The organism is Caballeronia catudaia, from assembly GCF_001544755.2.
Lineage (GTDB): Bacteria > Pseudomonadota > Gammaproteobacteria > Burkholderiales > Burkholderiaceae > Caballeronia > Caballeronia catudaia.
Window position 1 is genome coordinate 56081 of sequence record NZ_FCOF02000020.1, and the last position, 56039, is coordinate 112119.

Consider the following 56039-nt stretch of genomic DNA (forward strand, 5'->3'; position numbering starts at 1 on the left):
GGCAAGCGAACATGCCCCGGCTTTGTAGAACAATTTCAAATCTAATCTCCGTGACAACAACCGCGGAGGATTATGAATCAGTTCGATCGCGCGCGGCAGATGCAATCCTGAAATTGACCGTGTCAGTCGAGGATGTGTTCGGGCGAAGACGTCGGCGGCTTTGGCGCGCGTTCGAACGCGGGATCGGCGGCCATGTCGTGCAGGGCCGTTTCGATCGAATCGCAGATCGCGTTGAGCGCGAGATCGTTCTCTTCCATGCCGAACGGATCTTCGATTTGCGCGGCGATCGCTTCGAGAGCCATGAACGCATACGCGACCAGCAACGCGAAAAGCGGCGTGAGCAGGCCCGCGCCGTCGACGAGACCGAACGGCAGCAGCGCACAGAAGAGATAGATCGTGCGATGGATCATCACCGAGTACGAGAAGGGCAGCGGCGTGCCCGCGATCCGCTCGCAGCCGCCGAGCACGGCCGACAGCGCGTTCAGATTGTGCTCGATGGCGAGCACCGCGTAGCCGTCGAGCGCGCCTTCGCGCTTTCTTTGAGCGACCCATTCGCCGAGCCAGAGCAAGAGCAGCGCGGGACGATACTGCGAGTGCGCGGCGCGCGTGTGCAGCTCCGGCGGCAGGCGCGGCGCGAGATCGGCGAGAGCATCGGTGCCGCGCAGTTGATGGCGCAGCGCATGCGCGAAGCCGCCCAGGACGGCCAGAAAGCGGCGCGTTTGAGCGGCATCGCCCGGATGCGGCAGAGTCAGCGCCTGGCGCGCGAGCGAGCGCGCGGTGATGAAGAGCGAGCCCCACAGCTTCCGGCCTTCCCACCAGCGCTCGTAGCTTGCGCTGTTGCGAAAGCCGAGGAACACCGCGAGTGCAATGCCGACGAGCGCGAAAGGCGGCGTGCCGAGACCGATCGGATAGTGGCGGACGTGGTCATGCATGAAGATCGCCGCGACTGAGAGCGCGAAAATCATCCCGAGCCTGGGCAAAAGCTGCGGCAGCACGGAGCCGCGCCAGACGAAAAGCAGCCGGAACCAGTGCAGCTTGGGGCGAATGATCATGGGCGGGCAGCGGACGAAGCCGTGAGTGTATTCGACTTCGCCGATTATCTCGAAAATCGACGCGCTGTGAGCGAGGCGGCTCACGCAGCTCAGGCATGGCGCACCTGAACCGGTCACTGCGCGGTTTCGATCCGCGCGTCCTGAGTCTTGCCGTTGATGCTCGCGCTCACGCCGCTCGGCGTGCCTTTCAGCTTCGACGCGATGTCGGCCAGAGACCACGAGCGCACGCGACCCGCGAGCACGTAGCCGAGCAGCCCGGTGGAGAGGGGCACGTCGCCGCCGCCTGTTTTGATGGTGACGACGCTCAGTTGCGCATGAAGCTTGCCGGTGTTGCTCACGCGCAGGAAGGGTTGTCCGTTCTTCGGGACGATGGACCAGTGCAGCACCGGTTCACCCTGTTCGCCGCCAGCCGAGACAAAGAGGGGTACTGAGTAACGAAAGCGAAACTGAACGGCGTTCGCGGCTTCGGCGCCCGCTGCGGGCAACTCGTCGATCAGCAGCCTATAGGTCCGTTCCGCGGGCGGCGGCGCGCGATCGGCTCGAATCACGCGCACGATCTGCTTCGCGCCGGGCGCGATCGGCGCGATCGGCGGGCTTGCGATCAGATCGCGTGTCGGAACCATCGAGTCCTTCTCGTCGGCCTGATCCCAGTTGAAAACGCGCACTTGCGCGTTGATGGGCTGATCGCCATCGTTGCGCAATTCGATTGCTTTACCGGTTTCGGTTGCGTCGAGATGAATGGAGACGGGGGAAATCTGCAGCGACGCCGCGTGCGACGAGCCGACGTGAAGCGCCAATAAAAGCGCTAGCGCACAGAGGAACACATGTCGCATCGCTGACCTCCGGGTCGTGGCCGACCGTCAGTCATTGATAGTGCGAATCGCAGGTAATGGCAAGCGCCGGGCGTTGCGCGCGGCGCTTCTTTCCTGCTTCGTGCGCGTCGCTCAGAACGCGACGGTCGCGGTGACGGTCGACGTGTAGGTATCGGCGGCAGGCATCGATTGCACCGGCACCCGGCCGTAGACGGTGATCGGCTGCGCGCTGCCATTGCCGGTGCCCGCTACGACGTCGGTGCCCGTCGTTTGACCCCAGACCTGGGTATGGCCGGCATCGCGATAGAGGTTGTATTTGACCTGCGCCGTGCCGCCCGCGTTGGCCAGTTCGCGATCGGCGATCGTCGAACCGGTGGCCGAGCCCGCGTCGAGCGCGACGGTGTACGGCGTATTTTTCGTGCAGGTGACCGAGACGCTCGTCGTCTGGTCGAGATTGCTGTCGATCACGCCGGTCGAGCCGAAGTTCAGCGGGTTCGCCGAAATGGAGCAGTCGGCCTCCACGGTAAGCGACACCTGGAAGGTGGCGGTCTTGCTGCCGGCAAACGCGCCCGGCGCGACGGACAACGCGGCTGCGCTCATGACTGCGACCAGGGTGGCTTTGGCGAACGTGCTCTTCATGCTGATTCTCTCCGTATAACTGCAGAAGGTTTGCGGTAGCGGGCTTGACTTCCGGCGCCCGTCGACATGTGAACAGATTAATGAGATGAAACTTGAGACGGAACGGGACGACTCTTAAGTCGCGTGCGTCGAACGACAATGCGTCGTTGATGGAATCGAATCAATGGCGAGTGCAATGGCGAGTGCAACGGCGACGCGCGATCAGATGCTTCGGCCTTCAGAACACGATGGTCGTCGGCACGATCTCCGAAAGCGGGTCGCCTGGCGCGTCCGCGGCGGCGCCATCGTCGTTTGCGCTTTTTCCGGCGCCCGGTTCCGCGCGCTTCGTCCTGGCTTGCGATTCGGCTCGCGTCGTGCCGTGGCGCAAGGTGTAGCGCGCCACCGGGATATCGCCTTCGCCGGCGAGGAGGCGCACGGCCTTGCCGAATTGCGGTTCGAAATCGCCGCCCTGCAACACGTACGGCGCGGTGCGGCCGCTGCAGCGCACCGTGAGATCGCTCGAGGTCGAATCCGCAACGGGCGTTGCGGCGACCATCGTGCACGTGTCCGAAACGGTCAGCGCCACTCTGAACGATGCGGCGTGTCCGGCGGCCGAGGCGCCCGACATACCGATGGTCGTCGACAAGACGAATGCAACGACGATCGACGTTACACGCAGCATGCTCTTCATGGCGGGGCCTCCAATGGAATAGTCCGATCCTGAACCCACCTTATCGCAAGTGTTTATAAGAATGAATGAGACACGTCTTATTGGAGCGGTTTTGCGAATGCGCGTATTTGAGTTTCGATCGGGTCGCGATTCGCGCGCACGATTGCGCGATTGAAACAGAGAAAATCCTGCCGGCGGCAATCCGATTTTCAAACCCGAAAAGTCGTGTGGAACTACCCTGTATGGGAATGAGCACCTAGAATGAAAGTCATTCGATTCCTATGATCCTCCATAAAATTAGGAAACCAAATCAAAATTTCATTCGCGCGATCAGTCGGTTCGATTGATCCGTCCGTGGAATCGAAAAGAAGCCGTTTCGAAAATCGAACAAAACAATGGGCGATTGCGTTTTCGCGAAGGAGGCTCGCATGTTTGCCGCAAAGAAGAAGTTAATTGCAGCGCTGGTTCCCTTGACGATGCCGCCCGCCGTATGGGCGCATGGCTCGATGGAAACACCGATCAGCCGGATCTATTCGTGTTTTCTCGAAGGAGCGGAAACGCCCAAGTCCGCTGCGTGCAAGGCCGCGGTGGACCTCACGGGGCCGCAGTTTCTTTACGACTGGTCCGGCGTGAACCAACTTCCCAACGGCGATCACAAGGCGTTCGTGCCCGATGGAACGCTCTGCGGCGGCAACAAGAGCAATTATCGCGGGCTCGATCTTCCGCGCGGCGACTGGACCGCCACGCCGATTTCTCCCGATCTCAGCGGCAACTATCAGTTTGTCTGGTATGCCACCGCGCCGCACGTGACGCGGTATTTCCAGATCTACATGACGTCGGACGGTTACGACTTCAATCAACCGTTGAAATGGTCGGATCTCGATAGCAAGCCGTTTTGCGAAGTCACGAGCGTCACGCTCGAGAACCAGCGCTACAAGATCAACTGCAAGCTGCCGGCCGGCAAGACGGGCAGGCGCGTGCTTTATGCGATCTGGCAGCGCAACGACAGCGCCGAGGCGTTCTATTCGTGCAGCGATGTGATCATCAACGCGTCGAAGACGACGTGGCGCGAGGTACGTCCGATTCCGACGACGGCGACGAATCAGCCGGCCGGCATGAAGATCACGCTGCGTGTGTTCGACAAGGACGGGCACGATGTCGAATCGATCACTTACACGGTGACGTCGCAGACGACGGAAGCAGCCGCATGGGTGTATGCACTCGCGCAGAAAATCAATACCGAAGGGAAGCACGTGCGCGTCGGGCTCATCGACAACAACTCGAACATCGTCGCGCAAAAGGATATGGCGGCGAATCGGATTTACGTCGACGGGGCGCAGGACTACAACTTCGCGATGGACTACACCGGCGCACCGACCCCCGCACCGGCCCCGACGCCTGCGCCCACGCCGACACCCGCGCCGACCCCAACGCCCACGCCCACGCCCACGCCGACACCCACGCCGACGCCAGCGCCGACACCCACGCCCACGCCCACACCCACGCCGGTGCCCACGCCAGCTCCAACACCCGCGCCGACCCCAACTCCAACGCCCACACCCGCGCCAACACCGAGCGCGGGCGGGACCTGCGCGGTCGCCTGGCAAGCGGGCACGGTCTACAAGACGAAGGAAACGGCATCGGTCAACGGCCGCAACTACAGCGCGCGTTGGGAAAACACCGATGATCCGTCGCGCAACTCGGGCAGCGGCAAATCCTGGCAGGACCTCGGCGCGTGTTCAGGCGAGACGACAATGGCGTGCGCACCGGCGTGGTCGAGCGGCAAGACCTACGCCACCGCCGGCACGAGCGTCAGCTACAGCGGCGCCAACTATCGCAACAAGTGGTGGAGCGCGGGCGTCAATCCGGCCAGCAACTCGGACGGCGCCTGGGAAAAAACAGGGCCCTGCAAATGAAAGAGCGCACGCGCTGCGCCGGCCGCGCTTCGGTGCAGCGCTTCGCCCATGAATCCGATCGCGACATGGCGCGCGGCGGACTTTCGGCAACGAAGAGCGCCGTCACGCTTGCGCCCGAAAGCGCCCGCGGCGTATCCACTTCGTCGCGATCCATTTTTCGCCGCGCTCGACGGGGGTGCCGGCATGCAAGGTCCTGGGATCGGTCTGGCCGAGTTCGTTCACGTACTCGAAGTACAACGCCGCGCCGCGCCGCGGATGGATGGTCAGGCCGATGTCCGGGAACGTCGTGTCGCCGCCTTGCTCCACTTCGTTCAGGTAAAGAATCAGCGTTGCAACGCGCTGTCCGCCACGCTGCATGTGGTGTTTGCTGCCCGCCTGCTCTTCGGGAAAGTAGTCGAAATGCGGGCGATACTCACCGCCGACGCCGTATCGCAGGATATGCAGATCCTCGCCGTTTTCGACCGGCTGCTGCACGAGCTCGGCGAGCCGGCGATCGATGGTCGCGACGAGCGCATCGGTCGATCCGTTGACGAACGCGCCTTCGCTCTTGCGCGCCTCGATCAGCACTTCGCTGCCCGAATCGGGATCGACCACGGACGAGCGCTGCACGCATTCGCGGCCGACTTCGATCAGCCTGTCGCATTCCTCGTCGCTCAACACGTCGCAGAGCAGCGCGACGACCGGCTCCTCGCAACTGAAGAGTTTCTGCGCGGCGCGGTCGCTCGCGGCGAGCACGCGGCCGGGCGGAAGCATCGGCTTGCCGTACAGATAGTCGCCCGCTGCCTCTTCGTCCTGTCCGATATCGTCGCCCGCGATATGGCGGGCAAGGATCGAGCGCGCGGTATTGGGATGGAACGCGTTGGCGATCATCGCGTCGATCAGCGATTGATGCGTGCATCCGCGGCGGATGTTGTCGTCGAGCCAGGTCTTCCATGCGGCGTCGAAGCGGGGATTCGTGCTCATGGCGGCTTCGCAAGTGGTCGGAAATCGGTTTGCCGGAATGCGTCGTCGTGGCGCTTCATATGACGGCGCGCAAAGAGTCCGCCTTCATGGAAGCACAGCGCAGCGCGAAAGACAACGGCACGGTTGAAACAAACGCGCGCACTGTTGTGCGCACCGGCGCGCATTCTTCATGGCGCCGCGCGGGAAGCGAACTATGCTTCGATGAGACGCGCGGCCTCTTCACAGAATGCTGCCGTTTCCCGAAGGTTCGAGCCATGCGAAACCAAGCGTTGATCGTTCTGCCCGCTGCGCGCCGTTGCATCGGCCTGGCGCTCGCGTGCGCATGGCTCACGCTCGCGAATCCCGCGCGCGCGGCGTCGATGCTCAGGTGCGAAGGCGACGACGACTCGGTGAGCTATGTCAGCGCGGGCAACGGCAACGCCCACTGCAGCCGCCTGAGCATGCTCTGGCAATGGAGGCCGCCCGCTTCGGCATCCGGCGCGCAAACGGGCGGGACGACGCCGGAGAGCCGCCGCGCCGTCGCGGTCCAGCCCGCCGCCATCGGACCGCTCGACGGCGCCAACACGGCGCTGCCGCTCGGCGCGCCGCGCCGCGCCGCGCCAGCCTGACGCGACGTGAAGCGGCGACGCGCATCTACAGCTACATCGAAGACGGCGTGCGGCACTACCTCACGCGAATGCCGGAGGGCGCGCCGCGCGACGTGACGGTGATCCAGTTGCAATTCATCGAGACGTGCAATCTGTGCGCGCCCGATACGCCCGTGAACGTCGCGGCGTTGCTGCTCGACAGGCGCGCGTATCGACAGGAGATCGATGCGAATGCGGCCGCGTTCGGCGTCGACAGCGCGCTCGTGCGGGCCGTGATTCACGCGGAGTCGGCGTATCGGGCGAATGCGCTCTCGCGCGCGGGCGCGCAGGGACTCATGCAACTGATGCCATCGACGGCGCTGCGCTTTGGCGTCGGCGATCCCTTCGATGCCGCGCAGAACATCCGCGGCGGGGTGCAATATCTGTCGTGGCTGCTCAGGCGCTTCGGCAACGATCTCGATCGCGCGCTCGCCGCCTACAACAGCGGCGAGGCGGCCGTCGACCGTTACGACGGCGTGCCGCCCTATGCCGAAACCAAAACCTACGTCGCGCGCGTCAAGGCGCTGACGGAACGCTATCGCGCCGACCGCTGAGCGGCCGGCGCGCGATCGTCGTCCGCGCCGCGCTCACTTCGTGTTGTCGACTTCGACCTTGCCGTTGAGTTCCACCTTGCCGCGGAAGAAGTAATCGGTGCAGGCCTTGTAATCGCCCGGCAAGAGCAGCGAGAAGGGCATCTGATAATCGACGATCTTGCAGCCGGTCGCGGGCTTGCCGTTGACCCACGAATAGTCCTTGTCGAGATACGCCTTGATCGCCGCCGCCGATCCTTCCTGGAAGCCGCGCATGTTGGCGCAGCCAAGCGGCTCGTCGCCGGGAACCGGCACGTTGAGCTCCCTCGCGAACTCCTTGTAGGCGTTGATGCGGTTCGTCACCTGCGGTTTTTCGGCGCCGCCGCCGCCGCATTCGATCCCGCCGTTGATGATGTACACCGTCGCGCCGAAGCCCGGCTTCATGTTGTTGCCGAGATCGACGCTGTTGGGCTTCCAGGTGCCGTCGATGGCCCAGGTCATCGGCGGCTTCGGCGTTTGCGGCGTCACCGCGAACCACACCGCCGACGCGAAGTTCAGCCAGGTATCCGCGACGTTGCCCGGGTTGTCGAGCAGCACGTTCACATCGCCGTAGAGCGCCTGCGAGAACGGGCCGAAGTTGTAGTTCCAGGAGAGTTGCTTGGAGCCTCGTCCGAAGTAGTCGAGATACTTGCCCTGGGCATTCTTCGCGCACGGATAGAAGATCCAGTTGGTCGCATGCGAGCCAGGCACGCACTGCTGATATGCGCCGACGGCGGAGCCTTCCTCGTAGCCCGATTCGCGCAGGAACCACAATGCCTGTTGCCAGAAGGGAACCGCGGTGTTCTGCGGCATCGTGGCGAGCACGGCGTTGTTGTGATCCGCATTGATGCGCGCCTGCGCGGGCGTCAGCGACGGCCAGTTGGCGCCCGTTTCCTGCGTGAAATGCGCGAAGGACGTGGCGAGCAGCTTGCGGCAAATCGCGACGGCGTCGCGTCCGTCGGTGTAATCGCCGCAATAGGCCGGGAACTTGGCGATGCCGCGCAGGAAGTTCACGTACGAATACTTGACGTGCCGCACGGGGAAGAACTTGTCGAACTGCGCTTCCGACACGATCGTTTCGACCCGCCTCACATTCGACGGGTTCGCCGCGCGGCCGGGCACGACCGCGTTGACGTCGGTATCGGGGAGTACGCGCTGCGCGTCACGCAGGAGCGCGATGAGCGGACCGTTCGCCTGATCGACGAGCGCCTTCTCGGATGCGGCGAACTGCGCGGCGGTGGGATAGCCCGCGGGTTCGGGGATGTACGTGATCTTCGGTTTGTAGGATGCGGGCGAGGGCGTTGGGGTTGGTGCGGGCGTTGGCGTCGGTGTTGGCGCGGGAGTTGGTGTCGGCGTCGGGGTCGGTGTTGGCGTGGGCGTCGGTGTTGGTGCCGGGGCAGGCGTCGGCACAGGCACAGGCGTAGGCGCGGGTGTAGGCGCTCCGCCCGAGCACGCCCCGAGATCCTCCCACACACCGTAAGCACCGGATTGCGCGGGGTTATCGCCTTGCGTCCACCACTTGTTTCGATAGTTGCGCCCGTTGTATGTCACGCGCGTTCCTGCGGCGGCATAGGCTTGCGTCGCTGACCATGCTGCGTAACAGCTCGATGGTGTCGGTGTGGGCGTCGGTGTTGGTGCTGGTGTTGGCGTCGGTGCTGGCGTCGGTGTTGGCGTCGGCGTCGGCGCAGGCGCAGGCGCAGGCGTTCCACCCGCCGCGCCGACATCCTTCCACAGCGTCGGCGTATTCGACGGCGTCCATCCCGCGCCCGGATACGCCGTGTGCGTCTGCAACGCCTGATAAACGCGCCCGTTGTACGTCACCTTCGCGCCGGACGAATAGGTCCTGCCTTCGCTCCACGCTTCCTGCGCGAGCGTCACGCTGGCGTGCAGCACCAGCACGGCCGGAAGCAGCGCCAGTCTTCTGCGAATCGATAACATTTCAGATCCTCCGCGCAAGATCGACTCGCGCTATCGCCGGTTCATACTTCGCTCCGGAAAGTTGGTGAACTTCCAGTCCTGATACGTCGGCTTCAACGCGAAGCTGGCGTAGTCATCGGGAAAGCCGTCCTTCTTGAGCGGCTCCTGCGTGGACGAGCTGTACACGCCGTACAGCTCGCCGCCCGGGCCGCGCTCCGTGAGCCAGTCGCCATGCGTCATCGGATCGGAATACGCTTCGCGCAAGAAGCGCCGCACGAACGACACGCGCGGATCGTGCAGCAGATCGTCGAAGCTCTTCGGATACGCGCCGCTCTGATCCGCCTGCACATACGCGACGATCGCGCGCCGAATGGCGTCGCCTCGGCGCAGCAGCTCTTCTTCCCTCGCGCGCTGCACCTGCGTCGACCACACGGTGCCGACTTCCATCAGATAGATGCCGATGAGCGCCACGCACACCAGCGCCCACAACATGCCGAAGCCGCGCTGCCTCGAAGCGCGCGCAAGTCGTCTACCAACTGCTGTAGTCCGTGCCATCTTTTCCCTTGCCTTTCGCGCCGCTGCGCACGTTGTAGACGCCGGGCGTGCCGTCGCCGGGCTGCTCGGTCGTCCATGCCGTGCGGCTTTGCGCGACGGGGTCCATCGGTATTTCGCGCAGATAGCGCTTCTGCACGAGCTCGTCGAGCGTTTGCGGATAGCGCCCCTGATCCGCCCGGAAGTGGTCGATGGAATCGCGCATCGCCGCCAGGTTCTGATGCAGCACGGTTTCCTTCGCCTTGTCCGCCTGGCCGAAATAGCGCGGCACCACGAGCGTGAGCAGCGTCGCGATGATCGCCAGCACCACCAGCAGTTCAATCAGCGTGAACGCACGCCGCGCTTTCTTCCACATCGCATTCACCATTTACGATAAGGAATGCCGTTGAGCCCCGTTCCTTCGGATAACGAATGGATGTCATAGACATCGTTGCCTTCGCTCGGCGAATCCGGCGGGCTCGCATAGCTGCGCTTGCCCCAGGTCTGCTCGTCCGAGCGGCTCGGGCAATCGCACAGCGGATCGCGCGGAACACGCCGCAGGAAATAGATTCGCGCGCCGCTCGGATTGGTTTTGTCGACGACGCCTTCCACCAGCGTGTCCAGGCGGGGCGGATATCCCGTATCGCCCGCTGAACGATTGAACTTGCCGGCGTCGCCGGCCGCTTTATAGGCATCGATGGCATCGCGGATACTCCAGAGCGCGCGCCGCAGCTCGTCTTCCTTCTGGCGTTGCGCGGCGACCTGCACGAGCGGCGCGGCCACGGTCGCCAGAACCGCGAGGATCGCGAGCGTGACCAGCATCTCGATGATCGTGAAGCCTCGTTGCATGGCGTGCGGCCCGCATGATGTGCGTCAGGGTTGTGTGTTCGGCGGCGTCTCGCCGCCGGGCGGCTGCTGCGGCGCGACGGGCGGCATCACCGCGACGGGCGGCGGCAGCGGCGCGGGCGCGGGCATCGGCGGGGGCGGGGGCGGGGGCGGCAGCGAACGCGCGGGCGGTGCGCCGGCGCCCGCGGGCGCCATGCGCGCGCGCTCGCTGGTCGACACGACATCGCGTTCGGTCGTGATGCGGGTTTCCGTCCCGGAATCGAAGAGCATGACGTTGCCCGCCGGCGTCGCCTGGTTGCGCACGATGCGCGGCGTCAGCAACAGCACCAGCTCGGTCTGATGCTGGTCGTTCGCGCGCGTGCCGAAGATGCGGTCGAACACCGGAATGCGGCTCAGGCCCGGCCATCCCGAGCCCGTCGCGCGCTCGTTGCGCTGGAGCAGGCCCGCGAGCATCTGGGTTTCGTTGTTGCGCACGCTCATCACGGTATCCGCCGAGCGCGTGCCGATCTGATACGCGACGAGGCCGGTCGATGTCGTGATCGTGTCCGTCACGTTCGACACTTCCATGTGCAGCTTCACCTGCACTTCGTCGCTGCCGGCGATCACGGGCGCGACTTCGAGCGTCAGCCCGACATCCTGGTAGTTGATGCTTTCCGTGCTGAAGTTGCTGGAGAGCGTCGTCGTCACGACCGGCAGCCGGTCGCCGATCAGCACCTTCGCCTTCTCGCGATTCCTCACGCGGATGCTCGGATTCGCGAGCGTCTTGGTCTTGCCCTGGCTTTGCAGGAAGTTGACGCCGACCGGCCCGATGCGCACCAGCACGTCGCCGCTGTTGAGGTGGCCGAGTTGTTCGAGCGTCAGCGTGCCGGTTTCGCGCGGGGTGTCGTTCGGATTTTGCGGCGCCGGCTGCAGCGCGAAGGTGGCGCCGTTCGGCCAGTTGATGCCCATGTTGAGCAGATCCGACGACGTCACTTCGAGAATCTGCGCATCGATGACGACTTCGGCAGGCGCCACATCGAGCGCCTTGATGATGCGTTCGGCGACTTTCACGGTGTCCGCCGAGTCGCGCATGATGATGCCGTTGGTGCGCTCGTCGAGCACGGCGTCGCGCGTCTTGACCATCTGCTTGAGCACGGCGAGCACCTGCGCCGCCTGCGCGTTGTCCAGATAGAACGTGCGCACGACGAGGTCCTTGTATTCGGTTTCCTTGTCCGGGCGCTTCGGATAGATCAGCACCGAGTTGCCGCTCACGACCTTGCTCGCGAGCTGATTGGCTTGCAGCACCATCGAGAGCACCTGCTTCACCGGCGTATTGCTCGCGAAGATGGTCGTCGGCGCGGCGGCCTGCACGTCGCGGTCGAACGTGAAGTTGAGCCCCGTGATGTTCGACACCAGCTCGAAGATGCTGATGAGCGGCTGGTCGCGGAACTGCACCGTGATCGGCTGATCCAGATTCTTGTCGAGTTTCGGCGCGAGATCCTGTCCCTTCGGCGTGACGAGCATGTCGCGCAGACGTGCGGCGCGGGCGTTGTCGGGCTGCTTCGCGAGCACGTCGTTGACGATGCCGAGCGCTTCCTGCGGCTGGTCGAGATAAATTGTGCCCGCATACTGCACGGCCGCGTCGATCGGCGCCTGCTTCTCGATCCAGTCGATCATGCCGCTGGCGGTGTCGTCGCCGGGCGCGGCCTCCTGCGCCTTGCGCGCCCACGCGAGCGCCTGCGCGGAATCGCCCGCGCGGTACGCGACCGTCGCGCGGTTCAGATATTCGACCTCCAGGCGCCGCCGCAAGCTCAGATACCAGCTTCGTATTTCGAGGTCGTCGGGATATTGCACGGTCTGTTGCGCGAGCAGTTCGAGCTGCGCGTCGGGCGGCATGTTCGACAGCGTGTTTTCCAGTCCCTTGCGGTGCATTTCGCTCGCGCACGCCGTCATGAGCAAAAGCACGGTCAGGACCGTCAAGTTCTTGAGCCGCCTCATTTCAGTTCTCCGAGCGCGAGCGTTTGCCGGCGCTTCAACGGCAGGTAAATGAACCGCACTTCCTTCCGGTTGATGTCCTCGATCCTGTATGCGTTGAGAATCACATCGCCCTTTTTCAGGAAATTCTTCTTCTGGCAGTTGGCGCACAGCGTGAACTCGCGCCCGGTCCCGGAGAGCAGCACGTAGAACACGCCGTCCTGATCCAGCCAGAGCGAGCGGACCGCGAACGGCAGCGGCGGCGGCTCGGGCGGCGGCGGCGGTTTGGGCGGCGTGAGCGGCGCCGGCGGCGGTGGCGGAGGAGGCGGCTGCCAGTTCTGGCTCGGGAAGATATCGACGGCGGCGGGGCGCTGCGCGTCTGCCGTCTCGACGGCGCTCGCGGCCGGCGCGCTGGCCGCCGCCGGCGCTTTCGGCACGGCCCGCGCCGGCGCGGGCGCTTCGGGCGCTTCGGCCGGCTCGCCGCGGAAGTATGTGTACAGGATCAGACCGAGCGCGACCACGAGCAGCCCGAGAACCGGCCGCGACACTTTCAGGCTGCGCACGTCGAGCCCGCTCATTTCGACGCCTCGACGAGAAAGGAGCACTGCAGGCGCACTTCGAGCTGTGTCGTGCCGATGTTCGGACGCGATATCGCGAGGCGCTCGCAGCGCAGTCCTGGCATCGTGCGCAATTCGGAGATGAAAACGCGAAACTGCATGTACGTGCTCGTGAAGTTCGTCTCGACGACATAGCGCTTCAACGGCGAGTCCTTGTCCTGCGCCGCGCTCTGATACGTGATCTGCGGCAGCGCGATGTCGTTCTTCGCGGCGATCGCATGCAGGCTGTGCAGGAAGATGAAATAGCGCTGCTCGGCGCTCACGGGCGCGACCGCTTCGTCGGGCGAGGGCGGCGGCGGCTGTTTCAACGTGGCGGCGCGCGCATCGAGATCGGCTTCGCGCGCGGCGATGTCCGCGCGCAGAGGAAGCATCTGCACGAGCGCGATCACCGCCGACGCGCCGAACAGCAGCACCGCCAGCACGCCGAAGATGCCGAGCCGCCATTGCGCGCGGCGCAGTTCCCACAGGAGGCGGCTCATTTCGGCGCTCCACCGGGCGGCGCGGTGGGTGCGCCTTCGGAGGCGGCTGCGGACGCGCCCGCGACCGGCTGCCCGAAGAACGGCCGCCACGTCACCTGGAGACTCGTCTCCACCGACTTCACAGGCGGCCCCGGCTTTTCGGTCTGCCGCTTCACGGCGACGCTTTCGGTGCCCGGCTGAGCCTGAAGCCAGTCGGCGTAGGAGAGCGCTTCCTGCGCCGAGCGCGTCTCGAACTGCATGTTGATCGTTCGCGACGCCGGCGCGATATCGAGCGAAAGCAGGGCGATGCCCGGATTCCATCCGCCTTCGACGAGCGCGCGCGCCGGCTCGGCCGCGTAGCGCTGCTGCGCCATCAGCTGCGCGGCTTGCGCATCGCCCGAATGACGATGCGCATTGCTGATGGTCCTGAACTTCTGCTCCTGCTTCGCGATCGCGCTCTCGCGCTGGTCGAGCGCTTCGCCCTGTTCCGTGAGCGTGTCGAGATACTGCATCGTCAGTATGAGCGCGACGATGCCGGCCGCGAGCGCGATCAAGCCCGGCGCGGCGTCTGGCCGGTTCGCGCGGTGCAGGTTCAGGGCGGGCGCTTTCATGACGATGCGTCCCAGGGGGCGGCAAGCCACTGCGTCCGAGAGCGGTCCGCGATCCATCGGTCCGCCGCGCCCGGCCCGATCACGTAGTGGCGCTCGGGCGCATCGATGGCGCACAGCGCGAGCGCGTCGCGCCAGAGATCGTCGAGCGTGCCGGGCACGGGCAGCGCGACGAAGCCGGTCCAGCCGCCGCCGCGCCGGAAGCCGATATGCGCGAGCGCCGCCGCGCCCGCGGTTTCCTCGAGCTCGGCAATCGCGATCGCGCCATCGCGGATGCGCCGCGCGTGTTGGCCGAGCGCGAACGTGTAGCCCGGCACGATGCCGCCGAGCTGCAGCTTGCGTGTTTTGCACAGGCGCTCGATGCCCGCGCAGAGCGCTTCGGGCATCGCGGCGGCGAGGCGGCCCCGTCCCCACGCGCCGTCGGCGACGGCGTAGCGCCACGGCTCCGCGCCCGCGCCCCACTGAACCGCCTGCATGCGCGCGACCGACACCCAGTCTTCCGGCTTCGGCAGCGGCTGCCACGGCAGCGCGTGATAGCGCGCGAACGGCGCGCCGACGATCACGCGCAAGGTGTGCAAGCCGGGACGCGCGGGCCTGGGCGCGAGCGCCTCGATCGCTTTCAGCGCGGCGGCGACATCGCCTGAAGGGGAGAGCGGCGTGGCTATCGGCAAACCCGGCGACGAATTTAGCGTGCGCGCGCGTTCGCCGTCGAGCCAGATCGTCGCGCGGCTCATCATCGTCGATGCCGTGCTCATCGACGGCAGCCTTGCCGTTTTCAACGCGCCGAGCCGGTCCGATAGGCGCGACATCGCTCAGGCCTCGACCATCGTCACGCGATTGACTTCCGCGAGCGTCGTGCGGCCATCGGCGACGGCGCGCAGCGCAATCTGCCTGATCGGTACGAAACCGCTCGCATACGCGAGCGCCTTCAGTTCCATGATCGGCCGCCGCTCGACGAAGCATTGCTTGATCGCATCGTTGAGGCGCAGCACTTCCGCGATCGGCTGACGCCCGAGATAGCCCGTGCGCCGGCAGGCATCGCAGCCCGCGCCTTTGCGAAAACGCCAGTCGGCGACCTGTTCCGGCGTGAGTCCCGAAGCGCGCAACGTCGCTTCGTCGGGCGGCGTGTCGTCGCGCACGCAACGCGGGCAGTTCTTGCGCATGAGGCGCTGCGCGACCGCGCCGAGCAGCGCATCGACGAAGCTGTGCATGTCGACGCCCATGTGCAGGAAACGGTCGAGCACGGAAAACACGTTGTTCGCGTGCACGGAAGTCAGCACGAGGTGGCCGGTCAACGCGGCCTGCACGGCGATGCCCGCGGTCTCGCCATCGCGGATTTCGCCGACGAGAATCTTGTCCGGATCGTGGCGCAGGATCGAGCGCAAGCCGCGCGCGAAGGTCAGGCCCTTCTTGTCGTTGATCGGGATTTGCAGCACGCCCGGCAGCTCGTATTCGACCGGGTCTTCGATCGTGATGATTTTTTCGTCGCCGGTGTTGATCTCGGTGAGCGTCGCGTAGAGCGTCGTCGATTTGCCCGAGCCGGTCGGCCCGGTCACGAGCAGAAGGCCGTACGGCTCGTGCGCGATCGCGCGGATCGCATCGACGATCTCCGGCTCGTGGCCGATCGCGTCGAGCCGGAGCGTGGTGGCGCCGGCCTCGCCGCGCTGCTTGTCGAGCACGCGCAGCACCGCGTCCTCGCCGTGTATCGACGGCATGATCGACACGCGAAAATCGATTTCGCGCTGACTGATGACCGCCTTGAAGCGCCCGTCCTGCGGAATGCGCCGCTCGCCGATGTCGAGATCGGCCATCACCTTCAGCCGCGACAGGACCTGCTCGGCCGTATCGACGCCCGGCGCGGACGCGGTCTCCTGCAACACGCCGTCGATGCGGTACTTGATGACGAGCCCCGCCGCCGTGCTCTCGATATGAATGTCCGACGCGCGCGCCTTCAGCGCGTCGTACAGCGACGAGTTCACGAGCCGGATCACGGGATGCACGTCGGCTGCGAGCGTCGCAAGCGTGATCTCGACGCCCGCTTCGCTCGTCGCCGCCGATTTCGTATCGACGCTGATGTGCGTGAGCGCCTGATGCGCCGACTCGTGCAGCGCGAGATACGCCATCAGTTCGGCCGGCACGCAGAACGCGAACGCGAAGGGCTTCTTCACGCGCTGCATCGTCCAGGCGCGCAGGTTCGGATCGAAGGGATCGGCGAGGACGAGCCACAGGCGCGCATCGCTTCCCGCGGCGAGCAGGCAGCGGCGCGACATCGCTTCGCCGAAGGGCAGGAGATCGAAACGCGGCTCGAGCGTTTCGAGCGCATCGGCGTCGAATCCGGTGAGGCCGATCGCCTGCGTGACGCTCTTCAGATAGTCGGCGGGATCGTGCGCGGCGTCGTCCCAGAACTGCTGCTGTTTCGGGCGCTGCGCGCGGACGGGTGTTTCGGTCGGCTGTTCCATGATTTCAACCCACGCTTCCGGCAAGCTGAAAAATCGGCATGTAGAGCAGAAAGATGATCGTCCCGACGATGCCGCCCACGACCAGCATCAGCACCGGCTCGACGACGCGCATCAGCGTGTCGATCGCGCGATCCAGCTCCTCGTCGCAGAATTCGGCCGAGCGCGTGACCATGCCCGCGAGCTCGCCGCTCTGCTCGCCGACGCGGATCAGCCGCTCCGCGACGGGCGTCGTCAGATTCGCGGCGGGCAGCGCGCCGGACAGCGGCTTGCCCGCGCGGATTTCGTCGAGCGCCTGGGCGAGCGCGGCCTGCATCTGTGCTGGCAGCAGTTGCGCGGACAGTTCCATCGACGCGACCATCGACATGCCGCCCGCGAGCAAAAGCCCGAGCGTGCGGTAGAAGCGCGTCAACGCGAAGAGGCGCTGATAATCGGCGAGTTTCGGCAGGCTCAGAAATGCCGCGAAAAGCCTGCCGCGCACGTTCGGATTTTTCAGCGACCAGAGCCCGCCCGCGATCACGGCGAACAGCCCGGCGAGCAGCACGCCGCCGTGCGCTTCCACGAGATTTCCCCACGCGAGCATCATGCGCACGGTGAAGGGCATGTCCTTCATGGTCGCGAAGACCTGGCTGAACTTCGGCACGACGTAGAACGCCATGAACAGGATGATCAACGCGCCCACCGCGATGACGATCGACGGATACACCATCGACGAAATGACCTTCTTGCGCACCGCCGCGAGCCGCGCGTCGTACTGGTGATAGCGCTTGAGCGCCTCGGCGAGGTGACCGGTCTGCTCGGCCGAGGCGACCGTCGCGACATAGAGCGGCGGAAAGTGCTCGGTCTGACGCTCGAGCGCGCGCGACAGCGGCTCGCCTTCATAAAGCGCGTCGACGATCTTCTGCAGCACCGTCCGGTTGAGGCCTTCCTTGCTCTTGTCGCGCAGCGTCTCGACGGTTTCGACGAGGCTCAGGCCCGCTTCGAGCAACGCGATCAGCTCCTGGGTGAAGAGCGCGCGCTCGAACACCGGCTTCCTGAACGACAGCGCCAATGTCTTCTTGCCGACGGGCGTCGCCTCGATCAGCGAAAGTCCCATCGCGGCCACGCTCTGGCGCAACTGCGCTTCGTCGGCGGCGTCGAGATCCAGTTCCTGCGGGCCGCTGTCGGTGTCGACACGAACGCGATATCGCATGACGGCCGCCGCGCACGTCATTTGGCGACGATGTCCGCGTCCTCGCCGCTTCCGCCCGGTTTGCCGTCGGCGCCGTAGGTCATCAGGTCATAGTCTTTGCCGCCTTCGCCAGGCGAGCGATAGATATAAGGCTTGCCCCACGGATCGTTCGGGATCTGGCTGCTCATGTAGGGGCCGTCCCAGCCGGCCGTGTTGCCGACGTTGGTCATCAGCGCGGCGAGTCCGGCGTCGGTGCCGGGATAGCGGCCCGTGTCGAGCCGGTATCGATCGAGCGCGCTTTCGATGCCCTTCATCTGCGAGGCCGCCGTCTTGCTGCGCGCCTTGCCCACTTCGCCGAAGAGCTTCGGCCCGACGTAGCCCGCCAGCAGCGCGATGATGAGCAGAACGACCAGCAATTCGAGCAAGGTGAAAGCGCGCCGGCGCAGCCCGATGCCGCGCCGCCCGAGCCGTGCCTTCGATACGGACAATCGTTCGTGCATGGCTGCCCCCGTCGGTTCGATTACTTCGCCACGCGCGCGATCGCCTCATTGCGCGGGCGATCGCGCGCTTGCCCTGGATTTCACTTGAGTCCGTCGCCCATGATTTTCAGTAGTTCCGAGTTCGGGCCGTCGCCGTCGAGTTCCCAGGCGAACGCGCCGCGCAGGTTGTTGGCCTTCACGTAGTCCATCTTGATCTGCACGGCGGTGGGCGAGTCGTAGGACCACCACGTCGAGCCGTCGTACTTGTACGACTCTTTCGTCACCGGGTGCTCGCGCAAGGTGCCGGCCGCGCCCTTCAGGAGGCGATAGTCCTGGATGCCTTCCTCATACTTGCCCGGCGCGGGCTTGGTGGCTTTCTGATAGAGGCCGTCGCCTTTCGCGCCCGCTGCAACGCCCGTCCATCCGCGCCCGTAGAACGGAATGCCGACGACGAGCTTGGACGGCGGCACGCCTGCGTTGAGCAGCGCCTTCACCGAGCTGTCGACGTTGTAGGTCGGGGCATAGCCGCCCGCCTTGTAGTTCGGGCTCTCGGGGTCGGCATAGAGCGCCCCCTGGAAGTCCGTCGGCCCGGTCGATTCCCAGCCGCCGTGGAAGTCGTACGACATGATGTTGATCCAGTCGAGCGACTTGCTGTATTCGCCCGGCGCGGTGTGCTCGATCTTGTCGGTGCCCGAGCCGATCGCGACGGTCAGCAGATAGCGCTTGCCCGATTGGGCTCCGTACGCGTCGAGCTGCTTGCGGAACTCGGCGAGAAGCAGGGTGTAGTTCTGCTTGTCGTTCGGATCGACGGCGTTGTACGGCTGACCCGCGCCGCCAGGGAATTCCCAGTCGATGTCGATGCCATCGAAGATGCCGGCCGCCACGCCGTTGCCTCCGGTGTTGGAACCCGTGTCGACGGGCAGATTGCCTTTGAGATAGAGATCGATGCAAGACGAAACGAGCTGCTTGCGCAACGGGTCGGTCGCCGCCGCCTTGGCGAACCATCTGGACCAGGTCCATCCGCCGAGTGAAATGATGATCTTCAGATTCGGATACTTGGCCTTGAGCAACTTGAGCTGATTGAAGTTGCCCTTGAGAGGCGCATCCCAGGCGTCGGCCTTGCCGTTGACGGACTCGTTCGCACCGAAGTTCTTTCCATAGTCGGCCCATTGATCGCCGCCAGTGCCAGCATCCGGGGCGTTCGGATTGCTCGCGCCCGGTTCGGCCTTGTTGACGATGCCGCACTCGTAGCCGCCGTTCTTCTGGTAGAGATTGCCGAACGCGTAGTTGATGAAAGTGAGCAGCTTGGCCGATCCCGTCGTGTCGACATCCTTGAGCTTGTAATTGCGATCGTAGATGCCCCATTGCGCGAAGTAACCGCCGACTTCGCGCGCGCCCGCGGGGCTGGGGGCGGGTGTGGGGGCTGGCGTTGGCACCGGCGCGGGCGTTGGAGTCGGTGTTGGTGTTGGCGTCGGTGTTGGTGTTGGTGTTGGTGTTGGTGTTGGTGTTGGTGTTGGTGTTGGTGTTGGCGTTGGTGTTGGCGTTGGCGTTGGCGTTGGTGTTGGCGTTGGCGTTGGCGTTGGCGTTGGTGTTGGCGTTGGCGTTGGCGTTGGCGTAGGAGTCGGCGTGGGTGTGGGCGTCGGCGTCGGTGTCGGTGTCGGCGTGGGAGCGGGCGTCGGCGAACCGGAGCATGCGCCGATGTCCTGCCACACGCCGTACGCTCCGGATTGCGCCGGATTCTCTCCTTGCGTCCACCACTTGTTTTGATAGTTGCGCCCGTTGTACGTGACCTTCGACCCCGCCTGAGCATAGACCTGCGAAGCAGACCATGCCGCGAAGCATGCGGTAGGCGTTGGTGCGGGAGTTGGTGTCGGTGTCGGCGTCGGTGTCGGCGTCGGTGTCGGCGTCGGTGTCGGCGCAGGTGTGGGCGTCGGCGACGGCGTTCCGCCCGAAGCGCCAAGATCCTTCCACAGCGTCGGTGTCGAGGCAGGAGTCCAACCGGCGCCGGGATACGCCGTGTGCGCCTGAAGCGCCTGGTATGAGTGGCCGTTATAGGTGACTGTCGCGCCAGCCGGGTACGTCGTGCCTTCCGCCCATTCGGCGCTCCATGCGGTGACCGAATATGCGACGAGTGCGGTGAGCACGAGTGCGGTTGATTTGGACTGCTTGCCAAGACGCTTCATGGTCGCGGCCTCACTGGTGTGGTTTTCTGATGATTTCAGTTCTTGGTATTTTTCCGCGCCGGATGCGTCTTTTAACGAGCGGCTTATAGTTGGGTGTGGGATATATTGATAATCCAACCAATGCCGCTAGGCAAGCCATATTCAATATTAGGTTTCCTATCAAATTGATTTATTGAATTTCAATGGCCGAAACCCGCGCGATATCTTAATGCCCCGTTTATCGCGCATTCAGAAATATTGCGGAGGCTGAAATGAACATTCGATGAACCTCGTCCCGCGACGCAGAAACTGATCCGCGGAACAATCATCGCTTCGATGACGGATTATCCATTCGAGCCATATACCGTCGTCGAATAAGAAAACGGACTCCCGAAAGAGTCCGTTTTCAGCAAAAGCGCAGCGCTTCAGTTCAATGCCGCGCGCGCCGCCCGCGCCGCCGCGCGCACCTGATCCGGCGCGGTGCCGCCCGGATGATTGCGGCTCGCAACCGAGCCTTCGAGCGTCAGATGCCCGAACACGTCCTCGCCGATGAGATGCGCGACGTTCGGCAGTTCGATGCGCATCGCGTCCAGCGACAGATCCGCGAGATCGCAGCCGCGATCATCGCAGATACGCACCGCGTGCGCGACCGCTTCGTGCGCGTCGCGGAAAGGCAGGCCGCGCTTCACGAGATAATCCGCGAGATCGGTCGCCGTCGAAAACCCTTGCAGCGCCGCCGCGCGCATTGCCTGCGGCTTGACGGTGATGCCCGCCGCCATTTCCGCGAAGATGCGCAGCGTGTCCGCGACCGTATCGACGGTATCGAACAGCGGTTCCTTGTCTTCCTGATTGTCCTTGTTGTACGCGAGCGGCTGGCCTTTCATCAGCGTGAGCAGCGCCATCAGATGACCGTTCACGCGGCCCGTCTTGCCGCGCGCGAGTTCGGGCACGTCGGGGTTCTTCTTCTGCGGCATGATCGACGAACCCGTGCAGAAACGGTCCGCCAGATCGATGAAGCCCACGCGCGGGCTCATCCACAGCACGAGTTCTTCCGAGAAGCGCGAAACGTGCGTCATGACGAGCGCGGCCGCCGCCGTGAATTCGATCGCGAAGTCGCGGTCGGACACCGCATCGAGCGAATTCGCGCAGATGTCGTCGAAGCCGAGCGTCTTCGCGACCGCGTGACGATCGATCGGATAGCTCGTGCCCGCGAGCGCCGCGGCGCCCAGCGGCAGGCGGTTCACGCGTTTGCGCGCGTCCTGCATGCGCTCGGCGTCGCGCGAGAACATTTCGACGTACGCCAGAAGGTGATGCCCGAACGTCACCGGCTGCGCGACTTGCAAATGCGTGAAGCCCGGCATGATGGTGTCGGCGTTTTTCTCGGCCATATCGATCAGAGCGAGACGCAGATCCTTCAGCAACTCGCCGATGCGATCGATTTCGCCGCGCAGCCACAGACGAATATCGGTCGCGACCTGATCGTTGCGCGAGCGGCCGGTGTGCAGGCGCTTGCCGGCATCGCCGATCAGCGCGGTCAAACGCGCTTCGATATTCAGATGCACGTCTTCCAGATCCAGCTTCCACTCGAACTCGCCGCGCTCGATTTCGCCCTTGATCTGCGCCATGCCGCGCTCGATGGCGGCGAGGTCGTCCGCGCTGATGATCTTCTGCGCCGCGAGCATCGATGCATGCGCGAGCGAGCCTTGAATATCGACGAGTGCAAGACGGTTATCGAAGAACACCGACGACGTATAACGCTTGACGAGCTCCGACATCGGTTCGGAGAAGCGAGCCGACCAGGCTTCGCCTTTTTTGTGAAGTTGGGACGTCATGGTGATTTTCTCAGCGGTTTGAGCTTCGGGAAGGCCAAAATTTTAACATTTGACGCTATTCGGATTCGGACCCGACGAGAATCACGAGTTTCAAATCCTCGCGATGCGCCGGTCTGAAAGTGATCTGATTGAACACGACACGCCCGCGCGACGGATGGCTGAACGCGCGTTCTCCGCCTTCGCGCTCGAACACGTCTTGCGACGCCCAGTAGCGCGCGAACGCATCGCTTGCGGCGGAAAGCGAATCGATGAGCGCGCGTGTCGGCGCGTCGTTCAGATGGCGGATCGAATCGGCGCGGAACTCGGCCGCGAGCCGCCGCGCGCGCGTGTCCCAGTCGACGATCAAAGCGCGCGCCGCGGGCGACGTGAAGGTGTAGGTGAGGAGATTGCGGTCGTTCGCGTCGTCGAGCCAGCCGACGAAAAGATCGGCCGCGTGCTCGTTCCAGCGCAGCGCGTTCCATTGACGATCGAGCACGTAGGCCGGCGCGCCGATCAGACCGACCGTCTGCAACAGCGCGGCGGGCGCGTCCTGCGACGCGGGATCGGGCTCGGCGGGATCGCGCTGGGCGGCGAGCTCGAACAGATACGCGCGTTCGGCGCGCGAAAGCTGCAACGCGACCGCGATGCGCGCCAGCGCATCGGCGGATGCCGACACCGGGCGCCCTTGCTCGATCCACGTGTACCAGGTCGGGCTCACGCCGCACAGTTGCGCGACTTCCTCGCGGCGCAATCCCGGCGTGCGGCGGCGCGGGCCGGGCGCGAGTCCGACGGCCTGCGGCGAAAGCCGTTCGCGATGCGCGCGGATGAACTCGCCCAGCGCGTGCGCGGCCGTTTCGATGTGGGGTGCTTGAGTGTCAGGGTGGCTCATACGGACTGCATCGGCTGGTGTTTCTGATACCAGGATATCTGCTCAACTTGTACTGGTACCAAGCGCGCTCTATTGTAGCGGGTAGCGACATAAGCCCATAACGAACCCGGAGCCCACGATGAAACATCACGACCAGGTCGCCGACGCCTTCGGCTCGACCGCCGCGGCCTATCTCACGAGCCAGGTCCACGCGAGCGGCGCGGATTTGCAGAATCTCGCCGCGACCTTCGCGGCCACAGGCGGCCACGCGAGCGTGCTGGACATGGGCTGCGGCGCGGGTCACGCGAGCTTTGCGGTCGCGCCGCACGTGCGCGAAGTCGTCGCCTACGACATCGCGCCGCAAATGCTCGCGACCGTCGATGCCGCCGCGAAAGAGCGCGGCCTCACGACGATCCGCACGCAGCAGGGCGCGGCCGAGACGCTGCCATTCGCTGGCGCGTCGTTCGACTGGGCGATCAGCCGCATGAGCGCGCATCACTGGCGAGACGTCCCGGCCGCATTGAAAGAAGCGCATCGCGTGCTGAAAGCCGGCGGGCGGCTGAAGTTCATCGATATCGCCGGCATCGACGATCCGCTTTACGACACGCATATCCAGGCCATCGAACTTCTGCGCGATGCGTCGCATATCCGCGACTATCGCGCCGACGAATGGATCGCGATGCTTGATGCCGCCGGCTTCGACGCGCGCGTGACCGAACGCTGGCGCATTCCGCTCGAATTCGAATCGTGGGTCGCGCGCATGCGCACGCCGCCGGAGCGCATCACGGCGATCAGGTCGATGTGGACGAGCGCGCCCGACGAAGTGCGCCAGTATTTCGGCGTGAAGGAAGATGGCTCGTTCGAGCTCGACGCGATGATGATCGAGGCGAAGCGGCGCGATTAGACGCCGCTTCGATCGGCCGAAGAATCAGCCGGTATTGCGAAGCCCCGCCGCAATACCGTTGATCGTGAGGTGAATCCCGCGCCGCAGCCGCACGTTCTGATCGCCCGCGCGGTGGCGCTTGAGCAGTTCCACTTGCAGGTGATTGAGCGGATCGAGATACGGGAAGCGGTTCTTGATCGAGCGCGCGAGCAAGGGATTGTCTGCGAGACGATCGCTTTTGCCGGTGATTTCGCCGAGCACATCGCACGTGCGCTGGTGCTCCGCGACGATCTTGTCGAAGACGAGCTTGCGCAGCTTCTTGTCGCCGACGAGCTGCGCATAGCGCGACGCGACCGCGAGATCGGTCTTCGCGAGCACCATGTCCATGTTCGACAGCAGGTTCTTAAAAAACGGCCAGGTCTTGTGCATCTTGCGCAGCATCGCGAGGCGCTTCGCGCGCTCGTCGTCCGAATCCGTCTTGTCGAGATACGCGGTCACCGCGCTGCCGAAGCCGTACCAGCCCGTGAGCAGCAAACGGCATTGTCCCCACGAGAAGCCCCACGGAATCGCGCGCAGATCCTCGATCTTGCGTTGCTTCGGATCTTGCAGCTTGCGCGACGCCGGCCGGCTGCCGATGTTCAGTTCCGCGATCTCCGAGATCGGCGTCGACAGGAAGAAGTAGTCGGTGAAGCCGGGCGTCTCGTAGACGAGCGCGCGGTACGCGGCCATCGCGGAATCGGAGAGCGTCTGCATCGCCGCTTCGAATTGCGGCAGTTGCGCGGGCGCGTTTTCATGCGGCAGCACGGAGGCTTCGAGCGTCGCCGCGACCACCGTCTCCAGATTGCGCCGCCCGATTTCCGCATTGGCGAACTTGCTCGCGATCACTTCGCCCTGCTCGGTGAGGCGGATTTGTCCGTCGACGGTGCCGGGCGGCTGCGACAGGATCGCCTGATACGTCGGGCCGCCGCCGCGTCCGACCGTGCCGCCGCGGCCGTGGAACAGGCGCAGGGTCGTGCCGCGTTCGTTGAAGAGCGTGACGAGCGCCAGCTCCGCGCGATACAGCTCCCAGTTCGACGTGAGAAAGCCGCCGTCCTTGTTGCTGTCCGAATATCCGAGCATCACTTCCTGCTCGTTGCCCTGATTCTCGATGAGCTTGCCGATGCCCGGCAACGCGAAGAACTCGCCCATGATGACGGGCGCGTTGCGCAAGTCGGCGATGGTTTCGAAGAGCGGAATGACCATGAGGCCGTCGCGCGGCGAGTCGTCCTTCGCGCCGAGGCAGCCTTGCAGCACGCCCGTTTCCTTCTGCAGCAGCATCACTTCCAGCAGATCGCTGACGGTCTCCGTATGCGAAATGATGTAGTTGCGCACCGCGCGCGCGCCAAATTTCTCGCGCGTCTCGCGGGCCGCTTCGAGCACGCCGAGCTCGCTTTTCGCGAGATCGGAATATTGCGCATAGGGCAGACGCAGCGGACGCGGCTGCGCGAGTTCCTTCTGCAGCACCTCGCGCTTCTGCTCTTCGGACAGCGACGCGTAATCCGCGACTACGCCCGCGCGCGCGAGCAGTTCCGCGATCACGGCTTCGTGGATATCCGAGCTTTGCCGCAAGTCGATGCTCGCGAGATGAAAGCCGAACACTTCGGCCGCGCGCACGAGCGGCGACAGGCGCAGGATCGACATCGACTCGCCGTGATGCTCGGCGAGCGAATCGACCAGCACGTGCAGATCGCGCACGAACTCGGAGGAATCGGCATACGGCGTCGCGCGGATCTGCGGCGCGCCCGGTCCGGCGCTGCGCACCGAAACGACGCCTTCGCCGAGCCGCACGCGCGCGCTCGCCGCGAGCCGCGTATAGATGCCGATGAGCGCGCGCCGGTACGGCTCGTCCGTGCGATGCGGCGACTGGTCGGGCGAGGCATCGGCGAGCGCTTTCAATGCATCGCTCGAACCGGCGAGCAGGTTCGACACGGACAGTTCCGCGCCGAGCTTGTGCACCTCTTCGAGATAGTGCTCGAAGATCACGATCGCCTGACGCGTGATCGCGGTTTCGAGCGTTTCGCCGGTGACGAACGGATTGCCGTCGCGGTCGCCGCCGATCCAGCTTCCCATCTGAAAGAACGGCGGCAGGCGCACGGGCAGGCCGTGCTCGGCCAGCGCGGCTTCGATGTCGGCGTAGAGTCCGGGAATCTCAGCGAGAAAGGTCGCGCGATAGTAGGACAGCGCGTTGTCGATTTCATCGGTCACGCTAAGGCGCGTGTCGCGGAGCATGCGTGTCTGCCACAGCGACGTCACGCGCGCGCGCAGCACGGCTTCGTTGCGGGCGCGCTCGCGCGCGGTCAGTTCCTGGTCGCGCTCGGCGAGCAGACGCGCGATGTCGTGCTGCGCATCGAGAATGCTCTTGCGCGACACCTCGGTCGGATGCGCGGTGAGCACGGGCACGATCAGCGCATCGCCGAAAAATTTTTCCAGCATCTTGCGCGTCGCGCTGATGTTCTTGTGCTCGCGCATGCGCTCGATCGCATAGGCGATGGTCCCCGGCTGCGAGCCCGATCCGGCGAGCGCGTGGATGCGGCGGCGGCGGTTGTGATGACGGTCTTCCGCGATGTTCGCGAGATGCGAGAAATAGCTGAATGCGCGCACGACCGACACCGTCTGTTCCGGCGACAGCGCGCGCAGCTTCTTCTCCAGCGTCTGCGCGGCTTCGCTGTCGTCCTCGCGGCGGAATTTCACGGCCGTCTGACGGATGGCCTCGACGACATCGAACACGGCGTCGCCTTCCTGTTCGCGCAGCACTTCGCCAAGCAGGCGGCCGAGATAGCGAATGTCTTCGAAGAGCGGGCGGTCCTTGTCGTCGCGCGTGCGGCTCGCGGTCTTCGGCACGGGCGCGCCGTTCGCACGCGGCGCTTTCGTCCTGGCGGCGATGGCTTTCTTCGCGACCTTCAGCGGCATTGCCGCTTTCACCGCTTTCGATGCTTTCGTGGCCGTCGCGGCTTTCGTGACGATGGGCGACGACGCCGGACGGGGCGCGTCGGAGGAGGAAGACTGGGGCAATGCGGCGTTGCGGCGCGTCGGGCGAGCCGATCCAGAAGACGTCACGTTGGGTTCCTCTCAGAAGCTGCGAAGCCAGGCACATCGACAGGGATGCCGCGACCTTTGGAGGCGCTGCATCGGACAGGAAACCGCGGGCCGCGCGAACGGCCGTGCGTCAAACCGGCGACAGCATGCCGCGGCATTCCGGGCGCCCTGGCGCGCTCATCGCGCGCGAGCCGGCAACCGCTGCCGTTCACGCCGGTGGAAACGCACCGTGGACGCCCTGAAAGGCGCACCGGACAAGGCTCTCGCGCGCTGCCCGTGTGTCGGTGGAGCTTGGCGTGCGTGCTACCATTGTTCGCTAATGTGTATTCATCCATCCCGTCATTCGATCGAGCATCAATGAATTCCGAGACGCATTCCACGACACCGCCCGCAAGCATCACGATCGCTTCGCGGGAAAGCCGGCTTGCAATGTGGCAGGCCGAGCATGTGCGGTGTGCGCTGCACAAATTATATCCATCTTGCGACGTGAAAATCCTCGGAATGACGACGCGCGGCGATCAGATTCTCGATCGCACGTTGTCGAAGGTCGGCGGCAAGGGTCTCTTCGTGAAGGAGCTCGAAGCCGCGCTCGCGGATGGCCGCGCCGATCTCGCCGTGCATTCGCTCAAAGACGTACCGATGGAGCTGCCCGAAGGCTTCGCGCTCGGCGCCATTCTGGAGCGTGAAGATCCGCGCGATGCGTTCGTGTCGCCAGAATACGCATCGCTGGAAGCGTTGCCGGCGGGAAGCGTCGTCGGCACGTCCAGCTTGCGCCGCGAGGCGATGATCCGCTCGCGCTTTCCGCATCTCGACGTGCGTCCGCTGCGCGGCAATCTCGACACGCGGCTCGGCAAGCTCGATCGCGGCGAGTACGCGGCGATCATTCTCGCGGCGGCTGGTTTGAAGCGCCTCGGTCTCGAAGCGCGCATCCGGGCGCTGCTCGATCCGGCGGACAGTCTGCCGGCGGCGGGGCAGGGCGCGCTCGGCATCGAGATTCGCGCCGATCGCGCGGACATGGCCGCATGGCTCGCGCCGTTGCACGATGAAGCCACCGCGCTCGCGGTCGAAGCGGAACGCGCGGTGTCGCGCGCGCTCGGCGGCAGTTGCGAAGTGCCGCTCGCCGCGCACGCTGTCTGGCGCGACGGCGCGCTGCATCTGCGCGGCGCGGTGTCGATGCCCGATGGCCGTCGCGTGTTGCGTGCCGAAGAGACCGTCCGTTCGCCCGATCTCGCCGGCGCGCTCGCGCTCGGCAAGCGCGTATCGGCGGATCTCGAAGCGCAGGGCGCGATCGACATCGTCAATGCGCTCACGACGATGAGCCGCACGGACGGCCCGAACACCTCGCCCTCGGGGCCGAAGTCCTGATGGCGGGCGAGCGCCGCGCCATCGTCGTCGTCACGCGTCCGGGCGGACAGTCGTCCGCGTTGCTCGCGCTGCTGACGAACGCCGGATTCGGTACGCTGGAATTTCCGCTCATCGACATCGCGCCCGTCGACGACGACGCGCCGCTGCGCGCCGCGCTCGACGAGCTTTATCTGCCGCCGAACGCGGCTGGCCCCGAACGCTACGCGCTCGTCGTGTTCGTGTCGCCGAATGCGATCGATCATGCGTTCAGCCGGCTCGGCGCGCCGTGGCCCGTAGATCTGCCCGTCGCGGTCGTCGGTCCCGGCTCGGTCGCGGCGCTCGCGCGCCAGGGCGTGCACGGGCCTTCGCATCGCGTGATCAGCCCGTCGACGGAAGATGCCGATCCGCGCTTCGATTCCGAAGCGCTCTATGCGGCCATCGAAGCGCATTTCGGCACGACCGGTCTGAAAGGCAAGCGCGTACTGATCGTGCGTGGCGACGGCGGCCGCGAATGGCTCGCGGAGCGGCTCGCCGAAGCGGGCGCGAAGGTCGAGAAGGCGACGGCGTATCGCCGCGTGCTGCCCGAACCGTCGATGCAGAAATGGGAGCGCATCCACGCGCTGCTGGCGGGCGAGCCCCAGGCGTGGCTTTTGACCAGCTCGGAAGGCGTGCGCAATCTCGCCGAGCTCGCGCACGAACATCTCACCGCCGACGAAATCGCGCGCCTGAAGCGCGCGCCGCTCGTGTGCCCGCATCCGCGCATCGCCGAAGCCGCGCGGGGAGCGGGTTTTGATAGGATTACGGTGTCCGGCGCGGGCGACGAACGCATCGCACATTCGCTGGCAGCGCTGTTCCCGGCCGTAGTAGAAACGCAACGCGATTCGGAGGCTCACGCACGAGCGAGCGCATCGAGTTCGATCCAGGGTTCGATCCATTCGACATCCGCGCCGACGGACGCCAATCCGGCCACCGCGCCGGCTCACCAAACGGCCTATGAAACGGCTCAATCACGCATGACTGATTCGAACGATTCCAAGAAAGCTTCACCTCAGCCGAACGTGACACCGCCTTTGCCGCCGAACACGCCGTTCACGCCTTTCGAGCAGCAGAAGCGTCGCGGCGGCGTGGGCATCGTGTTGTTGTGGCTCGTCGTCGTCATTCTGGCGGTGGCCGCGGGCGCTGGCGCGTTCGTGCTGAACCGCAAGTTCGACCGCGCCGGCGCGCAACTGTCGCAACGTGTCGCCCAAGCCGACGAGCAGAACGCCGATCTGCGCGCGAAGGCCGATCAGGCCGCGAGCGCGACCACCGCGCTCAACACGCAGATCATCCAGCTCCAAGGCAAGCTCGCCGACGCCGAAGCGCACAGCCAGGCGCTGCAGCAGCAGTATCAGGATCTCGCGAGCAATCGCGACGACTGGACCGTCGCCGAAGTCGAGCAGATTCTGTCGAGCGCGAGCCAGCAGTTGCAACTGACCGGCAATGTGCAGCTTGCGCTTTTCGCGCTGCAAAGCGCCGACGAGCGCCTTGCTTCGACCACCGGCCCGCAAGTGGTGGCGATCCGCAAGGCGATCGCGGCGGACATCGACAAGCTCAAGTCCGCGCCCACCACCGATCTCACCGGTCTCGCGATCAAGCTCGACACGGCCATCGACCAGATCGGCCAGTTGCCGCTTGCCGGCGAAGCGCCGATCGCGCCCGCCCGCGCGCAGGCCGCCAAGCCCGCCGATAGCGCATCGATTGCGGCGGCGACCGGCGAGCCGCGCTGGAAGGTGCTGTGGCGTCAGATCACGAGCGGCATCGGCCAGCAGTTGTCGAGCCTCGTATCGGTGCGGCGCATCGACAGCGCGGACGCCATGCTCACATCGCCCGATCAGGGTTACTTCGTGCGCGAGAACGTGAAGCTGCGCCTTTTGTCCGCGCGCCTGTCGCTGCTCTCGCGCAGCGAGCCGACGCTCAAGTCGGACCTGCACGCCGCCGACGCCGCGCTCGCGCGCTACTTCGACGCATCGTCCAAAAAAGTGCAGGCCGTGCGCGATCTCGTGAAGCAGGTCGATCAGGCGTCGCTCGCCGTCGCCGTGCCGAATCTGAACGCGAGCCTTGCCGCCGTCCATCAGTTCAAGCGAGGCGGATGATGACGATTCGTGGACTCATCTGGCTCGCGCTGCTGTTCGCCGTCGCGGTGATCGTCGCGACCGTCGGCGGTTTCAACGGCGGACAGATTCTGCTCGTGATGCCGCCGTACCGCGTGGACGTGTCGCTCAACCTGTTCGTGGTGGCGCTCGTCGTGCTGTTCATCGTGCTCTACGGCATCATTCGCGCGGTGCGCGGCGTGTGGAAAATGCCTTCGCGCGTCGCCGCATACCGCGCGCGTAGCAAGCTCGCGAAGGCGAATGCTTCGTTGCGCGATGCGATCGGGCATCTGTACGCCGGGCGTTTCTCGAAGGCCGAGAAAGCGGCGCGCGATGCGCTTTCCGCCGACGCCAACAAGGGCGCGGCGGGGCTCATCGGCGCGAACGCGGCGCATCGTCTGCACGAGTACGCGCGCCGCGACGAATGGCTCGGGCAGGTTGCCGGCGCGGACTGGCAGGACGCGCGCCTGATGGCGACCGCCGACATGCGCGCCGATGGCCGCGACGCCGACGGCGCACTCGTCGCGCTCACCGAGATGCAGGCGCAGGGCGGCCGGCGCATCCACGCGCAGCAGATCGCGCTGCGCGCGCAGCAGCAGTTGAAGAACTGGGGCGAGGTGCTGAAGCTCGTGCGCATGCTGGAAAAGCGCGAGGCGCTGCATCCGGCGGTCGCGGTGCGGCTGCGTCAGGTGGCGGCGGAAAACCTGCTGCGCGACCGGCGTCACAATCCGGATGCGCTGCTCGAACTGTGGCAGTCGCTCTCGGTGGCGGAGCGCCAGTCGCCGCGTCTCGCCGACCTCGCCGCCGAATTGCTGATCGCGCTCGATCGCCGCGCGGAGGCGAAGAAGATCGTCGAGGATGCGCTCGCGCACAACTGGGACGCGCGCCTCTTGCGGCGCTATCCGGATTGCGTCGTCGGCGGCGATGCCTTCCCGCTGATCCAGCGCGCCGAAGCGTGGCAGAAGGAGCGCACCGAAGACGCCGATCTGCTCTTCACGCTCGGGCGGCTGTGCCTGCATCAACAGCTGTGGGGCAAGGCGCAAGCGTTCCTCGAATCGGCGCTCAAGCTCGCCGATACCGAAAACAACGAGCCGCTCAAGATCCGCACGCATCGCGCGCTTGCCCGTCTGCACGAGCAACTGGGTGACCCGGAGAAGGCGGCGGAGCATTACCGCGCGAGCGCGCTGGCGATGAACATCGTCTGATACGCAACGCTTCGGGCGTTTCGACGAAAGAGCCGCATGACGAACGTTCATGCGGCTCTTTCTTTTTCGGCGCGGGTTTTGCGCTGTCTGTACGCCAGCGCACGGCTATTGATCGGATTACATGATCTAGTTCGTCTCTAACAATTTGAATGATGGCGCGCGCATTCGCTGGTCGCTGCCATCGGACACGGAGGCGCAGTGAAACGACGGCTTCATACGTTCATCGGACTCGCGCTCGCTGTCTTTCTGTCGTGGCCCGATACATCGCACTATTTCGCGCAGGGCGTCATCACCAGCGCGCCGTGGACCGGCACCTGGGCGGCCTCGCCCGACGTCACGGGCGATCCCGGCTTCAACAACCAGACGATCCGCCACATCGTGCATACGAGCATCGGCGGCACGGCGGCGCGGTTGACATTTTCCAACCTTTTCGGCGCGCAGCCGGTCACGCTGGGCGACGTGCATATTGCTCGCCGTGCGAGCGGCGCGCGCACGATCGCCGGCACCGATAAGCCGGTGAGGTTCAATGGGCAGCCGTATGTGACGATTGCCGCGGGCGGCACGGTGCAAAGCGATGCCGTCGCGTTCGAGGTGCCGGCCCTCGCGGACCTCGCCATCAGCTTCCATGTTCCGTCGAAGACGCCGCCGCGCTCGACCGGCCACATGCAGGGCTTGCAGGACAACTACATCGCGCCCGGCGACGTCAGCGCCGACACCGAGTTCAAGGCCGGCGTCGTGAACGCGGCGGGCGAGCAGTCGTACTACTTTCTGACTGCCGTCGACGTGATGAACGCCGCTGCGACGGGCGCGATCGTGACGTTCGGCGCGTCGCTCACGGATGGCTTCGCGTCCACGCCCAACACGAACCGCCGCTGGCCGAACCGGCTCGCGGAGCGGCTGAACCGTGCGGGCATGACGGTCGGCGTGCTGAATCAGGGCATCAGCGGAAACAATCTCTTCACGGACAGCAACGGCCAGGCCGGCTTGACGCGCTTTGCCCGCGACGTGCTCGGACAGACCAACGTGAAGTGGGTGATCATTTCCGACGACGCGGTGAACAATCTCATCAGCGGCGATCCACCGGCCGCGCAGCGGATCATGGACGCCTATCAGCAACTCGTGTGGCAGGCGAATCAGGCGCACGTGATGGCGGTCTGCTCGACGCTCACGCCCATCGAAGGCCTGGATGCATGGACGCCTGACATCGAGAACACGCGCCAGACGGTAAACGCCTTCCTGCGCGATCAGAAAAGCAGCGGTTGCGACGCCGTGCTCGATCAGGCCGCGGCGCTGGGCGATCCGCCGGGCAGCGGCAATTCCTCCGCCTTCGTGCGGCTCTACAACAGCGGCGACGATCTGCATCCGAACGACGCGGGCATGCAGGCGATCGCCAATGCAGCCGACCTGTCGTGGTTCTCCGCGCTGCCGCGAATCAGTTCGGCGAGCGCGTGCGGCCGCCTCTCGATGGGTGAGGGCATGGCGATGGGCGGATCGCTTCCGGCGTGCAGCGGCAACGTGCAGTTGAACGTGCAGGGAGACGGCTATCTCGTCGCGGTGCTGAACGGCACGGCGATCTGGTCATCGAAGGTGAGCGGCACGCCGGGCGTCGAGTTGCGCATGCAGGAGGACGGCAATCTGGCCATGTACGACAGCAATGGCGCGATGGTCTGGCAGACGCGCACCAACGTTCCCGGCTCGTACGCGTTGATTCAGAAGGACGGGCATCTCGTCATCTATTCGCCGCAGGGCACGGCGCTGTGGTCGAGCGCGGGTTGACCGGCACGGGCCGCGGCACGACCTGACGCGGATCAGTACGTGGGAACCGCGGGATCGACCTGACGCGACCATGCATCGATGCCGCCGTACAGGTTGAACATCTGCGTGAAGCCGCGCGATTCCAGGAACATCGCCACCTGAGCGCTACGCGCGCCGTGATGACAGATGCAGACGATCTGCGCTTCGTCGTCGAGCTCCTCGCTGCGCGCGGGGATATCGCGCATCGGAATCGACACGATGTTCGCCATCTGCGCCGTCTGGATCTCCCAGGGCTCGCGCACGTCGAGCAGAACGGGAGCGGGGCGCGAAGCATCCGCGAGCCACGCGGCGAGTTCGGGTGCGGTGAGGTTTTGCATGGGGATTCCGGCAAGACGCGCGATGACCGGCCAGCCGGCACCGCGCTTTCGGCTTAGAACTTGAAAAGCGAAGGATGCACCGCGTTTTTCAGCGGCGCGACGAGCGTTTCGAACACATCCGACACGCGGAACTGTTTTTCATCCACGCGCGTGATGATCTGCGCCTTCATGACCGGCGCCGCGCCGACGAACGCCGCGATGCGCCCGCCGATCTTCAGTTGTTCCAGAAATTCCTGCGGAATGACCGGCAGCCCGCCCGACACGCAGATCACGTCATAGGGCGCGCCCTGATTCCAGCCACGCGCGCCGTCGCCGGTGATCACGTCCACGTTCGTCACGCCGTTCGCCGCGAGATTCTGCTTCGCGAAATCGGCGAGTTCCGGCGCGATTTCGACCGTCCTCACGCTGCGGCCGAGATGCGCGAGCAGCGCCGCCATGTAGCCGGAACCCGTGCCGATTTCCAGCACGGTTTCGCCCTTGTGCACCGCGAGCTCTTGCAGGACGCGCGCTTCGACCTTGGGCGCGAGCATGCGCTCGCCGCCGGGCAGCGGAATTTCGAGGTCCGCGAAAGCGATGTTGCGGTACGCGGCGGGAACGAAGTTCTCGCGCTTGACCATCGCGAGCAGGTTCAGCACGTCCTGGTCCAGCACTTCCCACGGACGAATCTGTTGCTCGATCATGTTGAAACGCGCTTGCTCGATGTTCATGTTCTGTGTGCGTAATGACGGCCGGAGGGCGACCGGAGCGGACGGCATCGCGGCCGGATGCGGGGCAGGAAAACTCCGCGATTGTAGCAAAAGGACGGGTTTTGCCGCCCGTTTCGCGCGCCGCGCCCGATGCGCCTAATGCGGCAGCCGGATATCGAACTTGTAGGTGACGAGGCGCGCGAGCAGGATGAACGCCGTCGACGCGAGCACGTTGTAGATCGTGTCGACGTCGAGCCGCTCGAGCCCGAGATAGATCCAGCAGCCGGCGAACGCGCAGACCGCGTAGGGGCGCGAGTCGCGCAGGATCAGCGGGATTTCGTTGCAGAGCACGTCGCGCAGGACGCCGCCGAACACGCCGGTCACGACGCCCATCATCGTCGCGGTGAAGGCGGGCATCTGCGCGTCGAGCGCGATCGACGTGCCCGAGACGCTGAAGAGGCCGAGCCCGATCGCATCGGTGACGAGCAGCGCGCGCTGATCGAAGAGACGCGAGGTCACGCGCAGGAAGAGCGGCGCGAAGATCGCCATCGCGAAGATGAAGAGCACGTAATCCTGATGCTCGACCCAGTAGAACGGGCGGCGCGAGAGCAGCACGTCGCGCACCGTGCCGCCGCCGAACGCGGTGACGAGCGCGACGAGAAACGCGCCGACCGCGTCGAGCCGGCGTTTGCGGGCTTCGAGGAGTCCGGAGAAGGCGTACGCGAAAATCGCGAGCGCCTCCATGATGGCTATGGCGAGGTTGAGTCTAGGATGCACTGTCCGGCCCCGGATCTGAGTTCGTCGCGGGGCCTTTGTGCGGCGTCTTGTCCTGCGGATGATTGTGATGCCGCGGCGCGCCGCCCGGCTGCAGCAGCACGAGCACCGCGCCCGCGCCGCCGTCGTGCGGCCGGGCCTGGCAGAACGCGATCACCTCCGACTTCTGCACGAGCCACGCGCGCACCTTGCCCTTCAGCACCGGCGCCTTGCCGATGGACCCGAGCCCCTTGCCATGAATCACGCGCAGGCAACGCAAACCGCGCTTCACGGCTTCGCGGATGAACTCCGCGAGCGCCTCGCGCGCTTCCTCGCGACGCATGCCGTGCAGATCGAGCTGCGCCTGCACGATCCACGCGCCGCGCCGCAGCTTCCTCACGACTTCCTGACTGATGCCGGGACGGCAGTAGGACAGTGTTTCATCGACATCGAGCAGGCTTTCCGGGTCGTATTCGTCGGACAGCGCTTCCTGCAACACGGCTTCCTCGTCGCGGCGGCTTTGCAGCGGCTCGGGCGGCGGCGGCACGCGCGTGAGGGTCGTGCGCGGCGGCGTCTTGAGGGGCTCGACTTCGCCGATCGCGCGGCGGAACTCGTCGGCATCCGCGACGGCTTCGCGTTGCGCGCGCGCCGCCGCCACGCGCTGCACTTCGCGTTTTTCGGCATCGGCCTTCAGCGCGCTTTTCAGCGATGACAGCCCCGAGAGGCCATCGCGCTTCACTGCCGCGGCGAGCTCGCGCGCGTCGGCCGGTTTGCTTGCGGCGGGGGCGACAGGGCGCGGCACAGGTTTTTGCCGGGCTTTCGGGTCGTTGGGGTGAGGAAGATTCTTCGGCATCGTTCGGCCAGCGGAAATCGTCGGAATCGGGTTCACGCGGGTTTCAAGCGCGGCGCGCCGGAACAAAAACGGGCCAGCGGCGCGAACCGTGGCCCGTTGTCGACAGCGCGTTTTACGCGAGATGGCCGATGTCCATTTTACCGGCTCGTCGCGTGTCGCCGGCCTCGAAAGATCGATCAGCGATCCGCTTCGTGGCTCATCGAGTGCGGCGTCGGCGTCTCGTTGATGGTCTCGAGATAGCGCTGCGCGTCGAGCGCGGCCATGCAGCCGGTGCCCGCGCTCGTGATCGCCTGGCGATAGACATGATCCTGCACGTCGCCCGCCGCGAACACGCCCGCGATGCTCGTCGCCGTGGCGTCGCCGCTCGTGCCGCCCTTCGTGATGATGTAGCCGCCCTTCATTTCGAGCTGGCCCGCGAAAAGATCGGTGTTCGGCTTGTGGCCGATCGCGACGAACACACCTTGCAGCGCGATGTCCGTGGTCGTGCCGGTTTGCGTGTCCTTGACGCGCAGCCCGGTGACGCCTGTGTTGTCGCCGAGGACTTCGTCGAGCACGTGGTTCCATTTGATTTCGACGACGCCTTCCTTTTCCTTCGCGAGCAGGCGGTCGATGAGGATCGGCTCGGCGCGGAACTTGTCGCGGCGGTGCACGACCGTCACTTTCTTCGCGATGCCCGCGAGATAGATCGCTTCCTCGACGGCCGTGTTGCCGCCGCCGATCACGGCGACTTCGCCGTTGCGATAGAAGAAGCCGTCGCAGGTCGCGCAGGCGGACACGCCCTTGCCCATGAACGCTTCTTCGGACGGTACGCCGAGATATTGCGCCGATGCGCCCGTCGCGATGATGAGCGAATCGCACGTGTACTCGCCCGAGTCGCCGATGAGGCGCATCGGACGCTCGTTGAGCTTCGCCGTGTGGATGTGATCGAAGACGATGTCGGTGTTGAACGCGCGCGCGTGTTCTTCGAGACGCTGCATCAGTTCGGGGCCCTGGACGCCCGAGGGATCGCCCGGCCAGTTCTCGACGTCCGTGGTGGTCATCAGCTGGCCGCCTTGTGCAAGGCCCGTGATGAGCAGCGGCGACAGGTTCGCGCGCGCGGCGTAGACGGCGGCGGAGTAGCCGGCGGGGCCGGAACCGAGAATCAGCACTTTGGCGTGTTTGGGCGAAGACATGATGATGGTCCGTTATTGATGGTCAGCTCGGAAGCACGCGTTGTGTCTGCGATGCAGCAATATCGACGCAAAACAGTGACGGCAAAGACGCGCCAAGGCTTCCGCTGAACCGTATTTAGGTGCAAAAGGGGGATTATAAAGGCCGATGGAAAAGCCTTCCGAGTGAACCTTTCAATCGGATTGATAGGTGAAGCGCAAAGATTCGGGCACATGACGCAGGCGTGACGAGTGTTACAGGTTGCAAGAAGCCGTCCGTTTTTGCGCCTTTCACTGCAATGCAGCGTTTACAATAGGCCACCGTTCCATGCGGCCCTGCGCGAGACGCGGGTGGCCGCAAGAAAGCGACACCGAATCAATGGCCAAAGCTACTTATTCCGCGAGCCCGCAGGCATTGCCGCACCGCATGTCGCGGCTCTTCACCGAGATTCGATGGATTCTCCAGGTCGCCCTCGGACTGTTCCTCGTGATGGCGCTCCTCTCGTACAGCCGCAAGGACCCGAGCTGGACGCACGCCGTGAGCGTCGATCACTTTTCGAACTGGGCGGGGCGCGTCGGCGCGTACACGTCGGATATTCTGCTGCTCGTCTTCGGGCTGTCTTCGTACTGGCTGATCGTGCTGCTCGCGCGGCGCATCGTCGCGAATTATCGAAGAATCACACAGCCGCCCGCCGTGGATGAAGACGCGCCCAGAGACCGCACCTGGCTCGCCGAAGCCTTCGCGTTCGTGCTCGTGCTGCTCGCGAGCGACGGCATCGAGGCGCTGCGCATGTGGTCGCTCAAGGTCCAGTTGCCGCGCGCGCCGGGCGGCGTGGTTGGCGACGTCGTCGCGCGCCACGTCTCGCATGCGCTCGGCTTCACCGGCGCGACGCTGTTTCTTTTGATCGCGCTCGCGATCGGCCTCTCGCTCTATTTCCGCTTCTCGTGGCTGTCCGTGTGCGAAAAGATCGGCGACGGCATTCTGAACGCGATCACCGGCGCGCAACTGCGCCGCGAAGCCGGACGCGACCGCAAGCTCGGCGAAGCGGCCGCTTCGACACGCGAAGTCAAAGTGGTGCGTTCGCGTGAAAAGAGCGAGGAGCACGAGCCGGTGATGATCGTGCCCGCGGCGCCCGCGCCCGCGCGCTCCGAGCGCGCCGAGAAGGAAAAGCAGGTGCCGCTCTTCAAGGATCTGCCGGGCGATTCCACCTTGCCGCCGCTCGCGTTGCTCGATCCGCCGCCGAAGACGCAGGAAACCATCGCCGCCGATACGCTCGAATACACGTCGCGCCTCATCGAGAAGAAGCTGAAGGATTTCGGCGTCGATGTGAGCGTCGTGGCCGCGTATCCGGGGCCGGTCGTCACGCGCTATGAAATCGAGCCGGCGACGGGCGTGAAGGGCAGTCAGATCGTCGGGCTCGCGAAGGATCTGGCGCGCTCGCTGTCGCTCGTGTCTATTCGCGTCGTCGAGACGATTCCGGGCAAGAATTTCATGGCGCTCGAATTGCCGAATCAGCGGCGTCAGACGGTCAAGCTCTCCGAAATTCTCGGCTCGGAGGTCTACGCGAACGGCGCATCACCGCTGACGATGGGCCTCGGCAAGGACATCGGCGGCAATCCGGTCTGCGCCGATCTCGCGAAGATGCCGCACTTGCTGGTCGCCGGCACGACGGGCTCGGGCAAGTCGGTCGGCATCAACGCGATGATTCTCTCGCTCTTGTATAAGGCGAGCGCGGATCAGGTGCGCCTCATCCTCATCGATCCGAAGATGCTCGAAATGAGCGTCTACGAAGGCATTCCGCATCTGCTGTGTCCGGTCGTCACCGACATGCGGCAGGCCGGCCACGCGCTCAACTGGGCGGTCGCGGAGATGGAACGCCGCTACAAGCTGATGAGCAAGATGGGCGTGCGCAATCTCGCGAGCTTCAACACGAAGATCGACGAAGCGAAGAAGCGCGACGAAAAGATTCCGAACCCGTTCAGCCTCACGCCGGATGATCCCGAGCCGCTCACGCGCCTGCCGAACATCGTCGTCGTGATCGATGAATTGGCCGACCTGATGATGGTCGTCGGCAAGAAGGTCGAAGAGCTGATCGCGCGGATCGCGCAGAAGGCGCGCGCGGCGGGCATCCATTTGATTCTCGCGACGCAGCGTCCTTCGGTCGACGTGATCACCGGGCTCATCAAGGCGAACGTGCCGACGCGCATGGCGTTCCAGGTGTCGTCGAAGATCGATTCGCGCACGATTCTCGATCAGCAGGGCGCGGAATCGCTGCTCGGAATGGGCGACATGCTCTATCTGCCGCCGGGCTCCGGCTTGCCCGTGCGCGTGCACGGCGCGTTCGTGTCGGACGAGGAAGTGCATCGCGTCGTCGACAAGTTGAAGGAGCACGGCGAGCCGAACTATATCGAAGGCATTCTAGAAGGCGGTCTCGCAGGCGATGGCGACGAAGGCTCGGCGGGCGCGGGCGGAACCGGCGGCGCCGACGGCGAGTCGGATCCCCTGTACGACCAGGCGGTCGAGGTCGTCATCAAGAACAAGCGCGCGTCCATCTCGCTGGTGCAGCGGCATTTGCGCATCGGCTACAACCGCGCGGCGCGCCTGCTCGAACAGATGGAAAACTCGGGACTCGTGTCGGCGATGTCGTCGAACGGGAATCGCGAGATCCTCGCGCCGGCGCGCGACGGGGAATGACGCGCGCGTCCAAACGGAGAACACAACGATGAAGCAATATACGGGGAATCCCTTTACGAAGGCGTTCGGCGCGGCGATCGTGTCGGCGTCGATGCTTTTCGCATCGCATGCTTTCGCGAGCGGCACGGAGCAGTTGAAAGCGTTCGTGTCGCAGGTTCGCGCGGCGCGCGGCGACTTCACGCAGCAGGAAATCAAGGCGCCGGGCAAGACGAACAGCGGCGCGACGTCGAACGCGGTGCCGACCAAGGGCGCGACGTCCAGCGGCACGTTCATGTTCGCGCGGCCGGGCAAGTTCATTTGGTCGTATCAGAAGCCGTATTCGCAAGTCCTTCAGGCCGACGGCGACAAGCTCTACGTCTACGACAAGGATCTGAACCAGGTCACCGTGCGCACGCTCGGCGGCGTGCTCGGCGCGAGCCCGGCGGCGATTCTCTTCGGCAGCAACGATCTGGACAAGAACTTCACGCTCCGCGACGCGGGCGAGAAGGGCGGCATCGACTGGCTGGAGCTCACGCCGAAGTCGAAGGACACGCAGTTCGAGACGGTCGGCATCGGCTTCAAGGACGGCAATCTGCAGGCGATGGAACTGCACGATGTCTTCGGCAACGTCACGCTGCTGACGTTCTCGAACATCCAGAAGAACCCGCCGATCAAGAGCGATACCTTCAAGTTCACCGTGCCGAAGGGCGCGGACGTGATCAACGGCTGATTCTCGCGGGGCGCTGATACGAAACAGCGCCCCGTTTCAATCGACGGCCGCGTGCGCCGCGGCCATGTCTTCCAGAAACGCATCGACGATTTCCCGTTTCGTGCTGCGCGCGCCGCGCGTGACCATCTGAAACGCGACGCGATAGCGCATCGTCTTCGGATGCAACGGCGCGAGCAGTCCTTCCTTCACATACGGCGCGGCGAAATGCTCGGGCAGATAACCTAGATGCCGGCCGGATAGCACGAGCATCGCGACGGCCTCCATGTTGTCCGCCACCGCGCCGATATGGCGCGGCATGAGCTCGCCGGCTTCGGGTAGCGGATAGCTGCGCCAGGCCCAGTCGTGCTCGAACGCCTGCGCCACGCTCACACGCCCGGCGCGCGCGAACAGCGGATGCTCGCGTGCGCAGTACGCGAGCTGGTCCTCCGCGAAAATTTCCGTGTAGTCGAGCGACGGCACGCGATGCCAGAAATAGCCGATCGCCATTTGAATCCGCTCCGCCAGCAGCATTTCTTCGAGCTCGCCCGGCGAGCGCACCAGCACGGCGATGCGCACCGATTCATCGCGTTGCCGGAAACGCGCGATGGCCTGACTGACGCGCGCGTTCGCGCTGACGGGCGTGTTGCCGATCATCCCCAGCGTGAGCGTGCCGACGAGCTTCTTGCCGACATTGCGCGCGGTCGAATCGAAGGTGTCGATGGCCGCGAGCAGCGTCCTGCACGCATCGACGAACTGCTCGCCGCGCGAAGTCAGCGCGAAGCCGCCGCGCCCGCGCTCGCAGAGCCGGTAGCCGAGCCGCGTTTCGAGCGTCGCGAGCTGCGTGCTGATGGTCGATTGCCCGACGTTGAGCGTCGCCTGCGCGGACGAGACGCCGCCCGCATCGACGATGGCGAGAAACACGCGGATCAGGCGCAGGTCGAGATCGGAAAGGTGAGTGAACATGCGTGGCGGCGATACATCGATAAATATCGATGTTAAGTTATTTTCTTCGCCATTTCATCTTCGTCGCAAGGCGGCTATTAATGGTCGGGTCGCAACAAAACATTCATTCGACGCCATGAATACGACTTCGCTTTTTGCACCCGCCGAGCACTTCGATTCGCACTTTCTCGAACAGCGTGCCGAGCGCCCGCAGCCGCTCTCGGGCAATCAGATGCCGCGCTGCGGCGGCATTACCACCATGATGCGCCTGCCGCACGTCCAGTCGGCCGAAGGGCTCGATGCGTGCTTCGTCGGCGTGCCGTTCGATCTCGGCACGTCCAACCGCACGGGCGCGCGCTTCGGGCCGCGTCAGGTGCGCAGCGAATCCGTGCTGCTGCGCCCGTACAACATGGCGACGCGCGCCGCGCCCTTCGACTCGCTGCGCGTGGCCGATATCGGCGATGTCGCGATCAATCCGTACAACCTGCTCGATTCGATCGACCGCATCGAGCGCGCTTATCGCGAGATCCTGAAGCACGGTTGCAAGCCGCTCACGCTTGGCGGCGACCACACCATCGCGCTGCCGATCCTGCGCGCGATTCACGCAAAGCATGGCAAGGTCGGGCTGATTCATATCGACGCACACGCGGACGTCAACGACACCATGTTCGGCGAGAAGATCGCGCACGGCACGCCGTTTCGCCGCGCGGTGGAAGAGGGCCTGCTCGATTGCTCGCGCGTCGTGCAGATCGGCCTGCGCGGCACGGGCTACGAAGCTGGCGATTTCGACTGGTGCCGCGAACAGGGCTTTCGCGTCGTGCAGACAGAGGAGTGCTGGAACAAGTCGCTCGCGCCGCTGATGGAAGAAGTGCGCGCGCAGATGGGCGACGGCCCGGTCTACATCACGTTCGATATCGACGGCATCGATCCCGCGTTCGCGCCGGGCACGGGCACGCCGGAAATCGCCGGCCTGACGGTGCCGCAGGCGCTGGAGATCGTGCGCGGCGCGCGCGGACTGAATATCGTGGGCGCGGATCTGGTGGAAGTCGCGCCGCCGTATGACCCGTTCGGCACGACCGCGCTGCTCGGCGCGAACCTCGCGTTCGAACTGCTGTGCGTGCTGCCGGGCGTGGAATATCGGCCCTATCGTGCGGCGGGCGCGGCGAAATAGGGGTTACGCGTACGCGCGACGCCTTCCCGACACGAGCAGCAAATAGCACACCGCGCCGAGCGCGAGTGCGGGCAGCGTCGCGCCCAGATTGGGCAGCCATTGGTTGATCGCGTGATATGCGGCAATTCCGATGCCCCACGCGATGAACGCGCTCACGTGCCAGCCGCCTGAATAACCGTATCGGCCGTTGACATCGGCGAGCACGGCGGCGTCGATGCGACGCTTTCGCACGATGAAGTGATCCGCGAGCACGACGCCGAAGAGCGGCGCGAAAACCGAGCCGATGAGCAAAAGGAAGTTCTGATACTTGCCCATCGCGACGACGAGCGCGACGAGCGTGCATAGCGCGCCGAACGCGCACGACAGCATCGGCACGCTGGCGCGCGCCCAGAACGTGCCCGTCGATACGGCGGCGGAGTGGATATCGGCGAAGGCGTTGTCGATTTCATCGATCAGGATGAGGAACAGCGCGAGGCCGCCGCCCGCCTGCGCGAACGCGGTCGTCAGGAGCGCATCGCCGCCGCCCGCCGCGAGTCCGTAGATCGCGCCGAGCGCATAGAACCACAGGTTCGCGATGCCGTAGCCGAGCAGCGTGCCGCGAAACGCGCCGCCCGCGCTCTTGCCGAAACGCGTGTAATCGGCGATCAGCGGCAGCCACGAAAGCGGCATCGCGACGACGAGATCAATGCCCGCGCCGAACGCCATCTCGCCCGTGCCTGGCCGCGACATGAGCGCGGCGATATCGTGCTTCGCGAGCAGATTCCACGTGAGCCAGCCCGCGCCGCCGAGCAGGAGCCAGATGCCCCAGGTCCGCAGAAAGCGCCGCACGAAGGAGAGCGGGCCGCTCACCGCGAGCAGCGTCGCGAGCGCGCCGAAGATGAGCGTCCAGACGAGCGGCATCGAAAGATTGAAGGACTGTTTCGCGAGCGCATCGGCGGAATCTCGCATCACGATGATTTCGAACGAGCCCCAGCCGACGAGCTGAATCGCGTTCAGCACGGCCGGCACCGATGCGCCGCGCACGCCGAGCGTCGGCCGCAGCGACGACATCGCCGCGAGCCCCGTATCCGTGCCGATGACGCCCGCCAGCGCGAGCAGCACGACGCCGAGCACCGAGCCGATGACGATCGCCACGAGCGCGTGCGGCAGCGACAATCCCGGCACCAGCAGCGCGCCCGCCTGCGCGACGAGCAGCCCGATGCCGAGCGAAAACCACAGCGCGAAGGCGTCGCTCGTGCCGAACGCGCGCCGCTCGGGCGGCACCGGCGTGAGCGGCGCGTAAGTGGCGCGGTCGTCGTGTTGGCCGATAGTCTCTTGCTGCATGGGTTTGCGTCCCTATATTGTCGTGCCGGCTGAACGTGTCCGCACGCCCGGCTGTCATAATTGTCCGATTCTGCGGTCTGATCGCGCCGCGCGACAAGCTGGCCGAATGGCCGATGCCCACGCGCGCCGGAAAAGGGCAAGATTATCGCCGCGTTCGACTCAACTGCGCTCATCGAATGATGGCGCACCTTTGCGCATTCGTTGCGCCGACCAAGCACATGTTCGAAGAAAACCGTGGCACCGTTCCGCTCGCGGAGCGCTTGCGCCCCCGCACCATCGACGACGTGATCGGCCAGAAGCATCTGCTCGGCTCGAGCAAGCCGCTGCGCGTCGCGTTCGAATCGGGCGAGGCGCACTCGATGATTCTCTGGGGCCCGCCCGGCGTCGGCAAGACCACGCTCGCGCGCCTGATGGCCGATGCGTTTCACGCGCAATTCATCTCGCTCTCGGCGGTGCTGTCGGGCGTGAAGGACATTCGCGAGGCGGTGGAGATGGCGCAGATTCATCGCGCGAACGGGCATCAGACGCTCGTGTTCGTCGACGAAGTGCACCGCTTCAACAAGAGCCAGCAGGACGCGTTCTTGCCGCACGTGGAGTCGGGCCTGTTCGTGTTCGTCGGCGCGACGACGGAAAATCCGTCGTTCGAAGTGAACAGCGCGTTGCTGTCGCGCGCAGCGGTGTACGTCCTGAAAAGTCTCGATGCCGACGAACTGAAGGAACTGCTCGAACGCGCGACGAAGGACCTCGGCGGCCTCACGTTCACCGACGAAGCGCGCGACGCGCTCATCGGCTCCGCGGACGGCGACGGCCGCAAGCTGCTGAACAACCTGGAGATCGTCGCGCGCGCGGCGGCGCAGCAAAAGCAGACGGACGTCGACGGCGCGCTGCTCGGCACCGCCCTCGCGGAAAATCTGCGCCGTTTCGACAAGGGCGGCGACGCGTTTTACGATCAGATCAGCGCGCTGCACAAATCGGTGCGCGGCAGCAATCCGGACGCCGCGCTGTACTGGTTCTGTCGCATGCTCGACGGCGGCGCGGACGCGCGCTACATGGCGCGGCGCATCGTACGCATGGCGTGGGAGGATATCGGGCTCGCCGATCCGCGCGCCGCGCGCATCGCGCTCGATGCCGCCGAGACCTACGAGCGGCTCGGCTCGCCGGAAGGCGAACTCGCGCTCGCGCAGGCGCTCATTTATCTGGCTGTCGCGCCGAAATCGAACGCGGGATACAACGCGTACAACGAGGCGCGGCGCTTCGTCGGCAAGGATCAGTCGCGCGGCGTGCCCGTGCATCTGCGCAACGCGCCGACGAAGCTGATGAAGGAGCTCGGCTACGGCCACGAATATCGCTACGCGCACGACGAGCCCGACGCGTACGCCGCGGGCGAAACCTATCTTCCCGACGGCATGCGCGATCCGCACTGGTATCAGCCGACGCCGCGCGGGCTCGAGGGCAAGATCGGCGAAAAGCTCAGCCGCCTCGCCGAACTCGACGACGCCTGGCGGCGCGACCATCGCGACGACAAGAAGCGGTGAAATCCGCGCCGTTCGTTTCGCGCGGGCGCATCCGGCGTTTCGCTGAGCGGTGCGCCGATTGCGCACGTCGCCCGATGACCGTGCGCTAAAATCGGTCTTTCCGAATACTTAACAAAGCAGCCCCCATGCTCGACATACAACACCTCCGCAAAGACCTGGACGGCGTCGCGAAGCGCCTCGCCGATCGAGGCTACACGCTCGACGTCGCCGCGTTCGCCGCGCTCGAAGCCGAGCGCCGCGAGATCCAGACTCGCACCGAAGAACTGCAGGCGCGGCGCAACAGCCTGTCGAAGCAGATCGGCGCGATGAAGGGCCGCGGCGAGGACACGTCGGCGGTAATGGCGGAAGTGGGCGGCATCGGCGACACCATGAAGGAATCGGCCGCGAAGCTGGATGATGTTCAGACGCGTTTGTCGGACCTGATGCTGACCGTGCCGAACCTGCCGCACGAAAGCGTGCCGGTCGGCAACGACGAGACGCAGAACGTCGAAGTGCGGCGCTGGGGCACGCCGCGCGCGTTCGACTTCGAGGTCCGCGATCACGTCGATGTCGGCGCGCCGCTCGGGCTCGACTTCGAGACGGGCGCGAAGCTGTCGGGCGCGCGTTTCACGCTGCTGCGCGGGCAGATTGCGCGGCTGCATCGCGCGCTCGCGCAGTTCATGATCGACACGCACACGGAGCAGCACGGCTATACCGAGGCGTACACGCCGTACATCGTGAATCCGGAGATTCTGTACGGCACGGGCCAGTTGCCCAAATTCGCCGACGACATGTTCCGCGTCGAGAAGGGCGGCGACGAGAACACGGTCACGCAGTACCTCATTTCGACGTCGGAAATTTCGCTGACGAACACGGTGCGCGACAGCATCCTCGAAGCGGACGCGCTGCCGGTGAAGCTCACCGCGCATTCGCCGTGCTTCCGCTCGGAGGCGGGCTCGTACGGGCGTGATACGCGCGGCCTGATCCGCCAGCATCAGTTCGACAAGGTCGAGATGGTGCAGGTCGTGTCGCCGGAACATTCCTATGCCGCGCTCGACGAGATGGTCGGCCAGGCGGAGACGATTCTGCAGAAGCTGGAATTGCCGTATCGCGTGATCACGCTGTGCACGGGCGACATGGGCTTTTCGGCGGCGAAGACGTTCGATCTGGAAGTGTGGCTGCCGGCGCAGAACACGTACCGTGAGATTTCAAGCTGCTCGAATACCGAGGCGTTCCAGGCGCGCCGGATGCAGGCGCGCTTTCGCAATGCGCAGGGCAAGCCTGAGTTCGTGCATACGCTGAACGGCTCGGGGCTGGCGGTCGGGCGTACGCTCGTCGCGGTGCTGGAGAATTTTCAGAACGCCGATGGATCGGTGACGATTCCGGCCGTTTTGCGGCCTTATATGCGCGGCGCGGAACGCATCGAAGTGTCCACATCTGTTTGACATCTATTTGCAAAAATGGGCTTGGAAAGGTCGGAAGAGTTCGATATACTTTCGTTCTTCGTTGAGCAACGACCGGCTTGACGAAGGCCAGCTAGCTGGTAGTCGGAGAGGTGGCAGAGTGGTCGAATGTACCTGACTCGAAATCAGGCGTACGGTTTTCCCGTACCGTGGGTTCGAATCCCACCCTCTCCGCCAAAATCTAAAAACCCCGCAAGTCGTTAAGGCTTGCGGGGTTTTGTTTTTGCGGGCTCCGGCGGGGCGGAGGGGGAATGGCCGACGCGCTATTTCGGAATCGAGTAACAAATCGGTCTATCTCCGCGCACGCGGAGAAACGGTTTGAGCGGGCAGATTCCCGCCGCCTACGCGAGTCTATCTCCGCGCACGCGGAGGAACCCTCGCGGCATACACGCCGAGGATCACGCCCGCAGGGTCTATCTCCGCGCACGCGGAGGAACCACTGGCTGTCCATGTTGTGCGGCGCGCGCCACGGGTCTATCTCCGCGCACGCGGAGGAACCGGCGGTCTTATGACGTTCGTCAATACGCTGGCGGGTCTATCTCCGCGCACGCGGAGGAACCCCTAGATCATAACCGCATGATCCAAAAGGCCAAATCGCCAAACCCATCCGCGACGACATGCCTCAAGTCGTACACCTCGCAATATCAAACCTGAGCTCCGGCTCCGGCACACCCCCATCATCACTCGACGACTGCTGCACCTTCACCACCGACCCATAAACCGAAGGCGTCAGCGTCACGAGCCACGCATTCGATCCGACGATCAACTCCGCCGAACCTTGGTCGCGTCTTGCTTGAGCAGAAGGAATCATCCGCTGCAAACAACTCGATATATCCGATGCCGCCCGTGCCGACGACACATGAATCACGGGCTTCGAAGCGCGCAGTTCCGGCTCGCTCGTCGAACTGCAAGCGCCGAGGGCGGCGAGGCCCGACGACATCGCGCAAAGGAGAGCAAATCGATGCAAGGTCATAACGTTCCGGCGAATTCGAATTCGCGCCACTAAAACACAAACAGCCACACATCACAAGGGCGAACGGCCCTCGCGCTGACCAATAACCAACGCAAGAAAGGCCGCGAAATGCAGCGCACAAGCGGCTCTACAGGGGGCGGCGCTTCGCGGGAGTGCTATCATCGGCCCCATTGTCCTCATGCGCGGCCTGCCGAAAACAGCCGCAAACAGCCGCGAAAACGCGCGCATGAGGCAGCAAACCCATCGCACTGCTCAATGGCCATCACGCTCAAGACACCCGCAGACATCGAAAAGTTGCGCATCTCCGGCCGCATGGCCGCCGAAGTCCTCGCGATGATCGCCGAACACGTCCGCCCGGGCGTCACCACCGATGAACTCGACGCCGTCTGCAACCGCTTCATCGTCGACGACCTGAAGGCGATTCCCGCCAACGTCGGATACATGGGCTTTCCGAAGACGATCTGCACGTCGGTGAATCACGTCGTGTGCCACGGCATTCCCGGACCGAAAGAGTTGAAGGACGGCGACATCATCAACATCGATGTCGCGATCATCAAGGACGGCTACTACGGCGACACGAGCCGCATGTACTACGCCGGCACGCCGGGCGCAGACGCCCGCCGCCTCACCGAGACCACCTACGAAGCGATGGTCGCCGGCATGCGCGAAGTGCGTCCTGGCGCGACGCTCGGCGACGTCGGCGCAGCGATCCAGAGCGTCGCGCATCGCGAAGGCTTTTCCGTGGTGCGCGAGTATTGCGGCCACGGCATCGGCCGCGTCTATCACGAAGATCCGCAAGTACTGCACTACGGCCAGCGCGGCGCGGGCCTGCGTCTGAAGCCGGGTCTCGTCTTCACCATCGAGCCGATGATCAACGCGGGCCGCGCGGCCACGCAGCAATCACGCGACGGCTGGACCGTGACGACCAAGGACCGCTCGCTTTCGGCGCAATGGGAGCACATGGTGGCCGTGACCGACGATGGCTTCGAACTGCTCACGCCGTGGCCGGACGGCACCGGCGCCTATGCAGCACCTTGAGAAGCACAATGAGCACCGCAGGCAAGACCCGTGTGCGTTGTAAAGCACTTTCCGGGATTTAGGAATTGACGGGTTCGCCCGTTCGGTTGAAGCTATGCCAATGGCCCGCGCGCCGGACCGGCCGACAGAGCCGCACGCGCATGAGAGCCCGAAAGCCAGAGAGAAATAGTCTGCATGAGCGCACGCATGAGTCCCTCATTGACCGTCAGCCGCATCGCCGCGCAACACGGTTCGGTTTTGCGCGAGCTTCGCACCGCGTCACTGCGCGAAGCGCCGTACGCTTTCGGCGAAACCCTCGAAGATGCGCTGCTCGTCGACCCGTCGTCGTTCGACCAGACCGCCGCGCTGCACGCGAACTCACCGCGGCTCGCGACGTTCCTGCTCTACACGGAAGGTCATCCCTGCGGCCTCGTGCATGCGTACATCGAAGAGACGCCGGACGAGCGCGCGTTCGTGAGCGCGCTGTGGGTGGCGCCCGCCGTGCGGCATCTGCGCGGCGGCGAGCTGCTTGTGAACGTCGCTTCCCAATGGCTCGCCGGGCAGGGCGCCGCCGAGGTGCATGCGTGGATCTCCGAGGAAAATCGCACCGCGATGCGCTTCTACGAGCGTCTCGGTTTCGGGCCCACGGGCGACCGCCGCGCGATGCCGTCTCACGAGCAGGAAGCCGAGTCGCTCTTCGTGCGTCACATGCATGCCGAGGACGACGCCTGATACGCGTCCGTGCATGCGGTGCGTCCGCTTCCCGCGTGCCCATCGGGGCGAACTTCGCGCACACACTTCCCGCTTTCGATAGCTGAAATCGGTCCTAAAAATTATGGCCGTGTGCGACAACGCCTGTAAAATACGCAAAATTTTTGGCCGTTCCTATGTCGCTCAACAAAACGCCCTTCTTCGAACTGCGCAGCGGCTCCGTCGACACGCTTCTCTTCGTCGTCAAGACTCCCGACCTCGATGCCCTGCGCGCTGAACTCACGCGGCGCTTCGAGGCGACTCCCGAATTCTTCGCAGGCGATGTCGTCGCCATCGACGTGCGCCGTCTCGCCGAACAGGAGCGTCTCTCGCTCGCCGACCTCGAAGCGTTGCTGAAGAGCGTGCGCATGCGTCCGATCGGCGTCGTCGCGCTGCCGGCGCAGACGTGGGCGATTCAGTGGGCGAACGAAGGCGGCCTGCCGATTCTCGAAGCGCGCGACAGGCGCGGCGCGCCGAAACCCTCGGCCGACGAAGCGAAGCCGAACACCGAAGCCGCCGCCGTGATCGAGGCGGCGGTCGCCAAGGAGCCGCCGCCCGCGACGCTGCCGCAACCGGCGACCATCATCGATCGTCCGCTGCGTTCGGGCCAGCAGGTCTACGCGAAGGGCGATCTCATCGTGCTCGGGCTCGTGTCGCACGGCGCCGAGGTCATCGCCGAAGGCAATATCCATATCTATGCGCCGTTGCGTGGCCGCGCGCTCGCGGGCGTGCACGGCAATCTCGACGCGCGCATCTTCTGCACCTGTCTCGAGCCGGAACTGATCTCCATCGCGGGCATCTATCGGACGACCGAGAACCCGCTGCCGGCCGATGTGCTGAGCAAAGCGGTGCAGATCTGGCTGAGCGACGAAAAACTCATGATCGAACCGCTGCGTCTGACCTGACGAGTTGTATCGGCTCGCGCGCCCGATGCCCTGGCGCGCGCTTGAAGGCAACGCGAGCGGACCTATTGACGAACACAAGGTACTTGTATGGCAAAAATCATTGTGGTGACTTCGGGGAAGGGCGGCGTCGGCAAGACGACCACCAGCGCGAGCTTCGCATCGGCGCTCGCATTGCGCGGCCACAAGACGGCCGTGATCGACTTCGACGTCGGTCTTCGCAATCTCGACCTCATCATGGGTTGCGAACGCCGCGTGGTGTACGACCTGATCAACGTCATTCAGGGCGAAGCGAATCTGCATCAGGCGCTCATCAAGGACAAGAAGTGCGAGAACCTCTACATCCTGCCGGCGTCGCAGACGCGCGATAAGGAAGCGCTCACGCTCGAAGGCGTCGAGAAGGTCATCAACGAGCTGGTCAAGATGGACTTCGAGTACATCGTCTGCGATTCGCCGGCGGGTATCGAATCCGGTGCGCTGATGGCGATGCACTTCGCCGACGAAGCGCTCATCGTGACCAATCCGGAAGTGTCGTCGGTGCGCGATTCGGACCGCATTCTCGGCATTCTGTCGTCGAAGACGAAGCGCGCGATCGAAGGCAAGGAGCCCGTCAAGGAACATCTGCTGATCACGCGCTACAACCCGAAGCGCGTTTCCGAAGGCGAGATGCTGTCGCTGTCGGACATTCAGGAGATTCTGCGCATCGATCTGATCGGCGTGGTTCCGGAATCGGAAGCGGTGCTGCATGCATCGAACCAGGGCTTGCCGGCAGTGCATCTGGACGGCACGGATGTCGCCGAATCGTACAAGGACGTGGTGTCGCGTTTCCTCGGCGAAGAGAAGACGCTGCGCTTCACGGATTATCAGAAGCCAGGTCTGTTGCAACGCATCTTCGGCACCAAGTAAGGGGACGCAATGTCGATTCTTTCGTTTTTGCTGGGCGAGAAAAGAAAGTCCGCTTCGGTCGCGAAGGAACGCTTGCAGTTGATCATTGCGCACGAGCGCGCGGGTGGCAGAGCCGCCGCCGATTATCTGCCGGCGTTGCAACGGGAACTCGTTGCCGTGATTTCGAAGTACGTGAAGATCTCCGATGACGATATTCGAGTGAGCCTCGAACGTCAGGACGACCTCGAAGTGCTGGAAGTGAAGATCGAGATTCCGCAGGCCTGATGCCGAACGGCGCGTGGCACGCGCGCCGGGTTTTTAGAGAGAGCCAGAATCACGCGATTCTGGCTCTTTTGCCTGGTGCGCTATCGTTTGCGCGGCGCTTTCTGCGCTTGAATTGTGACCGCGATCCCGTTGTGACACTCCTCTGACGTTCCTCCACAAACCGTTCCAGATTCGGCCTCATTGATCGGTCGTGTGTGTCATCGCTCGCATGCCTCTGCGCATTGGAAAGAGACGCGGGCTTTTCGGGCCCGCGAAGCCTTCATCCGCGTGTCACGCGCGTTCAATGTATTCAGAGATACGAGGTCGATCATGAAACTGTCTTTTCGCCATCTGCTCGCCCAGTCCGCGCTGGTCGTCGCCGGCGTCGTGACCATGTCCAGCGCTTTCGCCGATGTGGTGATCGTCGCGCCGAGCGCTCCGCCTGCGGCGCGCTATGAGCCCGTTCCGCCGCCGCGTGTGGGCTTCGTCTGGGATGCCGGTCACTGGAACTGGGAAGGCCGCTATGTGTGGGTGCCCGGCCACTGGATCGAGGCACGGGCGGGTGCGCGCTGGGCGCCGGGCGTGTGGGCGCCCTTCCGCGGGCAGTACCGCTACGTTCCGGGCCACTGGATCTGATTCGCGCGGCAAGTTCGATTCGTCGTCGTCGCTCAACGGCGATGACGAACGCCGGGCCAGAAAAAAGAACAGGCGCGAGGCTTTCGCCGGGCGCCCAAGAAACGCTCCCACAATAAGCAGGAGCGGAGAGGAGAAGTGAGCCGTAGGTCAGGCCCGTAAGACGAGCCACACGAACGGCAACACATGCTCAGAGTGCGCGCTCCGGGGAAAGTTCAACCGATTTGAATTTTCTTGCAGGACCGACGTGCGAAGCCGAAATGGGTGATGTCATGCGGTCAGGACTTCGAAGGCGAGTACCGCCAGGATCGCGCTGAAGCTCATCTAATGCAAAGCGGACAGGAAAGTCATTTTCCCGCCAGCTTGTCGACTGGCATCGAGTGTTAATTTAAATGGCCGCTGATTCAGGGAATTTTCTTTTCGGCCTAGGTACAAACCCCGCATGTGCGCAGACCATTCAGGCGCGCCGAAACCGCAGGTTCGTGGAGCATTCGCCAGATGACTTCCCCGACACGTTCTCTCGAAGTCGATTTCTTTCGTGGAATCGTGCTGCTCATTATCGCGGTGGACCATATAACGGGAAGCGTGCTATCGCGCTTTACGCTGCATCAATACGCATTTTGTGATTCCGCCGAAGTATTCGTGTTTCTCGGAGGTTATGCGTCGGCGGCGGCGTACACGGCGCTTGCGACTCGCCGTAACGTTTCAGCCGCCCGCCGACGCTTTTTAAAACGCAGTTGGGAAATCTATCGCGCGTACCTGTTCACGGCATTTCTCATGCTGATCGGGGGCGGCCTGCTGATGGCGCTCAAGGTCGATACGCCGATGGTCCTGTACACCGAGTGGCCCAACTTTCTCGCGCGTCCTTTCGGCCTCGTCGCCGACATCGCACTGCTGCGCCAGCAGCCGTATCTCTCGGCGGTGCTGCCCATGTACTCCGTGTTCGCGCTCGCCGTGCCGGCGATCGTGCCGCTCGCGCAGAAACGGCCGGTCGTCGCGCTGTTCGGCAGCCTGCTCGTATGGCTCGCGGCGATGCCGCTGCTGCGTTTCCTGCCCGGCACGTATGGCGAAGCGTGGTCGTTCAATCCGTTCGCTTGGCAGTTGATGTTCATGACCGGCGTGCTGGCGCGCGTGCAGCCGATCAGCGACGATTTCCACGCCGGCAAAGTCGCGCGCTGGCTGACGGCGGGCGCGATTGCGCTTGCGCTGGCGTTCGCGTTCTCCAAGCTCTTCCTCGAAACGCAGGCGCCGCCGGGATACATGAAGCAAAACCTTGCGACGCTGCGCATCGTGAGCTTCGCGGCCATCGCGTGGGTGGTCGCGCGCGCGGTCTATGCGGGCTGGATCGCCAGGCTCGCGCGCAAGCTGCCGGGCATCGTGACGATCGGGCAGCAAGGGCTCGTGTGCTTCATCGCGGGCACGTGCGTATCGCTCGTGCTCGATTCGGCGTTGCGCGCGATGGGCGTGCTCGGACTCGGGCGCTATCCGTCGCACTGGATTCTCGGGCTCATCGCCGACGGCATCGCCATAGTGAGCCTGCTCGCGCTCGCGCGCTTCTGGGCGGACCGCAAGGCGGCGAAGGCGGCGCGCGTGAAAGGCGTCGGGCTGCCGGCGCCGCGCCTTCCCGTCATGAAAGGGCCGCTGCCCGCTCATGCGACCAACCGGCGCGATCGCTGAGCGCGCCGGTTTCGTCCCTGCTTCATTCCAGCGCGATATGGCGCGTCTCGCGCATGCACAGCACGGCGATGAGGCTCACCGCCGCCGCCGCCGACACATAGCCGCCGACCCACGCGAGCCCGCCGCGATTCGCGAGCAGTTGCGCGATATACGGCGCCACCGACGCACCCAGAATCCCGCCGAGGTTATACGCGACGCCCGCACCCGTGTAACGGACGTTGGTCGGGAAGAGCTCGGGCAGGAGCGCACCCATCGGGGCGAAGGTGACGCCCATCAGGAAAAGCTCGATCGTAAGAAAGAGCGCGACCTGGATCGTGTCGCCGCTGCCGAGCAGCGGAGCCATCGCGAAGCCGGACAGAATCGCGGCGACGCAGCCGACGACGAGCACCGGCTTGCGCCCGAAACGGTCGCTCGCGATGGCGGAGATCGGCGTCGCGATTGCCATGAACAGCACGGCGAAGCACAAGAGGCCGAGGAACGTCTCGCGCGCGAAATGCAGCTTGGCGACGCCGTAAGACAGCGAGAACACCGTCGAGATATAGAAGAGCGTGTAGCAGACGACCATCGCGAACGCGCCGAGCAGCGTCGGCGCGAGATGGCTGGACAAGAGCGTCGCGACCGGCACCTTCACGCGCTCGTGACGCTCGACGGCCGTGCGGAACGCCGGCGTTTCCGCGATCTTCAGGCGCACATAGAGGCCGAGCGCGACCAGCACCGCGCTCACGATGAACGGCACGCGCCAGCCCCAACTGCGGAACTGCTCATCGGAGAGCGAAAGCGCAAGTCCGAAGAACAGTCCGTTCGACGCGAGAAAGCCGATCGACGGCCCGAGCTGCGGGAACATGCCGAAGAGCCCGCGCTTGCCTTGCGGGGCGTATTCGGTGGCGAGCAGCGCCGCGCCGCCCCATTCGCCGCCGAGCCCGATGCCTTGCCCGAAGCGCAGGATGCACAGCAGGATCGGCGCCGCACTCCCGATGGAGTCATAGCCGGGCACGAAGCCGATGAGCGTCGTCGATACGCCCATTACCAGCAGCGAGGCGACGAGCGTCGATTTGCGGCCGATGCGGTCGCCGAAATGGCCGAAGAGAAACGAGCCGATCGGCCGCGCGAAGAACGCGATGCCGAACGTGACGAACGCGGAGAGCGCTTGCGCGGCGGGCGAATCGTGCGGAAAGAACACCGGTCCGATGACGAGTGCGGCGGCGGTCGCGTAGACATAGAAATCGTAGAACTCGATCGCGGTGCCGATGAAGCTCGCGAAAATCACGCGCGACGCGCTTTGAGATCCGTCGCCGGGCTTTGCGTCGGAAAGCGAGGGTGCAGCCATGGTGTCTCCGTTGTCGTGTTGCCTTGGTGCGAAGCATTGTCGCGCGCATCGCCGGGAAAGGGCGATGGAAATGTCGGGCGATTGGGTCGCCGGGCGCGCGTCGGCTTTTTGTAGGGGTTGCGATGCAATGGACTCACGACGCGAGTAGCGCGTGTGATGACGGCGCAATCGGACTGCGCCCGGCGCTCCGCCCGATGCGCGGGATGGGCGCGAGGCGAGGGCCGCGCCGGAAGCGGGTCCGGCAGGGGTGAAAAATTATAGCGAGCGTGCGCGGTGCGCGCCAATCATTCGAGAGTCATCGCCTGCGGCGAGTGCGACGTTTGCAGTTGGAATTTGCCGTTGTCGTTGAACATCCAGCCCTCGAAAAGCTCCAGTTGACCCTTGCCGTTCAGAAGCTGCGCGGGCGGTGCGGGCAACGGTGCCGCGCGGCGCAGCGACGCGAGCGCGGTGGCTTCGGCTTCGTCGTCGCCATTGGTGCGATACACCGACGACGTGATAAGGCGC

General features: G+C 64.9%; 53 protein-coding genes, 1 tRNA gene and 1 pseudogene (2 of these 55 running past the window's edge). 22 read left to right on the forward strand and 33 right to left on the reverse strand.

All coding sequences use genetic code 11. The annotated features are described in order from the left end of the window. From gstA to AWB75_RS21170, 5 genes are all read right to left on the reverse strand, one after another. Window positions 1-39, reverse strand: partial view of a glutathione transferase GstA gene (gene gstA, locus AWB75_RS21150; RefSeq protein WP_061126024.1) — the 5' end (the start) only. The gene continues 567 nt to the left of window position 1, outside the view; 39 of the gene's 606 nt are visible here — the first part of the coding sequence; the start codon lies at window positions 37-39; its stop codon lies beyond the left edge, outside the window. 83 nt (window positions 40-122) lie between these two features. Beyond that, the gene (locus tag AWB75_RS21155) at window positions 123-1052 is read right to left on the reverse strand and encodes a bestrophin family protein (protein ID WP_061126080.1); all 930 of its coding nucleotides are present in this window, start codon (window positions 1050-1052) and stop codon (window positions 123-125) included. Between the two features lie 113 nt (window positions 1053-1165). Further along, window positions 1166-1885 carry a fimbrial biogenesis chaperone gene (locus tag AWB75_RS21160; protein ID WP_061126025.1) on the reverse strand — a complete coding sequence of 240 codons (720 nt, stop codon included), beginning with the start codon at window positions 1883-1885 and terminating at the stop codon, window positions 1166-1168. A 111-nt stretch (window positions 1886-1996) separates the two neighbouring features. Beyond that, the gene (locus AWB75_RS21165) at window positions 1997-2503 is read right to left on the reverse strand and encodes a Csu type fimbrial protein (protein ID WP_061126026.1); all 507 of its coding nucleotides are present in this window, start codon (window positions 2501-2503) and stop codon (window positions 1997-1999) included. A gap of 217 nt (window positions 2504-2720) precedes the next feature. Further along, window positions 2721-3173 (reverse strand): hypothetical protein, encoded by a 453-nt coding sequence (locus tag AWB75_RS21170; protein WP_061126027.1) that lies wholly within the window; start codon window positions 3171-3173, stop codon window positions 2721-2723. A 407-nt stretch (window positions 3174-3580) separates the two neighbouring features. Here AWB75_RS21170 and AWB75_RS21175 point away from each other — a divergent pair, with 407 nt between their 5' ends. Further along, window positions 3581-5068 (forward strand): lytic polysaccharide monooxygenase, encoded by a 1488-nt coding sequence (locus AWB75_RS21175; protein ID WP_159462794.1) that lies wholly within the window; start codon window positions 3581-3583, stop codon window positions 5066-5068. A gap of 102 nt (window positions 5069-5170) precedes the next feature. Here AWB75_RS21175 and AWB75_RS21180 read toward each other — a convergent pair whose 3' ends face one another. Next, complete coding sequence (locus AWB75_RS21180) at window positions 5171-6031, reverse strand: 2OG-Fe(II) oxygenase (protein ID WP_061126029.1); 861 nt, start codon at window positions 6029-6031, stop codon at window positions 5171-5173. A gap of 254 nt (window positions 6032-6285) precedes the next feature. Here AWB75_RS21180 and AWB75_RS38150 point away from each other — a divergent pair, with 254 nt between their 5' ends. Continuing rightward, window positions 6286-6639, forward strand: a complete 354-nt coding sequence (locus AWB75_RS38150) for a hypothetical protein (RefSeq protein ID WP_200823011.1) — start codon at window positions 6286-6288, stop codon at window positions 6637-6639. A 47-nt stretch (window positions 6640-6686) separates the two neighbouring features. Then, window positions 6687-7211, forward strand: coding sequence for a lytic transglycosylase domain-containing protein (locus tag AWB75_RS38155; RefSeq protein WP_200823012.1), 525 nt, complete (start codon window positions 6687-6689; stop codon window positions 7209-7211). Between the two features lie 33 nt (window positions 7212-7244). On the opposite strand, the gene AWB75_RS21190 is transcribed toward AWB75_RS38155, so the two are convergent. The 13 genes from AWB75_RS21190 to AWB75_RS38605 all read right to left on the reverse strand — a co-directional run bounded on the left by AWB75_RS21190 (window position 7245) and on the right by AWB75_RS38605 (window position 19698). Then, window positions 7245-9164, reverse strand: coding sequence for a glycoside hydrolase family 19 protein (locus tag AWB75_RS21190; RefSeq protein WP_096031698.1), 1920 nt, complete (start codon window positions 9162-9164; stop codon window positions 7245-7247). 30 nt (window positions 9165-9194) lie between these two features. Then, window positions 9195-9635: a hypothetical protein gene (locus AWB75_RS21205; protein ID WP_061126032.1), complete on the reverse strand. Its 441-nt coding sequence runs from the start codon at window positions 9633-9635 to the stop codon at window positions 9195-9197. Window positions 9636-9672: 37 nt separating this feature from the next. Further along, window positions 9673-10050 (reverse strand): type II secretion system protein, encoded by a 378-nt coding sequence (locus tag AWB75_RS21210; RefSeq protein WP_061126082.1) that lies wholly within the window; start codon window positions 10048-10050, stop codon window positions 9673-9675. A 5-nt stretch (window positions 10051-10055) separates the two neighbouring features. Further along, on the reverse strand, window positions 10056-10523 hold the full coding sequence (locus tag AWB75_RS21215) for a type II secretion system protein (protein WP_061126033.1): 468 nt from the start codon (window positions 10521-10523) through the stop codon (window positions 10056-10058). Between the two features lie 24 nt (window positions 10524-10547). After that, on the reverse strand, window positions 10548-12497 hold the full coding sequence (locus AWB75_RS21220) for a secretin N-terminal domain-containing protein (RefSeq protein WP_061126034.1): 1950 nt from the start codon (window positions 12495-12497) through the stop codon (window positions 10548-10550). Next, a complete protein-coding gene (locus tag AWB75_RS21225) occupies window positions 12494-13051 on the reverse strand; it encodes a hypothetical protein (protein ID WP_061126035.1) in 558 nt (185 codons plus the stop codon). Before AWB75_RS21225 ends, AWB75_RS21220 begins: the two co-directional genes overlap by 4 nt. Next, complete coding sequence (locus AWB75_RS21230; protein WP_061126036.1) at window positions 13048-13569, reverse strand: hypothetical protein; 522 nt, start codon at window positions 13567-13569, stop codon at window positions 13048-13050. Before AWB75_RS21230 ends, AWB75_RS21225 begins: the two co-directional genes overlap by 4 nt. Next, on the reverse strand, window positions 13566-14159 hold the full coding sequence (locus AWB75_RS21235; protein WP_061126037.1) for a hypothetical protein: 594 nt from the start codon (window positions 14157-14159) through the stop codon (window positions 13566-13568). Before AWB75_RS21235 ends, AWB75_RS21230 begins: the two co-directional genes overlap by 4 nt. Continuing rightward, window positions 14156-14965, reverse strand: a complete 810-nt coding sequence (locus tag AWB75_RS21240) for a hypothetical protein (protein WP_061126038.1) — start codon at window positions 14963-14965, stop codon at window positions 14156-14158. Before AWB75_RS21240 ends, AWB75_RS21235 begins: the two co-directional genes overlap by 4 nt. Before the next feature lie 3 nt (window positions 14966-14968). After that, window positions 14969-16615 carry a GspE/PulE family protein gene (locus AWB75_RS21245; protein WP_061126039.1) on the reverse strand — a complete coding sequence of 549 codons (1647 nt, stop codon included), beginning with the start codon at window positions 16613-16615 and terminating at the stop codon, window positions 14969-14971. 4 nt (window positions 16616-16619) lie between these two features. Further along, window positions 16620-17804, reverse strand: a complete 1185-nt coding sequence (locus AWB75_RS21250) for a type II secretion system F family protein (RefSeq protein ID WP_061126083.1) — start codon at window positions 17802-17804, stop codon at window positions 16620-16622. A gap of 17 nt (window positions 17805-17821) precedes the next feature. Next, entirely contained in the window at window positions 17822-18283 is a 462-nt protein-coding gene (gene gspG, locus AWB75_RS21255) for a type II secretion system major pseudopilin GspG (RefSeq protein ID WP_061126040.1), read from the reverse strand. Window positions 18284-18363: 80 nt separating this feature from the next. Further along, a complete protein-coding gene (locus tag AWB75_RS38605) occupies window positions 18364-19698 on the reverse strand; it encodes a glycoside hydrolase family 18 protein (RefSeq protein WP_235012190.1) in 1335 nt (444 codons plus the stop codon). Between the two features lie 11 nt (window positions 19699-19709). On the opposite strand from AWB75_RS38605, the gene AWB75_RS38610 reads away from it, so the two are divergent. Continuing rightward, window positions 19710-19880 (forward strand): hypothetical protein, encoded by a 171-nt coding sequence (locus AWB75_RS38610; RefSeq protein ID WP_235012191.1) that lies wholly within the window; start codon window positions 19710-19712, stop codon window positions 19878-19880. 97 nt (window positions 19881-19977) lie between these two features. On the opposite strand, the pseudogene AWB75_RS39300 reads toward AWB75_RS38610, so the two are convergent. The 3 genes and pseudogenes from AWB75_RS39300 to AWB75_RS21270 all read right to left on the reverse strand — a co-directional run. Then, window positions 19978-20445, reverse strand: a pseudogene (locus AWB75_RS39300) (carbohydrate-binding protein); the annotation flags it as partial. 404 nt (window positions 20446-20849) lie between these two features. Then, window positions 20850-22256, reverse strand: a complete 1407-nt coding sequence (gene argH / locus AWB75_RS21265) for an argininosuccinate lyase (protein ID WP_061126041.1) — start codon at window positions 22254-22256, stop codon at window positions 20850-20852. A gap of 55 nt (window positions 22257-22311) precedes the next feature. Continuing rightward, a complete protein-coding gene (locus AWB75_RS21270) occupies window positions 22312-23124 on the reverse strand; it encodes a helix-turn-helix transcriptional regulator (protein ID WP_061126042.1) in 813 nt (270 codons plus the stop codon). A gap of 118 nt (window positions 23125-23242) precedes the next feature. On the opposite strand from AWB75_RS21270, the gene AWB75_RS21275 reads away from it, so the two are divergent. Continuing rightward, window positions 23243-24007: a class I SAM-dependent methyltransferase gene (locus AWB75_RS21275; RefSeq protein ID WP_061126043.1), complete on the forward strand. Its 765-nt coding sequence runs from the start codon at window positions 23243-23245 to the stop codon at window positions 24005-24007. A gap of 24 nt (window positions 24008-24031) precedes the next feature. Here AWB75_RS21275 and ppc read toward each other — a convergent pair whose 3' ends face one another. Then, the gene (gene ppc, locus AWB75_RS21280; RefSeq protein WP_061126044.1) at window positions 24032-27082 is read right to left on the reverse strand and encodes a phosphoenolpyruvate carboxylase; all 3051 of its coding nucleotides are present in this window, start codon (window positions 27080-27082) and stop codon (window positions 24032-24034) included. A 336-nt stretch (window positions 27083-27418) separates the two neighbouring features. Between ppc and hemC the strand changes: the two genes are divergently transcribed. The 4 genes from hemC to AWB75_RS21300 all read left to right on the forward strand — a co-directional run bounded on the left by hemC (window position 27419) and on the right by AWB75_RS21300 (window position 33515). Next, window positions 27419-28426 carry a hydroxymethylbilane synthase gene (hemC, locus tag AWB75_RS21285; protein WP_061126045.1) on the forward strand — a complete coding sequence of 336 codons (1008 nt, stop codon included), beginning with the start codon at window positions 27419-27421 and terminating at the stop codon, window positions 28424-28426. Beyond that, window positions 28426-30537, forward strand: coding sequence for a fused uroporphyrinogen-III synthase HemD/membrane protein HemX (gene hemDX, locus AWB75_RS21290; protein ID WP_087086723.1), 2112 nt, complete (start codon window positions 28426-28428; stop codon window positions 30535-30537). Before hemC ends, hemDX begins: the two co-directional genes overlap by 1 nt. Beyond that, entirely contained in the window at window positions 30537-31739 is a 1203-nt protein-coding gene (locus AWB75_RS21295) for a heme biosynthesis protein HemY (RefSeq protein WP_200823015.1), read from the forward strand. Before hemDX ends, AWB75_RS21295 begins: the two co-directional genes overlap by 1 nt. A gap of 198 nt (window positions 31740-31937) precedes the next feature. Continuing rightward, the gene (locus AWB75_RS21300) at window positions 31938-33515 is read left to right on the forward strand and encodes a GDSL-type esterase/lipase family protein (protein WP_061126047.1); all 1578 of its coding nucleotides are present in this window, start codon (window positions 31938-31940) and stop codon (window positions 33513-33515) included. A 32-nt stretch (window positions 33516-33547) separates the two neighbouring features. Here the strand turns inward: AWB75_RS21300 and AWB75_RS21305 are convergent, their stop codons facing one another. The 5 genes from AWB75_RS21305 to trxB form a co-directional block, all read right to left on the reverse strand. Further along, window positions 33548-33871: a rhodanese-like domain-containing protein gene (locus AWB75_RS21305; RefSeq protein WP_061126048.1), complete on the reverse strand. Its 324-nt coding sequence runs from the start codon at window positions 33869-33871 to the stop codon at window positions 33548-33550. Window positions 33872-33924: 53 nt separating this feature from the next. Beyond that, window positions 33925-34578 carry a protein-L-isoaspartate O-methyltransferase family protein gene (locus tag AWB75_RS21310; protein WP_061126049.1) on the reverse strand — a complete coding sequence of 218 codons (654 nt, stop codon included), beginning with the start codon at window positions 34576-34578 and terminating at the stop codon, window positions 33925-33927. A gap of 135 nt (window positions 34579-34713) precedes the next feature. Further along, window positions 34714-35334, reverse strand: a complete 621-nt coding sequence (locus AWB75_RS21315; RefSeq protein ID WP_061126050.1) for a trimeric intracellular cation channel family protein — start codon at window positions 35332-35334, stop codon at window positions 34714-34716. After that, the gene (locus AWB75_RS21320; protein ID WP_061126087.1) at window positions 35324-36163 is read right to left on the reverse strand and encodes a Smr/MutS family protein; all 840 of its coding nucleotides are present in this window, start codon (window positions 36161-36163) and stop codon (window positions 35324-35326) included. The genes AWB75_RS21315 and AWB75_RS21320 overlap by 11 nt, the downstream gene beginning before the upstream one ends. A 176-nt stretch (window positions 36164-36339) precedes the next feature. Then, window positions 36340-37335, reverse strand: coding sequence for a thioredoxin-disulfide reductase (gene trxB, locus AWB75_RS21325; RefSeq protein WP_061126051.1), 996 nt, complete (start codon window positions 37333-37335; stop codon window positions 36340-36342). Window positions 37336-37690: 355 nt separating this feature from the next. Between trxB and AWB75_RS21330 the strand changes: the two genes are divergently transcribed. Both AWB75_RS21330 and lolA read left to right on the forward strand, forming a co-directional pair. After that, entirely contained in the window at window positions 37691-40006 is a 2316-nt protein-coding gene (locus AWB75_RS21330) for a DNA translocase FtsK (RefSeq protein ID WP_061126088.1), read from the forward strand. 28 nt (window positions 40007-40034) lie between these two features. Further along, window positions 40035-40715: an outer membrane lipoprotein chaperone LolA gene (gene lolA, locus AWB75_RS21335; RefSeq protein ID WP_061126052.1), complete on the forward strand. Its 681-nt coding sequence runs from the start codon at window positions 40035-40037 to the stop codon at window positions 40713-40715. A 36-nt stretch (window positions 40716-40751) separates the two neighbouring features. Here lolA and AWB75_RS21340 read toward each other — a convergent pair whose 3' ends face one another. Next, window positions 40752-41657 carry a LysR family transcriptional regulator gene (locus tag AWB75_RS21340; RefSeq protein WP_061126053.1) on the reverse strand — a complete coding sequence of 302 codons (906 nt, stop codon included), beginning with the start codon at window positions 41655-41657 and terminating at the stop codon, window positions 40752-40754. Window positions 41658-41772: 115 nt separating this feature from the next. On the opposite strand from AWB75_RS21340, the gene speB reads away from it, so the two are divergent. Beyond that, complete coding sequence (gene speB, locus AWB75_RS21345; RefSeq protein ID WP_061126054.1) at window positions 41773-42807, forward strand: agmatinase; 1035 nt, start codon at window positions 41773-41775, stop codon at window positions 42805-42807. Window positions 42808-42810: 3 nt separating this feature from the next. Here speB and cytX read toward each other — a convergent pair whose 3' ends face one another. Next, window positions 42811-44130 (reverse strand): putative hydroxymethylpyrimidine transporter CytX, encoded by a 1320-nt coding sequence (gene cytX / locus AWB75_RS21350; protein WP_061126055.1) that lies wholly within the window; start codon window positions 44128-44130, stop codon window positions 42811-42813. 218 nt (window positions 44131-44348) lie between these two features. Between cytX and AWB75_RS21355 the strand changes: the two genes are divergently transcribed. From AWB75_RS21355 to AWB75_RS21365, 3 genes are all read left to right on the forward strand, one after another. Next, window positions 44349-45665 carry a replication-associated recombination protein A gene (locus tag AWB75_RS21355; RefSeq protein ID WP_061126089.1) on the forward strand — a complete coding sequence of 439 codons (1317 nt, stop codon included), beginning with the start codon at window positions 44349-44351 and terminating at the stop codon, window positions 45663-45665. A gap of 125 nt (window positions 45666-45790) precedes the next feature. Next, window positions 45791-47089, forward strand: coding sequence for a serine--tRNA ligase (gene serS / locus AWB75_RS21360; protein WP_061126056.1), 1299 nt, complete (start codon window positions 45791-45793; stop codon window positions 47087-47089). Between the two features lie 104 nt (window positions 47090-47193). Next, window positions 47194-47284: transfer RNA gene (locus tag AWB75_RS21365), tRNA-Ser, on the forward strand. Window positions 47285-47729: 445 nt separating this feature from the next. On the opposite strand, the gene AWB75_RS21370 is transcribed toward AWB75_RS21365, so the two are convergent. Next, window positions 47730-48080: a hypothetical protein gene (locus AWB75_RS21370; protein WP_061126057.1), complete on the reverse strand. Its 351-nt coding sequence runs from the start codon at window positions 48078-48080 to the stop codon at window positions 47730-47732. A 255-nt stretch (window positions 48081-48335) separates the two neighbouring features. On the opposite strand from AWB75_RS21370, the gene map reads away from it, so the two are divergent. The 7 genes from map to AWB75_RS21405 all read left to right on the forward strand — a co-directional run bounded on the left by map (window position 48336) and on the right by AWB75_RS21405 (window position 54208). Next, a complete protein-coding gene (map, locus tag AWB75_RS21375; RefSeq protein WP_061126058.1) occupies window positions 48336-49118 on the forward strand; it encodes a type I methionyl aminopeptidase in 783 nt (260 codons plus the stop codon). Window positions 49119-49304: 186 nt separating this feature from the next. Further along, a complete protein-coding gene (locus AWB75_RS21380; RefSeq protein ID WP_061126090.1) occupies window positions 49305-49829 on the forward strand; it encodes a GNAT family N-acetyltransferase in 525 nt (174 codons plus the stop codon). A 155-nt stretch (window positions 49830-49984) separates the two neighbouring features. Next, window positions 49985-50752: a septum site-determining protein MinC gene (gene minC, locus AWB75_RS21385; RefSeq protein ID WP_061126059.1), complete on the forward strand. Its 768-nt coding sequence runs from the start codon at window positions 49985-49987 to the stop codon at window positions 50750-50752. An 87-nt stretch (window positions 50753-50839) separates the two neighbouring features. Beyond that, window positions 50840-51655, forward strand: a complete 816-nt coding sequence (gene minD, locus AWB75_RS21390; protein WP_061126060.1) for a septum site-determining protein MinD — start codon at window positions 50840-50842, stop codon at window positions 51653-51655. Window positions 51656-51664: 9 nt separating this feature from the next. Continuing rightward, window positions 51665-51919, forward strand: a complete 255-nt coding sequence (gene minE, locus AWB75_RS21395; RefSeq protein WP_061126061.1) for a cell division topological specificity factor MinE — start codon at window positions 51665-51667, stop codon at window positions 51917-51919. 309 nt (window positions 51920-52228) lie between these two features. Continuing rightward, the gene (locus tag AWB75_RS21400) at window positions 52229-52534 is read left to right on the forward strand and encodes a YXWGXW repeat-containing protein (protein WP_061126062.1); all 306 of its coding nucleotides are present in this window, start codon (window positions 52229-52231) and stop codon (window positions 52532-52534) included. Window positions 52535-53029: 495 nt separating this feature from the next. Continuing rightward, a complete protein-coding gene (locus AWB75_RS21405; protein ID WP_061126063.1) occupies window positions 53030-54208 on the forward strand; it encodes an OpgC domain-containing protein in 1179 nt (392 codons plus the stop codon). A gap of 22 nt (window positions 54209-54230) precedes the next feature. Here the strand turns inward: AWB75_RS21405 and AWB75_RS21410 are convergent, their stop codons facing one another. After that, window positions 54231-55535: an MFS transporter gene (locus AWB75_RS21410; RefSeq protein WP_061126064.1), complete on the reverse strand. Its 1305-nt coding sequence runs from the start codon at window positions 55533-55535 to the stop codon at window positions 54231-54233. Window positions 55536-55819: 284 nt separating this feature from the next. Further along, on the reverse strand, window positions 55820-56039 hold the 3' end of the coding sequence (locus AWB75_RS21415; protein WP_061126065.1) for a TonB family protein. It continues 266 nt past the right edge of the window; 220 of the gene's 486 nt are visible here — the last part of the coding sequence; its start codon lies beyond the right edge, outside the window; the stop codon is at window positions 55820-55822.

Coding starts and splice junctions, on each gene's coding strand:
- AWB75_RS21205 (WP_061126032.1), bottom strand. CDS start 9,635: ATGTTGTGGGCGCTGGTGTGCGTGGCGCTCATCGGCATCTATCTGATG.
- minE (WP_061126061.1), top strand. CDS start 51,665: ATGTCGATTCTTTCGTTTTTGCTGGGCGAGAAAAGAAAGTCCGCTTCG.
- AWB75_RS21175 (WP_159462794.1), top strand. CDS start 3,581: ATGTTTGCCGCAAAGAAGAAGTTAATTGCAGCGCTGGTTCCCTTGACG.
- AWB75_RS21270 (WP_061126042.1), bottom strand. CDS start 23,124: ATGAGCCACCCTGACACTCAAGCACCCCACATCGAAACGGCCGCGCAC.
- AWB75_RS21380 (WP_061126090.1), top strand. CDS start 49,305: ATGAGTCCCTCATTGACCGTCAGCCGCATCGCCGCGCAACACGGTTCG.
- AWB75_RS21235 (WP_061126037.1), bottom strand. CDS start 14,159: ATGAAAGCGCCCGCCCTGAACCTGCACCGCGCGAACCGGCCAGACGCC.
- AWB75_RS21225 (WP_061126035.1), bottom strand. CDS start 13,051: ATGAGCGGGCTCGACGTGCGCAGCCTGAAAGTGTCGCGGCCGGTTCTC.
- gspG (WP_061126040.1), bottom strand. CDS start 18,283: ATGCACGAACGATTGTCCGTATCGAAGGCACGGCTCGGGCGGCGCGGC.
- cytX (WP_061126055.1), bottom strand. CDS start 44,130: ATGCAGCAAGAGACTATCGGCCAACACGACGACCGCGCCACTTACGCG.
- AWB75_RS21405 (WP_061126063.1), top strand. CDS start 53,030: ATGACTTCCCCGACACGTTCTCTCGAAGTCGATTTCTTTCGTGGAATC.
- AWB75_RS21210 (WP_061126082.1), bottom strand. CDS start 10,050: ATGTGGAAGAAAGCGCGGCGTGCGTTCACGCTGATTGAACTGCTGGTG.
- hemC (WP_061126045.1), top strand. CDS start 27,419: ATGAATTCCGAGACGCATTCCACGACACCGCCCGCAAGCATCACGATC.
- minD (WP_061126060.1), top strand. CDS start 50,840: ATGGCAAAAATCATTGTGGTGACTTCGGGGAAGGGCGGCGTCGGCAAG.
- AWB75_RS21340 (WP_061126053.1), bottom strand. CDS start 41,657: ATGTTCACTCACCTTTCCGATCTCGACCTGCGCCTGATCCGCGTGTTT.
- AWB75_RS21355 (WP_061126089.1), top strand. CDS start 44,349: ATGTTCGAAGAAAACCGTGGCACCGTTCCGCTCGCGGAGCGCTTGCGC.
- AWB75_RS21320 (WP_061126087.1), bottom strand. CDS start 36,163: ATGCCGAAGAATCTTCCTCACCCCAACGACCCGAAAGCCCGGCAAAAA.
- AWB75_RS21370 (WP_061126057.1), bottom strand. CDS start 48,080: ATGACCTTGCATCGATTTGCTCTCCTTTGCGCGATGTCGTCGGGCCTC.
- map (WP_061126058.1), top strand. CDS start 48,336: ATGGCCATCACGCTCAAGACACCCGCAGACATCGAAAAGTTGCGCATC.
- AWB75_RS21180 (WP_061126029.1), bottom strand. CDS start 6,031: ATGAGCACGAATCCCCGCTTCGACGCCGCATGGAAGACCTGGCTCGAC.
- minC (WP_061126059.1), top strand. CDS start 49,985: ATGTCGCTCAACAAAACGCCCTTCTTCGAACTGCGCAGCGGCTCCGTC.
- hemDX (WP_087086723.1), top strand. CDS start 28,426: ATGGCGGGCGAGCGCCGCGCCATCGTCGTCGTCACGCGTCCGGGCGGA.
- AWB75_RS21400 (WP_061126062.1), top strand. CDS start 52,229: ATGAAACTGTCTTTTCGCCATCTGCTCGCCCAGTCCGCGCTGGTCGTC.
- AWB75_RS21295 (WP_200823015.1), top strand. CDS start 30,537: ATGACGATTCGTGGACTCATCTGGCTCGCGCTGCTGTTCGCCGTCGCG.
- AWB75_RS21410 (WP_061126064.1), bottom strand. CDS start 55,535: ATGGCTGCACCCTCGCTTTCCGACGCAAAGCCCGGCGACGGATCTCAA.
- AWB75_RS21170 (WP_061126027.1), bottom strand. CDS start 3,173: ATGAAGAGCATGCTGCGTGTAACGTCGATCGTCGTTGCATTCGTCTTG.
- AWB75_RS21155 (WP_061126080.1), bottom strand. CDS start 1,052: ATGATCATTCGCCCCAAGCTGCACTGGTTCCGGCTGCTTTTCGTCTGG.
- AWB75_RS21305 (WP_061126048.1), bottom strand. CDS start 33,871: ATGCAAAACCTCACCGCACCCGAACTCGCCGCGTGGCTCGCGGATGCT.
- AWB75_RS21275 (WP_061126043.1), top strand. CDS start 23,243: ATGAAACATCACGACCAGGTCGCCGACGCCTTCGGCTCGACCGCCGCG.
- AWB75_RS21215 (WP_061126033.1), bottom strand. CDS start 10,523: ATGCAACGAGGCTTCACGATCATCGAGATGCTGGTCACGCTCGCGATC.
- AWB75_RS21190 (WP_096031698.1), bottom strand. CDS start 9,164: ATGTTATCGATTCGCAGAAGACTGGCGCTGCTTCCGGCCGTGCTGGTG.
- AWB75_RS21250 (WP_061126083.1), bottom strand. CDS start 17,804: ATGCGATATCGCGTTCGTGTCGACACCGACAGCGGCCCGCAGGAACTG.
- AWB75_RS21165 (WP_061126026.1), bottom strand. CDS start 2,503: ATGAAGAGCACGTTCGCCAAAGCCACCCTGGTCGCAGTCATGAGCGCA.
- AWB75_RS38150 (WP_200823011.1), top strand. CDS start 6,286: ATGCGAAACCAAGCGTTGATCGTTCTGCCCGCTGCGCGCCGTTGCATC.
- AWB75_RS21310 (WP_061126049.1), bottom strand. CDS start 34,578: ATGAACATCGAGCAAGCGCGTTTCAACATGATCGAGCAACAGATTCGT.
- argH (WP_061126041.1), bottom strand. CDS start 22,256: ATGACGTCCCAACTTCACAAAAAAGGCGAAGCCTGGTCGGCTCGCTTC.
- AWB75_RS21230 (WP_061126036.1), bottom strand. CDS start 13,569: ATGAGCCGCCTCCTGTGGGAACTGCGCCGCGCGCAATGGCGGCTCGGC.
- serS (WP_061126056.1), top strand. CDS start 45,791: ATGCTCGACATACAACACCTCCGCAAAGACCTGGACGGCGTCGCGAAG.
- AWB75_RS21330 (WP_061126088.1), top strand. CDS start 37,691: ATGGCCAAAGCTACTTATTCCGCGAGCCCGCAGGCATTGCCGCACCGC.
- AWB75_RS21160 (WP_061126025.1), bottom strand. CDS start 1,885: ATGCGACATGTGTTCCTCTGTGCGCTAGCGCTTTTATTGGCGCTTCAC.
- speB (WP_061126054.1), top strand. CDS start 41,773: ATGAATACGACTTCGCTTTTTGCACCCGCCGAGCACTTCGATTCGCAC.
- AWB75_RS21240 (WP_061126038.1), bottom strand. CDS start 14,965: ATGTCGCGCCTATCGGACCGGCTCGGCGCGTTGAAAACGGCAAGGCTG.
- lolA (WP_061126052.1), top strand. CDS start 40,035: ATGAAGCAATATACGGGGAATCCCTTTACGAAGGCGTTCGGCGCGGCG.
- AWB75_RS21245 (WP_061126039.1), bottom strand. CDS start 16,615: ATGGAACAGCCGACCGAAACACCCGTCCGCGCGCAGCGCCCGAAACAG.
- AWB75_RS21220 (WP_061126034.1), bottom strand. CDS start 12,497: ATGAGGCGGCTCAAGAACTTGACGGTCCTGACCGTGCTTTTGCTCATG.
- trxB (WP_061126051.1), bottom strand. CDS start 37,335: ATGTCTTCGCCCAAACACGCCAAAGTGCTGATTCTCGGTTCCGGCCCC.